The 57,406-nt window shown below is 68.0% G+C and carries 55 protein-coding genes and 1 tRNA gene (1 of these 56 cut by a window edge); 27 read left to right on the top strand and 29 right to left on the bottom strand.

Features of this window, described 5'->3' with window-relative positions; translation table 11 throughout:
- Both UK23_RS00270 and lipA read left to right on the top strand, forming a co-directional pair.
- Positions 1–228: the 3' end of an oxidoreductase gene (locus UK23_RS00270; RefSeq protein ID WP_045309284.1), read on the top strand. It extends 663 nt beyond the left edge of the window; only the last 228 of its 891 coding nucleotides appear in the window; its start codon lies beyond the left edge, outside the window; its stop codon occupies positions 226–228.
- A 231-nt stretch (positions 229–459) separates the two neighbouring features.
- The gene (lipA, locus tag UK23_RS00265) at positions 460–1,461 is read left to right on the top strand and encodes a lipoyl synthase (protein WP_045309259.1); all 1,002 of its coding nucleotides are present in this window, start codon (positions 460–462) and stop codon (positions 1,459–1,461) included.
- Here the strand turns inward: lipA and UK23_RS00260 are convergent, their stop codons facing one another.
- From UK23_RS00260 to UK23_RS00225, 8 genes are all read right to left on the bottom strand, one after another.
- Positions 1,462–1,914 (bottom strand): MarR family winged helix-turn-helix transcriptional regulator, encoded by a 453-nt coding sequence (locus UK23_RS00260; RefSeq protein WP_045309258.1) that lies wholly within the window; start codon positions 1,912–1,914, stop codon positions 1,462–1,464.
- 9 nt (positions 1,915–1,923) lie between these two features.
- The gene (locus tag UK23_RS00255; RefSeq protein WP_419503860.1) at positions 1,924–3,702 is read right to left on the bottom strand and encodes an ABC transporter ATP-binding protein; all 1,779 of its coding nucleotides are present in this window, start codon (positions 3,700–3,702) and stop codon (positions 1,924–1,926) included.
- 8 nt (positions 3,703–3,710) lie between these two features.
- Entirely contained in the window at positions 3,711–4,499 is a 789-nt protein-coding gene (locus UK23_RS00250) for an ESX secretion-associated protein EspG (RefSeq protein ID WP_045309256.1), read from the bottom strand.
- 40 nt (positions 4,500–4,539) lie between these two features.
- A complete protein-coding gene (locus tag UK23_RS00245) occupies positions 4,540–5,565 on the bottom strand; it encodes a saccharopine dehydrogenase family protein (protein WP_045309255.1) in 1,026 nt (341 codons plus the stop codon).
- A 9-nt stretch (positions 5,566–5,574) separates the two neighbouring features.
- Positions 5,575–5,868, bottom strand: coding sequence for a hypothetical protein (locus UK23_RS00240; protein WP_045309254.1), 294 nt, complete (start codon positions 5,866–5,868; stop codon positions 5,575–5,577).
- Positions 5,869–5,972: 104 nt separating this feature from the next.
- Entirely contained in the window at positions 5,973–6,440 is a 468-nt protein-coding gene (locus tag UK23_RS00235) for a GNAT family N-acetyltransferase (RefSeq protein ID WP_045309253.1), read from the bottom strand.
- A gap of 15 nt (positions 6,441–6,455) precedes the next feature.
- Positions 6,456–7,652, bottom strand: a complete 1,197-nt coding sequence (locus UK23_RS00230; RefSeq protein WP_052684247.1) for a cytochrome P450 — start codon at positions 7,650–7,652, stop codon at positions 6,456–6,458.
- A gap of 74 nt (positions 7,653–7,726) precedes the next feature.
- Positions 7,727–8,098 (bottom strand): hypothetical protein, encoded by a 372-nt coding sequence (locus tag UK23_RS00225; RefSeq protein WP_045309252.1) that lies wholly within the window; start codon positions 8,096–8,098, stop codon positions 7,727–7,729.
- Between the two features lie 157 nt (positions 8,099–8,255).
- On the opposite strand from UK23_RS00225, the gene UK23_RS00220 reads away from it, so the two are divergent.
- On the top strand, positions 8,256–8,579 hold the full coding sequence (locus tag UK23_RS00220; protein ID WP_045309251.1) for a hypothetical protein: 324 nt from the start codon (positions 8,256–8,258) through the stop codon (positions 8,577–8,579).
- 234 nt (positions 8,580–8,813) lie between these two features.
- Complete coding sequence (locus UK23_RS00215; RefSeq protein WP_045309250.1) at positions 8,814–9,284, top strand: GNAT family N-acetyltransferase; 471 nt, start codon at positions 8,814–8,816, stop codon at positions 9,282–9,284.
- A 170-nt stretch (positions 9,285–9,454) separates the two neighbouring features.
- Here the strand turns inward: UK23_RS00215 and UK23_RS00210 are convergent.
- From UK23_RS00210 to UK23_RS00200, 3 genes are all read right to left on the bottom strand, one after another.
- Positions 9,455–9,526, bottom strand: a tRNA-Val gene (locus UK23_RS00210).
- 35 nt (positions 9,527–9,561) lie between these two features.
- Positions 9,562–10,023 (bottom strand): peroxiredoxin, encoded by a 462-nt coding sequence (locus tag UK23_RS00205; RefSeq protein ID WP_045309249.1) that lies wholly within the window; start codon positions 10,021–10,023, stop codon positions 9,562–9,564.
- Positions 10,024–10,109: 86 nt separating this feature from the next.
- Positions 10,110–10,541, bottom strand: coding sequence for a DUF3052 domain-containing protein (locus tag UK23_RS00200; RefSeq protein WP_045309248.1), 432 nt, complete (start codon positions 10,539–10,541; stop codon positions 10,110–10,112).
- A gap of 371 nt (positions 10,542–10,912) precedes the next feature.
- Between UK23_RS00200 and aceE the strand changes: the two genes are divergently transcribed.
- Entirely contained in the window at positions 10,913–13,621 is a 2,709-nt protein-coding gene (gene aceE, locus UK23_RS00195) for a pyruvate dehydrogenase (acetyl-transferring), homodimeric type (RefSeq protein WP_082114309.1), read from the top strand.
- A gap of 65 nt (positions 13,622–13,686) precedes the next feature.
- A complete protein-coding gene (locus tag UK23_RS00190) occupies positions 13,687–14,472 on the top strand; it encodes an aminoglycoside phosphotransferase family protein (RefSeq protein ID WP_052684246.1) in 786 nt (261 codons plus the stop codon).
- Here the strand turns inward: UK23_RS00190 and UK23_RS53535 are convergent.
- From UK23_RS53535 to UK23_RS00175, 3 genes are all read right to left on the bottom strand, one after another.
- Complete coding sequence (locus UK23_RS53535; protein ID WP_231114322.1) at positions 14,459–15,685, bottom strand: GNAT family N-acetyltransferase; 1,227 nt, start codon at positions 15,683–15,685, stop codon at positions 14,459–14,461. The two genes, UK23_RS00190 and UK23_RS53535, sit on opposite strands and share 14 nt — an antisense overlap.
- 71 nt (positions 15,686–15,756) lie before the next feature.
- Positions 15,757–16,926 (bottom strand): M14 family zinc carboxypeptidase, encoded by a 1,170-nt coding sequence (locus UK23_RS00180; RefSeq protein WP_045309247.1) that lies wholly within the window; start codon positions 16,924–16,926, stop codon positions 15,757–15,759.
- Positions 16,923–17,546: a nicotinamide mononucleotide transporter family protein gene (locus UK23_RS00175; RefSeq protein ID WP_045309246.1), complete on the bottom strand. Its 624-nt coding sequence runs from the start codon at positions 17,544–17,546 to the stop codon at positions 16,923–16,925. Before UK23_RS00175 ends, UK23_RS00180 begins: the two co-directional genes overlap by 4 nt.
- 55 nt (positions 17,547–17,601) lie before the next feature.
- Between UK23_RS00175 and UK23_RS00170 the strand changes: the two genes are divergently transcribed.
- Together UK23_RS00170 and UK23_RS00165 are read left to right on the top strand one after the other, a co-directional pair.
- Positions 17,602–18,687 (top strand): phytase, encoded by a 1,086-nt coding sequence (locus tag UK23_RS00170; protein WP_082114303.1) that lies wholly within the window; start codon positions 17,602–17,604, stop codon positions 18,685–18,687.
- A gap of 10 nt (positions 18,688–18,697) precedes the next feature.
- Positions 18,698–19,741, top strand: a complete 1,044-nt coding sequence (locus tag UK23_RS00165; RefSeq protein ID WP_045309244.1) for a winged helix DNA-binding domain-containing protein — start codon at positions 18,698–18,700, stop codon at positions 19,739–19,741.
- Here the strand turns inward: UK23_RS00165 and UK23_RS00160 are convergent.
- The 3 genes from UK23_RS00160 to UK23_RS00150 all read right to left on the bottom strand — a co-directional run bounded on the left by UK23_RS00160 (position 19,738) and on the right by UK23_RS00150 (position 23,452).
- A complete protein-coding gene (locus tag UK23_RS00160) occupies positions 19,738–20,787 on the bottom strand; it encodes a glucose-1-phosphate thymidylyltransferase (RefSeq protein ID WP_045309243.1) in 1,050 nt (349 codons plus the stop codon). The genes UK23_RS00165 and UK23_RS00160 overlap by 4 nt on opposite strands.
- A gap of 130 nt (positions 20,788–20,917) precedes the next feature.
- Complete coding sequence (locus tag UK23_RS00155) at positions 20,918–21,688, bottom strand: mechanosensitive ion channel family protein (RefSeq protein WP_045309242.1); 771 nt, start codon at positions 21,686–21,688, stop codon at positions 20,918–20,920.
- A 207-nt stretch (positions 21,689–21,895) separates the two neighbouring features.
- A complete protein-coding gene (locus UK23_RS00150; RefSeq protein WP_045309241.1) occupies positions 21,896–23,452 on the bottom strand; it encodes an alpha/beta fold hydrolase in 1,557 nt (518 codons plus the stop codon).
- Between the two features lie 121 nt (positions 23,453–23,573).
- Here UK23_RS00150 and UK23_RS00145 point away from each other — a divergent pair, with 121 nt between their 5' ends.
- From UK23_RS00145 to fabF, 5 genes are all read left to right on the top strand, one after another.
- Positions 23,574–24,776: a PucR family transcriptional regulator gene (locus UK23_RS00145; RefSeq protein WP_045309240.1), complete on the top strand. Its 1,203-nt coding sequence runs from the start codon at positions 23,574–23,576 to the stop codon at positions 24,774–24,776.
- A 194-nt stretch (positions 24,777–24,970) separates the two neighbouring features.
- The gene (locus UK23_RS00140) at positions 24,971–25,900 is read left to right on the top strand and encodes an ACP S-malonyltransferase (protein ID WP_082114301.1); all 930 of its coding nucleotides are present in this window, start codon (positions 24,971–24,973) and stop codon (positions 25,898–25,900) included.
- A complete protein-coding gene (locus UK23_RS00135; protein WP_045309238.1) occupies positions 25,897–26,874 on the top strand; it encodes a beta-ketoacyl-ACP synthase III in 978 nt (325 codons plus the stop codon). The genes UK23_RS00140 and UK23_RS00135 overlap by 4 nt, the downstream gene beginning before the upstream one ends.
- 46 nt (positions 26,875–26,920) lie before the next feature.
- Positions 26,921–27,157, top strand: coding sequence for an acyl carrier protein (locus tag UK23_RS00130; protein WP_030465146.1), 237 nt, complete (start codon positions 26,921–26,923; stop codon positions 27,155–27,157).
- Positions 27,154–28,389: a beta-ketoacyl-ACP synthase II gene (fabF, locus tag UK23_RS00125; RefSeq protein ID WP_045309237.1), complete on the top strand. Its 1,236-nt coding sequence runs from the start codon at positions 27,154–27,156 to the stop codon at positions 28,387–28,389. Before UK23_RS00130 ends, fabF begins: the two co-directional genes overlap by 4 nt.
- A gap of 144 nt (positions 28,390–28,533) precedes the next feature.
- Here the strand turns inward: fabF and UK23_RS00120 are convergent, their stop codons facing one another.
- Positions 28,534–29,112, bottom strand: a complete 579-nt coding sequence (locus tag UK23_RS00120) for a hypothetical protein (RefSeq protein WP_156212600.1) — start codon at positions 29,110–29,112, stop codon at positions 28,534–28,536.
- A gap of 610 nt (positions 29,113–29,722) precedes the next feature.
- On the opposite strand from UK23_RS00120, the gene lanKC reads away from it, so the two are divergent.
- The 4 genes from lanKC (at position 29,723) to UK23_RS00105 (ending at position 35,966) form a co-directional block, all read left to right on the top strand.
- Positions 29,723–32,290, top strand: a complete 2,568-nt coding sequence (lanKC, locus tag UK23_RS00115) for a class III lanthionine synthetase LanKC (RefSeq protein ID WP_045309235.1) — start codon at positions 29,723–29,725, stop codon at positions 32,288–32,290.
- Positions 32,291–32,328: 38 nt separating this feature from the next.
- Positions 32,329–32,493, top strand: coding sequence for a SapB/AmfS family lanthipeptide (locus tag UK23_RS51145; protein WP_090058697.1), 165 nt, complete (start codon positions 32,329–32,331; stop codon positions 32,491–32,493).
- Between the two features lie 141 nt (positions 32,494–32,634).
- Positions 32,635–34,248, top strand: a complete 1,614-nt coding sequence (locus UK23_RS00110; protein WP_045309234.1) for an ABC transporter ATP-binding protein — start codon at positions 32,635–32,637, stop codon at positions 34,246–34,248.
- On the top strand, positions 34,248–35,966 hold the full coding sequence (locus UK23_RS00105; protein ID WP_045309279.1) for an ABC transporter ATP-binding protein: 1,719 nt from the start codon (positions 34,248–34,250) through the stop codon (positions 35,964–35,966). The genes UK23_RS00110 and UK23_RS00105 overlap by 1 nt, the downstream gene beginning before the upstream one ends.
- Positions 35,967–35,983: 17 nt before the next feature.
- Here UK23_RS00105 and UK23_RS00100 read toward each other — a convergent pair whose 3' ends face one another.
- Together UK23_RS00100 and UK23_RS00095 are read right to left on the bottom strand one after the other, a co-directional pair.
- Entirely contained in the window at positions 35,984–36,487 is a 504-nt protein-coding gene (locus tag UK23_RS00100) for a DUF3145 domain-containing protein (protein ID WP_156212598.1), read from the bottom strand.
- A gap of 200 nt (positions 36,488–36,687) precedes the next feature.
- Entirely contained in the window at positions 36,688–38,034 is a 1,347-nt protein-coding gene (locus UK23_RS00095) for a S8 family serine peptidase (protein WP_082114300.1), read from the bottom strand.
- A 143-nt stretch (positions 38,035–38,177) separates the two neighbouring features.
- Here UK23_RS00095 and UK23_RS00090 point away from each other — a divergent pair, with 143 nt between their 5' ends.
- The 3 genes from UK23_RS00090 to UK23_RS00080 are packed head-to-tail and all read left to right on the top strand — an operon-like array spanning position 38,178 to position 41,140.
- The gene (locus tag UK23_RS00090; protein WP_045309232.1) at positions 38,178–39,407 is read left to right on the top strand and encodes a hypothetical protein; all 1,230 of its coding nucleotides are present in this window, start codon (positions 38,178–38,180) and stop codon (positions 39,405–39,407) included.
- A gap of 11 nt (positions 39,408–39,418) precedes the next feature.
- On the top strand, positions 39,419–39,778 hold the full coding sequence (locus UK23_RS00085) for a VOC family protein (RefSeq protein ID WP_045309231.1): 360 nt from the start codon (positions 39,419–39,421) through the stop codon (positions 39,776–39,778).
- Positions 39,779–39,799: 21 nt separating this feature from the next.
- Positions 39,800–41,140 carry a dihydrolipoyl dehydrogenase family protein gene (locus UK23_RS00080; protein ID WP_045309230.1) on the top strand — a complete coding sequence of 447 codons (1,341 nt, stop codon included), beginning with the start codon at positions 39,800–39,802 and terminating at the stop codon, positions 41,138–41,140.
- On the opposite strand, the gene UK23_RS00075 is transcribed toward UK23_RS00080, so the two are convergent.
- The 3 genes from UK23_RS00075 to UK23_RS52435 all read right to left on the bottom strand — a co-directional run bounded on the left by UK23_RS00075 (position 41,111) and on the right by UK23_RS52435 (position 42,664).
- Positions 41,111–41,746 (bottom strand): TetR/AcrR family transcriptional regulator, encoded by a 636-nt coding sequence (locus UK23_RS00075; RefSeq protein WP_045309229.1) that lies wholly within the window; start codon positions 41,744–41,746, stop codon positions 41,111–41,113. The two genes, UK23_RS00080 and UK23_RS00075, sit on opposite strands and share 30 nt — an antisense overlap.
- Positions 41,747–41,841: 95 nt before the next feature.
- The gene (locus UK23_RS53530; RefSeq protein ID WP_082114299.1) at positions 41,842–42,060 is read right to left on the bottom strand and encodes a DUF6343 family protein; all 219 of its coding nucleotides are present in this window, start codon (positions 42,058–42,060) and stop codon (positions 41,842–41,844) included.
- 1 nt (position 42,061) lies between these two features.
- Positions 42,062–42,664, bottom strand: coding sequence for a hypothetical protein (locus tag UK23_RS52435; protein ID WP_045309228.1), 603 nt, complete (start codon positions 42,662–42,664; stop codon positions 42,062–42,064).
- Between the two features lie 136 nt (positions 42,665–42,800).
- Here UK23_RS52435 and UK23_RS52430 point away from each other — a divergent pair, with 136 nt between their 5' ends.
- The 3 genes from UK23_RS52430 (at position 42,801) to UK23_RS00055 (ending at position 48,383) form a co-directional block, all read left to right on the top strand.
- Positions 42,801–43,229, top strand: a complete 429-nt coding sequence (locus UK23_RS52430; RefSeq protein ID WP_045309277.1) for a MarR family winged helix-turn-helix transcriptional regulator — start codon at positions 42,801–42,803, stop codon at positions 43,227–43,229.
- Positions 43,230–43,320: 91 nt separating this feature from the next.
- The gene (locus tag UK23_RS00060) at positions 43,321–45,582 is read left to right on the top strand and encodes a HelD family protein (RefSeq protein WP_045309227.1); all 2,262 of its coding nucleotides are present in this window, start codon (positions 43,321–43,323) and stop codon (positions 45,580–45,582) included.
- 218 nt (positions 45,583–45,800) lie between these two features.
- Entirely contained in the window at positions 45,801–48,383 is a 2,583-nt protein-coding gene (locus tag UK23_RS00055) for an NACHT domain-containing protein (protein ID WP_045309226.1), read from the top strand.
- On the opposite strand, the gene crcB is transcribed toward UK23_RS00055, so the two are convergent.
- Genes crcB through UK23_RS00040 form a run of 3 tightly spaced genes read right to left on the bottom strand, consistent with a single transcriptional unit; the run spans position 48,346 to position 49,476 of the window.
- Positions 48,346–48,684 carry a fluoride efflux transporter CrcB gene (gene crcB / locus UK23_RS00050; protein WP_045309225.1) on the bottom strand — a complete coding sequence of 113 codons (339 nt, stop codon included), beginning with the start codon at positions 48,682–48,684 and terminating at the stop codon, positions 48,346–48,348. The two genes, UK23_RS00055 and crcB, sit on opposite strands and share 38 nt — an antisense overlap.
- On the bottom strand, positions 48,681–49,052 hold the full coding sequence (locus UK23_RS00045; protein WP_052684243.1) for a fluoride efflux transporter FluC: 372 nt from the start codon (positions 49,050–49,052) through the stop codon (positions 48,681–48,683). Before UK23_RS00045 ends, crcB begins: the two co-directional genes overlap by 4 nt.
- Positions 49,036–49,476 carry a MarR family winged helix-turn-helix transcriptional regulator gene (locus UK23_RS00040; protein WP_045309224.1) on the bottom strand — a complete coding sequence of 147 codons (441 nt, stop codon included), beginning with the start codon at positions 49,474–49,476 and terminating at the stop codon, positions 49,036–49,038. The genes UK23_RS00045 and UK23_RS00040 overlap by 17 nt, the downstream gene beginning before the upstream one ends.
- A 57-nt stretch (positions 49,477–49,533) precedes the next feature.
- Here UK23_RS00040 and UK23_RS48120 point away from each other — a divergent pair, with 57 nt between their 5' ends.
- The 3 genes from UK23_RS48120 to UK23_RS00025 all read left to right on the top strand — a co-directional run bounded on the left by UK23_RS48120 (position 49,534) and on the right by UK23_RS00025 (position 53,471).
- A complete protein-coding gene (locus tag UK23_RS48120) occupies positions 49,534–50,568 on the top strand; it encodes an MFS transporter (protein WP_052684242.1) in 1,035 nt (344 codons plus the stop codon).
- 74 nt (positions 50,569–50,642) lie between these two features.
- On the top strand, positions 50,643–51,446 hold the full coding sequence (locus UK23_RS00030) for an SAM-dependent methyltransferase (RefSeq protein ID WP_045309223.1): 804 nt from the start codon (positions 50,643–50,645) through the stop codon (positions 51,444–51,446).
- 54 nt (positions 51,447–51,500) lie between these two features.
- Complete coding sequence (locus tag UK23_RS00025; RefSeq protein ID WP_052684241.1) at positions 51,501–53,471, top strand: putative bifunctional diguanylate cyclase/phosphodiesterase; 1,971 nt, start codon at positions 51,501–51,503, stop codon at positions 53,469–53,471.
- Here UK23_RS00025 and UK23_RS00020 read toward each other — a convergent pair.
- From UK23_RS00020 to UK23_RS00010, 3 genes are read right to left on the bottom strand one after another with little or no spacing between them, the layout of a single operon-like run.
- On the bottom strand, positions 53,437–54,795 hold the full coding sequence (locus UK23_RS00020) for an NAD(P)(+) transhydrogenase (Re/Si-specific) subunit beta (protein ID WP_045309222.1): 1,359 nt from the start codon (positions 54,793–54,795) through the stop codon (positions 53,437–53,439). The two genes, UK23_RS00025 and UK23_RS00020, sit on opposite strands and share 35 nt — an antisense overlap.
- Entirely contained in the window at positions 54,792–55,058 is a 267-nt protein-coding gene (locus UK23_RS00015) for an NAD(P) transhydrogenase subunit alpha (RefSeq protein ID WP_045309221.1), read from the bottom strand. The genes UK23_RS00020 and UK23_RS00015 overlap by 4 nt, the downstream gene beginning before the upstream one ends.
- A complete protein-coding gene (locus UK23_RS00010; RefSeq protein WP_045309220.1) occupies positions 55,055–56,152 on the bottom strand; it encodes an NAD(P) transhydrogenase subunit alpha in 1,098 nt (365 codons plus the stop codon). The genes UK23_RS00015 and UK23_RS00010 overlap by 4 nt, the downstream gene beginning before the upstream one ends.
- Positions 56,153–56,370: 218 nt before the next feature.
- Here UK23_RS00010 and UK23_RS00005 point away from each other — a divergent pair.
- Positions 56,371–57,406 (top strand): RNA-guided endonuclease InsQ/TnpB family protein (locus UK23_RS00005; RefSeq protein WP_196777547.1); only part of this gene is annotated, 1,036 nt, incomplete at its 3' end.

The raw sequence follows: 57,406 nt of genomic DNA, 5'->3' as shown, positions 1-57,406 counted from the left end.
AGCCACCTGTTCTCGCAGTCCGTCGAGATGGGCGCGCTGCCGCAGCTCTACGCGGCGACGTCCCCCGACGCGCGCGGTGGCCAGTACTACGGACCGGACAGCTTCAACGGCATGCGCGGCTACCCGACCGTCGCACGGATGACCGCCGCCGCCCGTGACGACCTCGCCGCGAACCGCCTGTGGGAGCTCACGATCAAGCTGACCGGGATCACGCCGGACCTGCCTTGACTGGGCCGACGCCCTCACCGAGGGGGGAGTGGGGAAGGCGCCGGCCGGCCCGGTCGTCACCTCCGGGCAAGGAGCCATCTTCGTTCGTCACGTTTCTTCATGTTCGACGCAACGTCCGTGAACAACAGATCGTGAACAACGAATGCTCGACCAGAAGCCGGTTTCTGGCACTTATCCTCGGCGAGACGTGCGTGACGCCGGACACGCGAGGGCGCAGCGTAGGGTGGGGTCGTGACTGTGGTACCTGAGGGTCGGAAGCTGCTGCGGCTCGAGGTCCGCAACAGCCAGACGCCGATCGAGAAGAAGCCCTCGTGGATCAAGACGCGGGCGAAGATGGGCCCCGAGTACCGGGAGCTCAAGGGTCTGGTCAAGCGCGAGGGCCTGCACACGGTCTGCGAAGAGGCCGGCTGCCCCAACATCTACGAGTGCTGGGAAGACCGCGAGGCCACGTTCCTGATCGGCGGCGAGCAGTGCACCAGGCGCTGCGACTTCTGCCAGATCGACACGGGCAAGCCCGCCGACCTCGACCGCGACGAGCCCCGCCGCGTCGCCGAGTCGGTCCAGGCGATGGGCCTGCGCTACTCCACCGTCACCGGCGTCGCGCGCGACGACCTTCCGGACGGCGGCGCGTGGCTCTACGCCGAGACCGTCCGCCAGATCCACGAGATGAACCCCGGCACGGGCGTCGAGCTGCTGATCCCGGACTTCAACGCGGTCCCGGAACAGCTCAACGAGGTCTTCGAGTCCCGCCCCGAGGTGCTCGCGCACAACCTGGAGACCGTGCCGCGGATCTTCAAGCGCATCCGCCCGGCGTTCACCTACGAGCGCTCCCTCGAGGTCATCACCAAGGCCCGCGAGTTCGGCCTGGTGACCAAGTCGAACCTGATCCTCGGCATGGGCGAGACCCCCGACGAGGTCACGGAGGCGCTCGCCGACCTCTTCGACGCGGGCTGCGACATCATCACGATCACGCAGTACCTGCGCCCCTCGCCGCGGCACCACCCGGTCGAGCGCTGGGTGAAGCCCGAGGAGTTCGTCGTGCACAAGGAGACGGCCGAGAAGATCGGCTTCCTCGGCGTCATGGCGGGCCCGCTGGTCCGCTCCTCCTACCGCGCCGGCCGCCTGTACGCGCAGGCGAAGCAGGCCCGCGGCGAGGAGCTGCCGGAGAACCTCCAGCACCTGCTCACGGTGTCCGCCTCGCAGGAGATCACCAGCCTGCTCGCCCCGCGCTAGTCACGCGTCGGCGACCCGCACGAGCAGTTCCGCCGCCAGCCCCAGCAGCTGGCGTTCGGTCGGCGTGAGAGCGCGTTCGAGTGCGCCGGACAGCCAGCGTTCCCGGCTGCCGGTGTACTCGCGCAGCACGTCGACACCGGCGGGCGTGATGGTGATCAGGTGCCGCCGCCCGTCCCGCGGGTCCGGGGTGCGGGTGACGAGTCCTCGTTCGGTGAGGCCGGCGAGGATCCTGGTCAGCGACTGCGGCTGGATGCGCTCGGCGTCGGCCAGTTCCTTCGGGGTGTGGGTGCCGGCGCGGAGCAGCCTGCTCAGCACGGCCAGCACCGCAGGGCCGGGACTGTCGCTGTCGGACTCGGACCGCATGCGCCAGTTCAGCCGTCCGACGCCTTCCCGGACCACCCGTGCGAGGTGCGCCAGGTCGGCGTCGGACTGTATGGGTGCTGCGTCGGCCATGGCGTCACATTAGAGGTTGTCGCCGTTCACCAGCCGCGCGTAGTGGCCGTTGCGCGCCAGCAGTTCCTCGTGCTTGCCGCGCTCGACGATCTGCCCCTCGTGCAGCACGACGATCTGGTCCGCACGCTCCACAGTGGACAGCCGGTGCGCGATCACCAGCGTGGTCCTGCCCTCCGCCAGGCGGTCGAGCTCGGCCTGCACCGCGCGTTCGGTGCGGGTGTCGAGCGCGCTTGTCGCCTCGTCGAGGATGAGCACCGGCGGGTTGCGCAGCAGGACGCGGGCGATGGCGATGCGTTGTTTCTCGCCACCGGAGAAGCGATGACCTCGTTGTCCCACCACGGTGTCGTAGCCGTCCGGCAGCTTGGCGATCGTGTCGTGGATGTGCGCGGTCCGCGCCGCGGCTTCCAGTTCGGCGTCGGTGGCGCCGGGTTTCGCGAACCGGAGGTTCTCCCGCACGGTGTCGTGGAAGAGGTACGTCTCCTGCGTGACCATGCCGACGCCCGCGGCGAGCGACTCCAGCGTCACGTCCCTGATGTCCGTGCCGTCGACGCACACCCGGCCTTCCGTCACCTCGTACAGGCGTGCCACCAGGTAGGCCAGCGTCGTCTTCCCCGACCCGGTCGAGCCGACCAGCGCGGTCGTGGTGCCCGCCGCCACCTCGAGGTCGATGTCCCGCAACGTCCACGGCCCGTCTTCGTAGCGGAAGGACACCCCGCGCAACTCCAGCGCCCCGCCGCGCAGCCGCAGCTCCCGCGCGCCCGGCCGGTCCTCGATCTCCACCGGCAGGTCCAGCACCTCGAAGATGCGCGCGAACAACGCCTTCGACGTCGCCACGTTCTGGCCGACCGACTGCATCGCGGTGGCCGGTCCGACCAGCCGGTTCATCATGCTGGTGAACGCGACGACCGTGCCCAGTGAGATCGGCGTGGCTCCTCCGGCCAGCAGCAGCCCGGCGCCCCAGTACACGAGCGCGGGGATCACGGTGAGGCTCATCGCGCGTGACGCGGTCTGCCAGCGTCCTGCCATCGCGGCGGTGCGCTCCAGCGAGGCGATCTCCCTGGACTCCACCCCGAACCTGTCCCGCATCGTCTTCTCGTTGCCCATCGTCTTCGCCAGCAGCACGCCGCTGACCGACAGGGACTCCTCGACCAGGGTCGTCAGCCTCGCCATCCGGTGGGTGCGACCGCGGGCGAGCGACCGGCGTTTCTTTCCCAGCCTGAGGGTGAAGAGCAGGAACACCGGGACGAGCACCAGGCACAGCAGAGCGAGCTGCCAGTCGAGCACCAGGATGGCCGTCGCGATCGCGAGCGCCGTGGTCGCGTTCTGCACGACCGACCCGGCCGTCGTGGTGATCACGTTGTCGACCCCGCCGATGTCGTTGAACACCCGCGACAACACCTCGCCGCTCTTCGTCCTGGTGTAGAAGGCGAGCGACATGCACTGCAACCTGCCGTACACCGACACCCGCAGGTCGTTCATCACCCGCTGACCGATGGTGTTCGACAGCCCGGTCGTCACGACGCCGAGCGACGCGCTGCCGACCGAGGCCACGATCATCCCGACGGCCAGCAGGCTCACCAGGAACGGATCCCGGCGGGGAAGCGCGTCGTCGAGGATCGCGCGCAGCAGGAACGGCGCGACGACGCCGAGCCCGGCCTGCACCACCAGCAGCCCGCACAACCCGGCGAGCGCGGCACGGTGCGGCCGGAACAGCCCGGCGATCCTGCGCAACGGCACGACTGGATCAGCCCCGGCATCGGTCTCCACGAGGACTGGCCGAGCACGCACCCCAGAAGTCATACGCCTATGTTTACTACATACGGCCAGCTGTCCCCTGATTCTTCAGCATTCACTACACCTACGCGTAGTATATCCTCAATCGCGCGAACCGATATATCAGCTACTCGAACTGATATATCGGTTTGGCGCAACTCGCTGACCTGCTGCTTAGCAATGAGACTTTGGACTTCGTCCGCAAAAGACTCATTGCTAAGGCGAGTCCTGCGTGCGATGCGGCGGATCCACTCGGTGACGATGGGTCGCGTCGCGGGCGTGGCGTGGATCCACCGCTCGCCCCGGCTGACGGCGTACCGGACGACCAGCCAGCGGTCGTCGGGGCAGTCGATGATGCTGACGAACGACTCCGAACGCCGCCGCCGTCCGTACCAGTCGCGCCTCGCCGCGTAGAGCTTCGCGGCGCCGGTGCGCGGGCGTTGCATCAGCTCGACCAGCGCCCGTGAGCTCGGTGCTTCCTCGGCTCGGGCGTTGATCGAGGCACCGCGGCCGAGCGGGAGCGGCGGCAGGTGCGAGGCGAGCGTGTCGGACGGGTCGCCGTGCAGGGCCTGGATCCGCACGTAGCCGTTGTCCCGGAGCGCGAAAACGCGGTGTCGCCCGGCACAGTGGCGGCGATGACCGGCAGGGGTGTCCTCGCGGTTGAAGGCGATCCAGCCGAAGCACTCGAAGTCCGCGAACGCGAGCACCCGCAGCGCTTCCAGGGTGTCGTCGACCCGCACGCCCTCTCTGTGCAGCGCCTCCTCCCCGCTTGTGCAAAAGACGTTGCGGTCGTCCGCAAACGTCTTTTGCACAACTAATATATTGGTGACGCTGACCTGGGTAAACGGCGGATCAGCTGAAGCGGATGTCGCTCGCGTTCACACCGTCGAGCTCACGCACGAAGTCGGCGCCGAACGCGCTCGACGGCGTGTGCGAGCCGGGCGCGACGCCGTTGATCTTGCCGATGGCGCGCAGCACGGAGTCGGCGGTGAGGCTGTAGGCGTTCGGGGTGGTGATCGCGCACTCGACCTTGGTCTTGGCGTCCCAGGCCTCGCCGAACACCTCGGCCCTGGTGTTGGCGCGCTTGCGCTCGTCGGGTCCCTTGACCTTGCCGGCGACGGTCTTGGCGACGTTCTGCACGAGCGGCGTCTGCAGCACGGGCGCGAACACCTGCTGCAGCTGGCCGAGCACGCCGGGAACGGTGGTGAACGTCGTGATGTTCGGGATGCCGGTCGAACGGTATGCAGTCGACACATCGCCCCACGGGATACTGCCCACCTCGCGCGGACCGGAGCGGAAGTAGGCGGTGCGGCGGCGATGTCCGATGCGGACGCTCTTCAGCTCGCCGTCCTCGCGGATGCGGCCACCGACGGCGGCGGCCTCGACGGACGTCTTGGTGGTGCCCGCGCTCGCCCCTCCCCCGACGACGAACGCGAGGTCGAGGTGCGTGGCGGTGGGCAGCGCGCTGGACAGGATCGCGGCGAGGCAGTCGGTCGGGACGACGTCGAACCCGGCGCCGGGCAACAGCACGATGCCGGTCTTGCGCGCGTCGATGTCACGTTGGCCGATCGACTCGAAGACGTCGATCTCGCCGGTGATGTCCAGGTAGTGCGTGCGGGTCTCGAGGCAGGCGTCGACCATCGCCGCCGAGGTGTGGGCGAACGGGCCGGCGCAGTGCACGACGGCGTCGACGTCCTCCAGGTGGGCCTTCGCCTCACCGAGGTCGAACGCCCGGTGCTCGAGGCCCAGAGCGTCCGCGATCGGCTCGACCTTCTCCTTCGAGCGACCCGCGAGGATCGGCCGTTCGCCGCGCTTGACCGCGAGCTCCGCGATGAGGCGTCCGGTGTAGCCGTTGGCGCCGTAGACCATCCACGTCATGCCGCGACCTTACCGGCGAGTAGCGTTGCGGGAAGAGACCAAAGAGCCGATCAGCAGTAGTGCACCCACCGCGATCACGGGCAACGCCCAGAGCAGTCTGCGATGCCTCAAATCGGCGCAGATGTCCACATAGGCCGGACTGACCGCGGAGACCGCCGGCTCGTCGAATCCGAAGCCCAGACCGTTGCCGCACGGGACGAGCGACCCGCTGGGCGCTTCGACGGCCAGCATCACCAACAAGATCGCACCTCCACCGAGCAGGAACGCGAGACCGACCACGACGGCGAAGGTGCGCACTGACATGGAACAAAAGTTACGTCTCAAATGGACTCGGGGATAGCCCTGGTCAGCCGCATTGGGGTTGATCCCCTAATCCCCCGCTGAACGGTTCGGGGCGCTTGTATGCGTTATGCAACAAGGAATGAGTAGCGCTGCTCCACTCGGCCGTTGCGCGGATGCGGCGCCGGGTCGCCGACCTTGATCCATCCGAGGCGCTCGTACAGGCGTACGCCACGCGTGTTGTCGACGTAGACCAACAACTCCGCGGCCGTGTACCCGCGCTCGCTCAACGCATCCGGCAACGCGCGCAGCAGTGCCTCGCCGACGCGCCTGCCCCACGCGTCGGGGTGCACGCCGACGTAGTTGATGTACGCCGTTCCGGTCTCTTGTGGACCGCCGGCCAGAAAGCCCACCGCCGCACCGTCTTCGACCGCCAGCAGCAACAGCGAAGGTTCGTTCGCGAGTGCCTTCTCGATGCCGGGACGTGCCTCCTCAAGAGACGGAACCGCGTCGTAACCGTCTCTGACGGTCACCGCGTGCGCCCAGATGAGCGCGGCCGTGTCGACGTGGTCCCGTCCCCCTCGGATGATCTCCATGAGGACCAGCCTAAGTCAGCCCCTCAGCACGACCGGAAGGGTTTTCGAGCTGGCCATGATGTCGTTGTCGGTGACCTTCGGCTGCTCGTCGCCGGAGTAGGTGGTGCGCGGGAACCGGCGGGTGAGCTCGCGCAGCACGATCTCGGTCTCCAGGCGCGCGAGCACCGACCCGAGGCAGAAGTGCGGTCCGTGCCCGAACGCCACGTGCGCCGTCGTGGAGCGGTCGATCCGGTACTGCGAGGCGTCCTCGTGGGCGACCGGGCACCGTCCCGCGGAGCCGAGGTTGATCAGCAGCAGCGTGTTCTCCGGCACCGCGACGCCGTCGATCTCCAGCGCCTCCGTGGTGATGCGGTGCGTGGCGTTGCGGACCGGCGAGTTGTGCCGCAGCGTCTCCTCGACGAGCAGCGGCACGAGGTCCGGGTCGGCGGCGGCCTTCTCCCACAGTTCGTTGTCCAACGCGTCGTGCACGACGTTCGTGATGAGCGCGGCCGTGGTCTCGTGGCCCGCGATGACGAGCAGGAAGGCCATCGCCATGAGCTCGTCGTTGGTGAGGTGGTCGCCGTTGTCGTCGGCCTTGACCATCGCGCCGAACAGCGAGCCCTCGTCGAGCTCGTCGCCCGTCAGCAGGCCGTGGAAATAACCGGCGAGGGCGCCGCTCGCCGGCAGCGACACCTCGGGATCCATCGACATCAGCGACTCGATCAACGTGCGCACTTGGGCGCCGTCCTTGGCGGGCACGCCGAGAACCTCACCGATGACGCGCATGGGCATCGGCACGGCCAGTGCCTCGACGAGGTCGATCTCCTCGCCGACCGGCAGCCCGTCCAGGAGGTCCGCGGCGATCTCCTCGATGCGGGGTGCGAGCCGCTGCACCGCTTCGGCGTTGAACGCCTTGACGGCGAGCCCGCGCAACCGTGCGTGCTTCGGGTTGTCGCTGTTGAGCATGCTCGGCCCGAACAGCCCGCCGAGCTCCGTCGAGCTGCCTTGTTCCGCCAGCTGTCGCTGGAACTCCCGTTCGAGCGCGGCGCTGTCCTTCGACAAACGCTTGTCCGCCAGGAGCTTGCGTGTGAGCTCGAGCCCCACTGTGACCACCTTGACGCGCACACCGTCAGGCCGTGTCGCGTCGTGCAATGGTCCTGCTGCTCGTGCGTCGTCCTCGATCCGATGATGCTCCCGCGCGCGCAACTCGCCGCCGGCCAACCCGTCAGACATGGCTCTGCCCCCTCAGAAGAGTCCCCCAGATCGTTTCTACCCTGATCCAGGCGGAGGTCAACCAGCCGTCCCGATCACTGGAGCGCGTCGAGCACCTTGATCGTCTCGACCGCGGGCATCCTCGGCGGCGGCGCGGCAATCGCCTTGCGCCCGTGCACCCACCCCGGCAGATGATGCTGCAACGCCGCCCGCCCCTCCGGCGTGATGTCGACGGGAGCGGCCATCCCGTGGTCCATGGCCCGATCCGGCCGCTCCCACGTGATCCAGTGACGCCGCTGCAGGATCTCCAGGTCCTCGGCGTCCCACTGCTTGGCTGGCCGGTGCTCCAGGTACCAGCTGGTGGCCCCGCGGTGCACGCCACCCTGCTCGGCCAGGGCGAGCAGCTTGATCTGCTCCTGCGTGACGGTGGTGGGAACGGGCTTCGCGGCCTTGCCCTTGCGCTTCACAGGTAGTCGTCCTTAGGAGGAGGCGGGCCCAAACGTCCCCGACAACTCGTACAAAATACGGCACCACCCCGGCCCGTTCCAGATCGTGACCGGTGTTCCCACGGCCACTCACGGTGATCGCCCACCTCTCGAGGGGACCTTGTGCCACGGTCAACGCGTGAGCAAGCCCATCGCGGCCGGAGAGGGGCTCGTGCACGCCGAGTACCACACATTCCTGGTGTCGGACGCCGGCGCGTTCATGTCCGTACCTCGGGCGACCACCAACGGACTCGTCGTGACCACGCCGGGAGTCGCTTTCATCCGAACAGGAATCCACACCGGCAACGTCTGGATCCGAGGCGAGGTCCACCGCGAGGCACCGGCTATCGACGTCGGCGCCTGGGAGGAGGTGGTGGAAATCAGTCTGGAAGCCACCACGGAGGGCCACGTGGTCGTCAGCGGCCTCGGCAGCGACGGTCCTGAGAACGTGCCGTCGACCTGACAACCAGCGAACCGGTGGAGTTCTACCTGGTCCAGAGCTGGCCAGCCCCGCCAGCCGCAGAAGTGGCCCACAAACACACAGATGCCTACGGAGCCGATCGACGGCAACGATCACGCTGACCCATGCATCCCGCAACCACTCCGCCGTCGACCGGACCGCATACTCGGCCGACGTCAGCCGCCGGAACAGCGATCAGCAACAAGGCAACGAAGAAAACCCCAGGAGCATCGGACCATGACATCTCCGTACACGGTGTCGATTCGGCAGACTGACGAACGCGACGCCACGGCGCTGGCGACCTTGCGGCGAGCGTGGTCAGAAGAACAGGCAGGACATCCGATCGAGGACGATCTCTTCGAGGAAGACTTCGCTCAGTGGTACGCCGCGGAAGCGCCACGCCGGACGACGTTCGTGGCCGAGCTCGACGGCGAAGCCATCGGCATGATGAACCTCGCCCTGTTCGAACGGATGCCCAAACCAGGACGGCCAGCCAGCCGATGGGCCTACTTGGGCAACGCGTTCGTGCTCACCGCTCACCGCAACCGCGGCATCGGAACCACCCTGCTCGATGCAGCCATCGCGCACGCCCGCGACCGGCGCTGCGCCCGGATCGTCCTGTCGCCGAGTGACCGCTCAGTGCCGTTCTACCGACGAGCCGGCTTCGGCCCGGCCACCATGCTCCTCGCGCACGTCCTGGACAGCTGACCAAGGGGCCATGGGCTGGCCAGTGGGCTTAGTCGAAGCCCTTTCACACCAGCCACGCTGGGTCGGAACCAACCGCACCGTGGGGGGCTTGGGGGGCTCGGCCCCCCAACATGACAACGGCCGACCCGGCGAAAGTGGCGAAGCCGCTGAGCAGGGTCGGCCAGAGGCCGTGGGCGCGACAGGGATCGAACCTGCGACCGCTCGGGTGTAAACCGAGTGCTCTTCCGCTGAGCTACACGCCCCAACCCGCGCGCCAAGCGCACGGGGTACAGCTACATCATGCCGTAAGCGACGCCACGGCCTTCTTCCAGGCGTCCTGATCCCGGGCCTCACCCGGAGCGTTCACCTCAGCGAACCGCACCACACCGGAGACATCGATCAGGAACGTCCCCCGCAGCGCCATCCCCGCAGTCGAGTTGAACACGCCGTACGCCTGCGCGACAGCCCCGTGCGGCCAGAAGTCGGACAGCAGCGGGAACCCGAAGCCCTCCTGGTTCGCCCACGCCTTCAGGGCGAACGGGGTGTCCACCGACACGCCCAGCACCTGGACGCCCTCGTCCTCGTACGCCGAGAGCTCGTCGCGCAGCTGGCACAGCTCGCCACTGCAGATGCCGCTGAACGCGAACGGGTAGAAGACCAGGAGCACGTTCTTCGTGCCGCGGAACGACGACAGCGTCACAGGCTGCTTGTTGTAGTCGTTGAGCGTGAAGTCCGGTGCTTCGGAACCGACGACCGCCATGCAAGACCCCTCGAAAGGTTGACCAGGACGAACCCACGGGCGAGACGAACCACCCGTGGATCAACCCTATGTCAGCCGAAAGAGGCTCAGCGCTTGACCTTGGCGGACTTCGGCCACACCAGACGGGTGCCGGCCCAGTCGTCCGCCACGCTGATGTTCGACGTCTGCGAGAGGCCCGCGGTGGGCACGGCCTCCGCGATGTCCGAAGGCTCCACGTGGCCGGGGCGGCCGGTCTTCGGGGTGAGAACCCAGATCACGCCGTCCTCGGCGAGCACGCCGGTTGCTTCGAGCAGAGCGTCGACCAGGTCACCGTCGTCCTCCCGCCACCAGAGCAGCACGATGCTCACGGTCTCGTCGGCGTCCTCGTCGAGGATGTCACCGCCGATCTGCTCTTCGACGGCGGCACGGAGGTTGTCGTCGACATCCTCGTCCCAGCCGAGCTCCTGGACGACCATGCCTGATTCGATCCCGAGCTTCTCGGCGACGCCGATCTTGCCGGCGTCTTCCGCGGCGACCACGGTTTTCACTCCTCCAACTACGCAAGAGCGACAGCCCTAAGACTGCCGCCAGAGTCCGTTACTCGGGCTAGCGAACACTGTCAGCTACCTCCGGCGCAACTGTTGACCACGTGACACGCCGTAACAGGGACCCCTGTGGAGATCCCTAGACTGGCATGAGGCACGCTCTACATACCTCTTATCGCGCGCGCGTGAGCGACACGATCCAGAACTACCGATCAGTAGCGGTGACGAAGTCGTCGCGCAAGGACAACGATAGGAGCGCGTGGCACGGTCTGCCGAGCCAGCGCGAGTACCGCCAACGAAGCCGAGGAGACACCTTGAGCCCGCAGAACACCGGCCCCGAGCGGGTACGTGTCATTCGTGACGGCATGGCCGCGCACCTGCCGGACATCGACCCCGAAGAGACGTCCGAGTGGCTCGAGTCGTTCGACGAGGTGCTCAAGGGTGGCGGTCAGCAGCGGGCCCGGTACCTGATGCTGCGTCTGCTGGAGCGTGCGCGTGAGAACCACGTCGGCATGCCCTCGCTGACCAGCACGGACTACGTCAACACCATCCCCACCGAGCGGGAGCCGTGGTTCCCCGGTGACGAGGAGGTGGAGCGCCGCTACCGCGCGTGGATCCGCTGGAACGCCGCGATGACGGTGCACCGCGCGCAGCGGCCCGGTGTTGGTGTCGGTGGCCACATTTCGACGTACGCGTCCAGCGCGTCGCTCTACGAGGTCGGCTTCAACCACTTCTTCCGCGGCAAGAACCACCCCGGCGGCGGCGACCAGATCTTCGTCCAGGGCCACGCCTCCCCCGGCATTTACGCGCGCGCCTACCTCGAGGGCCGGCTGAGCGAGCACCAGCTCGACGGCTTCCGCCAGGAGTACTCGCACGCCGGTCCGGGTGGCGGCCTGCCGTCGTACCCGCACCCGCGCCTGATGCCGGACTTCTGGGAGTTCCCCACGGTCTCCATGGGCATCGGCCCGATGAACGCGATCTACCAGGCGCGCTTCAACCGCTACCTGCGCGACCGCGGCTTCAAGGACACGACCGACCAGCACGTGTGGGCGTTCCTCGGCGACGGCGAGATGGACGAGCCGGAGTCGCGCGGCCTGCTGCAGCTCGCCGCGAACGAGCAGCTCGACAACCTCACGTTCGTCGTCAACTGCAACCTGCAGCGCCTCGACGGGCCGGTGCGCGGCAACGGCAAGATCATCCAGGAGCTGGAGTCGTTCTTCCGCGGCGCCGGCTGGAACGTCATCAAGGTCGTCTGGGGCCGCGAGTGGGACGCGCTGCTGCACGCCGACCGCGACGGCGCGCTCGTCAACCTGATGAACGCCACGCCCGACGGTGACTACCAGACCTACAAGGCGAACGACGGCGCGTACATCAAGGAGCACTTCTTCGGCCGCGACCCGCGGACGAAGGCTCTCGTCGACGCGATGAGCGACGACGAGGTGTGGAACCTCAAGCGCGGCGGCCACGACTACCGCAAGGTCTACGCGGCCTACAAGGCGGCGACCGAGACCGTCGGCCAGCCGACCGTCATCCTCGCCAAGACGATCAAGGGTTACTCGCTCGGCAAGCACTTCGCGGCGCGCAACGCGACGCACCAGATGAAGAAGATGACCCTGGACGACCTCAAGGGCTTCCGGGACAGCCTGCGCATCCCGATCTCCGACGAGGTGCTCGAGAAGGACCCGTACCTGCCGCCGTACTACCACCCCGGGCAGGACTCCGCGGAGATCCAGTACATGCTGGAGCGCCGCCGTCAGCTGGGTGGTTTCGTGCCGGAGCGCCGCACGAAGTCCAAGGCCCTCGTGCTGCCGGGCGACAAGGTGTACGACGGCATCAAGCGCGGTTCGGGCAAGCAGGAGGTCGCCACGACGATGGCGTTCGTCCGCCTCGTCCGCGACCTCGCGAAGGACCCGGAGATCGGCCCGCGCATCGTCCCGATCATCCCGGACGAGGCACGGACGTTCGGCATGGACTCCATGTTCCCGACGCAGAAGATCTACAACCCGAACGGCCAGGCGTACACCTCGGTGGACGCCAACCTGATGCTCGCCTACAAGGAGTCCGAGCAGGGCCAGATCCTGCACGAGGGCATCAACGAGGCGGGTTCTACGGCATCGTTCACGGCGGTCGGCACGTCCTACGCGACGCAGGGCGAGCCGATGATCCCGATCTACATCTTCTACTCGATGTTCGGCTTCCAGCGCACGGGCGACGGCCTGTGGGCGGCGGCGGACCAGATGGCGCGCGGCTTCGTGCTCGGCGCCACCGCGGGCCGCACCACGCTGACCGGTGAGGGCCTGCAGCACGCCGACGGCCACTCGCTGCTGCTCGCGCACACGAACCCGGCCGTGATCTCGTACGACCCGGCGTGGTCGTTCGAGGTGGCGCACATCGTCAAGGACGGTCTGCGCAGGATGTACGGCGAGAACGCCGAGAACGTCTTCTACTACATGACGGTCTACAACGAGCCGTACGTGCAGCCGGCCGAGCCCGAGGGCCTGGACGTGGAGGGCCTCCTGCGGGGCCTCTACCGCTACCAGGAGGGCCCGCAGACCGGTGGGCCGCGTGCCCAGATCCTCGGCTCCGGCGTGGGCCTCCCGTGGGCGCTCAAGGCCCAGAAGCTGCTCGCTGAAGAGTGGGGCGTCTCCGCGGACGTGTGGTCCGCCACGTCGTACTCGGAGCTGCGCCGCGACGCCGTCGACACCGACCGCCACAACCTGCTGCACCCGGACGCCGAGCCGCGCGTGCCGTACGTCACCCAGGTGCTGCAGGACGTGCAGGGCCCGGTCGTCGCCGTGTCCGACTGGGCGTCGGCGATCCCGGACCTGATCCGGCCGTACGTCCCGACCGACATGACGACCCTGGGCACCGACGGCTTCGGCTTCTCCGACACCCGCCCGGCCGCCCGCCGCCACTTCCTGGTGGACGCGGAGTCCGTCGTCGTCGCCACGCTGGCCGCCCTGGCCAAGCGCGGCGAGGTCGAGCAGGCCAAGGTCGTCGAGGCGGCCCGCAAGTACCGCATCGACGACGTGCAGGCGGCGGGGCCGTCCACGGGCGACGCGGGCCTGGCGTAAGCACCAGAACCCTCTGAAGGGCCGTTCCGCAGTCGCGGGGCGGCCCTTCGCCCTATGTTGCCGTCATGCAGCCGTACGACCGCGTCGCGGACCTGAACCACACCAATCCCGCCGCGCGTCACGGGTCGACGGTCACGCACCCGGCACAACCGTGGACGCCGACGGTCCACGCGTTCCTGCGTCACCTGGAGGCCGAGGGCTTCGAGGCCGCGCCGCGAGTGGTCGGCTCGGGGTTCGACGACGCCGGCGACGAGGTCCTGACTTGGCTTCCCGGGATCCTGTATGCCGAATGCGTGTGGCCGGATCCGGTATACGCGCTGCACGAGGTCGGAGCACTGCTTCGTCGACTGCATACGGTGAGCCGCTCGTTCACGCCGCCACCGGACGCGCGGTGGATGCCGTGGTCTTTGCGCAGCCGCACGGACGACGCTGTCATCAGCCACGGCAACATCGCGCCCTGGCACGTCGTGTTCCGCGACGAGCGCCCGGCTGGACTCATCGGCTGGGAGTACGCCGGCCCGGTCGACCCGCTCGACGAGGTCGCGGTCACCGGTTGGTACTGCGCGCAACTGTTCGACGACGACGTGGCCGAGCGCATCGGACTCCCGGCGGCCGAGACCCGCGCCGAGTGGTTCCGGTCGTTCCTCGACGGCTACGGCCTGCCGCAGAACGCCCGCGCGGATCTCGTCGACCGGATCCTGCGGTTCGTGATCACCGACAACGGCTGGTACGCCCGCATTCAGGGCTTCACCCGCGAGTCCCGCGACGCCGACGGGCTCTGGACCCTGGCGTGGCAGTCACGGGCCGCGCTGTGGACACTCGAACACCGCGACCTGCTCACACCACCCTGAAGCCGTACTCGGTGAACTCACCGGCGATGCTGAACCCGAGACGCCGATAGACGGCCTCACCGTCGTCGGAGGCCTGCAGAACCGCGTAGCGGTAGCCCTCAGCACGCGCGGCGCGCAACGCGGCCAACGTGATCGCGCCGCCGTAGCCACGTCGCCGATCTCCGGCCAACGTCGCGATGTTGTAGATCCCGGCGACCCCCGCGTGCATGAACACCTCCGCCGTGCACACCGCACGCCCGTCCACGTACCCGACGAGGTAGCGCGCCTGACTCTCCAACGCGTGCGCGGCAGTGTCGGCGTAGAACCGCCGGACCGTCGCGGCGGGCGGATCCCAGTTCGCGGCCAGGACCGTCGCGTAGTCCGCGAACTCTGCTTCGGTGGTCACCCGCCGGATCTCCAGCCCGTCGGCGTTCGACTCGGGCAGGGCGGCGTCGGCGAGGTCCAGCCACATCGCCGCCTCGGTCTCCGCCGCCGCGATGCCCGACTGCTTCAGCACCGGCCCGAGATCGGCCGGGGTGGACGCGGGCCCGACCCACCACGAGAACGGCCGCCCGGACGCCCTCACCGCGTTCACCGTCTCCGCGACCCGAGCCGTGACGTTCTCCGAGTTGAACCGTGCCAACGCGACGATGTTGAACGTGTCGTCGTCGAGGCCGCTGTCCGCGATGAGCAGCTCCTCGGTCTCGACGACCGTCGCACGCTCGAGATACCGGTGCAGATGGCAGGCGTGCTCGGCGAGGTTCTGCTCCATGCTCGCCAGCAAACCGACCGTGATCTGACGCAACGGTTCGTCGGGCGGGTAGACGTGGTCGTACTCGTCGAAGTCGAGCCAGGCGCCGACGTCGGCGAGGAACGCCACGGTCCGCGGCTCGAGGCGCAAGCCGACCGGTGCCCTCTCCGAGTCGGCCTGGCCGTCGTCGTTGAAGTAGCGCACCACCTGCATGATCGCGTCGATCTCGGGGTCGGCGGCCAAGCGCACCAGCTCGTCGCGGACGGGCAGCAGCCGGTCGACGAGGTGTTCGACCTGCTCGTCGACGTGTTCGACCGTGCGCCGGACGATCCTCCACATGTGCACCCGCGGCACGTCCCGCTCGGGGTTCCTGCTGCCCCGCACCCAGACATCATCCGGCTCGCTGCCGAGCCGCCGGGTCATCTCGGCAGCGGAGACAGTGAGGCTCTTGAGGGCGAAGTAGGAGTACTGCTCGACGCGCATCGCGCCATCGGACCACGGCCCCAAGATCACCCGCGACCGATATTCGACGCGTGGCCGGCGGCTCAACGGACTCAGCACTGCGCGACAGGAGCGGCCTTCAGCAGAGGCTCGGCGGCACGGGCGTCCAGCAGCAGCGGGATGATCGAACGCGCTTCCTGTTTCAAAGGCACGATGCGGTCGCCACCCCGCAGGTACTGCGACTTGATGCCGTGCAACGCGAGCTCGTCGGAGAACTCGCGGTACTGCGCGCCGGTCAGCACGTAACCGCACGGCGGGGTGGTCAAAACCTCACCGGGCGCAGGCGGCTGGTTGTCGGCGCCGCCGAAGTAGATCGGGCCGGACCGGACGGCACGCGAGGCGGCGTTGGCCGCTTCGATCTCCGCACGCCGATCCCGGACGAACGACTGGGTGCCGTCCAGAGCCTTCAAATGCGAATCGACACGATAGGCGGGAGCGCCGTCGACGTTGGTCTCGACGAGCAGGCCCATGCCGTGCTTCAACCCACCCGTGTTGCGGAGGATGCGTTCCTGGTGGTCGCCGGCCACCTGACGGACGGGCTCGCCGGTCACCGGGTCGACGTAGATGCCGTAGACGCCCGAAGTGCGGCCGGCAGCTTCGACGGAAGGCCGGACGTAGGACCGCGACAACGACTCGGAGAGCGAGTGGACCCCAGGAGCAACGTTGAGGTTGCGCGGCCACAGCCAGAGGACGTCCTTCACGTAGTAGGGCGCGGACGGGCCGAACTCGTGGAGGTCGTGGATGACGTCAGGGCGATGGTCCCGGATCACCGCGGCCATCGCGCGAGCCTCGGCGGACTTCAACAGCAAGTGGTCCCGGTTGATGTCGATGCCGGAGGAGTTGCCGCGGGTGTCGGCGACGCGGCCGTCCGGATTGGCGTTCGGCACGAACAAATACGCGACAGAAGAGTTGCGCGGCAGCGAGCGCATCCGGATCAGGCAGGCTTCACGGCCCGCGGGCTCGTCGCCGTGCTGCGAGCAGATGAAGAGCACCACCGTGCGAGCCGACCGCGAGCCGACGCGAACGAGCTGGATCGGACGCCCCAAAGCGGTCGTACCGATCTGAGCGACAGGTAGGCCCGTAGCGGCGAGGTAGGCCTGTTCCTCGGCCTCGGTGGTCCACCTGCCGGTCTTCTCGAAACCCGTCCGCGGCGGTTCAGAAGCCTGAGCGGGCACGGGCACCAGCAACGAGACAGCAGCCAGTAAAGCGATCAGTCCCCTCATAGAGGAGACTTTGCCGCCTGTGTCAACCGGCGGGCGGTGCGGTTCCAGTCGACGAAACCGTGGATCACCAGGCCCGCGAAGACCACGTACACGAGCGCGCTGAAGTACAGGCCCGACTGGATCTGCAGCGGCACGCCGACGGCATCGACGACCAGCCACACCAGCCAGAACTCCACCAAGCCCAAGCCCTGCAGGGCAAAAGCCAGAACCGTTCCGACGAAGATCGCGGCGTCCGGCCACGGCGCCCACGAGGCGTGCAGCCAGTCCAGCACCAGCGCGAAGGCAACGGTTCCAGCCACGAACACGCCGGCCACGGCCGCGCGTTCACCCCAGGAACCCTTGCGCACCACCACGCCGAACACCGGATCACGGCGACGCACCCACGCGTACCAGCCGTAGACGGCGATCAGCCCAACGACGATCTGCCGAGTGGCGAGCCCGCCCAGGTGTGCGGACGCGTAGACCGTGAACAGCAGCGCGACCGACACGAGCTGAACCGGCCAGGTCAAGAGTGAACGGCGTTGTGCCAGGAAGACCACCGCCAGCGCGAGGACCTGCCCGAACAGCTCCGTGTACGCGATCTTCTGCCCGAAGATCGTCAGTCCCAGCTCGTACCACACGGCTTGTTCTCCCGCGGTTCAGTCGCCGTATACCGGTGTTTCCTACGTTCCCACCATGTCATCTCCCTTAGCGCTGGCGCTCGTGCCTTTGTTCCTCACCGGACCTGTTCCTGCGACTCCCGTCATCACACCGACGGCGATCACGCAGACGTTCGAGGAGCCCGCCGACGCGGACGACCCGGCCATCTGGGTGAACCCGCGCAACACCGAACGCAGTGTGGTCCTGGGCACACTCAAGGAAGGCGGCTTGGCGGCGTTCGACCTCAACGGCCGCACGATCGGCGTGTACCCGGCGCCGCAGCCACCCACGCCCGGCGCCAAACCGGGGCGCTACAACAACGTCGACGTGCTGGGCAACCGGGCGTTCGTCAGCGACCGCGGCCGTGACCGCATCCGGGTGTTCCAAGTGGACGAACACGGCGCGAAGGACATCACGAACCCGGCCACCAAGCCTGTGTTCAGCAGCACCGAACAAGAGGTCGAGAAGCAGCACACCGTCTACGGTCTCGCCGCCGGACGCGTCGACGGCAAGGACGTCGTCGTCACCAGCCGGCGCAACGAGACCACCATCGCGCTTCTGCACGCGACCGGCAACGACACCGAGAAGGTGTCCACTCTGGACCTTCCGGGCACCTTCACCCTGCCGAACGGCAAGCAGTGGACGGTGTGCACCGAGCCCGGCGAGGGCCCGCAGGTCGAGGGCATGGTGATCGACGAGCGCACCAGCACCCTGTACGCGGCGCAGGAGGACGTCGGCATCTGGCGCATCCCGTTGCGCTCCAACGGCTTCGGCAAGCCGCAACTGGTCGACGAGGTCAGGACCTGGGGCACGCCGCAGAAGTTCAACCCGGAGACCGAGGAGTGCGAGGCAGACGGCCCGAACCCCGGCTTCGGCGGCAAGTGGCTCGAAGCCGACGCCGAGGGCCTCACGATCGCGAACGACGTGCTGCTCGCGTCGAGCCAGGGCGACTCGCGGTTCGTCGCCTACCGCAAGGCCAACATGGTGCCGCTGAAGGACTTCCGGATCTCCGACGTCGAGCACTCCGACGGCGCCGACATCGTCCTCGGCAAGCTCGACCTGCTGGTCGTCCACGATGGAGAACGGGAGAACGGCACCGGTTTCGCGTTCATCAGGTTCTAACCTGTCCCCCATGGGGACCCAGCTGAGCCAGGACGCCCTCAACCGGGCGCTGATCGAACGACAGATGCTGCGCGAACGTGCCGACATCGGCGCGTTCGCCACCATCGAACGCCTCTTCGGCATCCAGGCGCAGGAACCGAAGTCGCCGTACGTCGGCCTGTGGACGCGGCTGCAGAACTTCCAGCCGCAGGAGCTCGAAGACCTCCTCATCAGCAGGTACGTGGTCCGCGTCCTGCTGATGCGCGGCACGATCCACCTGGTCAGCGCACAGGACGCCCTCTCGCTGCGGCCCCACACCCAGCTCAGGCTCGACCGCGAACTGCAGAGCGGCCCGTTCGCGAAACACCTGCGGGGACTCGACCTCGACGCCGTCGCCGAGGCAGGGCGCAAGATTCTCGACGACGCACCGCAGAGCACCGCGGAAGCCGGCAAGCAGCTCAAGGAACTCTGGCCAGACCGCGAACACACAGTGCTGGGCAACGCACTGCGCAACAAGCTCGCGCTGGTCCAGATCCCGCCGAGAGGCCTGTGGCACAAGAGCGGCCGAGCGGTCTGCACGACCCTGGAGTCCTGGCTGGACCAGGAGCAACACCCCATGAGCCTCGAGACGCTGGTGCTGCGCTACCTCAGGGCGTTCGGCCCCGCGAGCGTGATGGACGCCCAGCAGTGGTCCGGCCTCACCAGGCTCGGCGAGGTCTTCGAACAGCTCAGGCCGCAGCTCGTCACGTTCCGCAACGATGCGGGCAAGGAGCTGTTCGACCTCCAGGACGCACCGCGCCCCGACCCGGAAACCCCACTCCCGGTAAGGCTTCTGCCCGAGTTCGACAACATCCTGCTCGCCCACGCCGACCGCAGGAGGGTCATCGCGGACGACCGGCTCGGCGTGGTCATCGGCGGCAAGCCCACCGTCCTCGTCGACGGCCGCGTCGTCGCCACCTGGTCCGTGACCAAGGACAAGAAGATCACCGTCGACTACCTGGACAAGCTGCCGAAGAGCAGGCAGAAGGCGGTCGCCGAGGAGTGCGACCGCCTTCAGGACTGGATGAACCCCTAAGCAGCGACCTCGACGTGCGCGCCGTCACCGACGACCAGCCGGTGCTGGCGCGCGGACCCCACGCGGGCCTTGCGCCCGATCAACGACGTCTCGATCCCGGACACGTTGTGCACGGACGCCTCGTTCAGCACGATCGAGTCGGCCACCCCGGACTCGGTGATCCGGCAGTCCGCGCCGACCGACGTGTACGGCCCGACGATCGACTCCTCGACCAGCGTGCCAGGACCGATGATCGCGGGCCCGACGATGCACGACCGGACCACCCGCGCGCCCTCCTCGATCACGACGTCACCGATCAGCCGCGACTCGGAGTCGACGACGCCCTGGTTGTCCGCCCGCAGCCCCAGCAGCAGCTCGCGGTTGCACTCGAGCACGTCCTCGATCTTGCCGGTGTCCTTCCAGAACCCGGAGTAGCTCGACGCCCGCACATCGCGCTCGTGCGTGACCAGCCACTGCAACGCGTCGGTGATCTCGAACTCGCCGCGCCACGACGGCTCGATCGCGTCCACGGCGGCGTGGATCGCGGAGGTGAAGAAGTAGACGCCGATCATCGCCAGGTCGCTGCGCGGCTCCCGCGGGCGCTCGATCAACCGCGTCACGCGCGAGTTCTCGTCCACCTCCGCGATCCCGTACAGCCGCGGGTCCTCCACCTTGTCCACCAGCACCTGTGCGGACGGCCGCAGCCGCTCGAAGTCCTCGGCGATGTGCGAGATCCCCTCGGCGAACACCGTGCCGCCCAGGTACAGCACGAAGTCGTCGTCACCGAGGAACGGCCGGGCGAGCCGCACGGAGTGGGCCAGTCCGAGCGAGGATTGCTGGTCGAGGTAGGTGAGCGACACGCCCAGCACCGACCCGTCACCGAACAACTCCACGACCTCGTGCTCGCTCTCGCTGACGACGACGCCGATCTCGGTGATGCCGATGTCCCTCAGGTTCTCCACGACGTACTCGAGCACCGGTTTGTTCGCGATGGGGACGAGCAGCGCCGGCAGTGAACATCCCGCGGGGCTTGTTCCCGCGCCTCCGGACAGCACAAGGGCTTTCATGGGTCCTCCACCGCGCAGCGGACAGTTCGGGTGGAGTCGAGCGTCCGTCCGCCCACTGGACACCAGCTGGAGAACCGTCAGAACACGAAGAAGGGGCCCCGCGCGCGGGGCCCCTTCGACGAAATGAGAACTACTTCTCGCCCATCGGCATGCCCGACGGCGGCGTCGGGGCGTCACCCATGCGGCCACCCACGTTCGCGGGCATCTCCTGCGACGCGCGCGGCATCGGCGACTGGACGTTGGCCTCCTCCTGCATGCGGTTCAGCCAGCCCTCCCAGCGCGCCTGCATGGGGCGGACCAGACCGCCGCCCACACCGATGATGATCACGCCGGCGACCGTGGCGAGCACGGCGATCAGGACCGGCATGGTCACCGAGATCGCGATGCCCAGCTGGTTGAGCGCCGCGATGACGCCCAGCGCCATCACGAAGCCGTACGTGATGTTGCCCAGGATCTTCGTGTACGAGCGCTGGCCCAGCGCACCGGTGACGAGGCCTTTGAGAGCCGTGCCGATGGCCGACGCGACGATCACGAGCACCATCGCGACGACGATGCGCGGCAGGTACGCGATGACCTCGTTCAGCAGCGTGCTGACCGGGTTCGACGCGCCGAACACGCCGAACGCCAGCTGCAGCGCGATCAGCAGCACGAAGTAGTAGACGATCTTGGCGATCAGGCCGGACGCGTCCATCGGCGACTGCCGCATGGCGTTGTTCAGGCCGGAGCGGTCGACGAGCTTCTCGAAGCCGACACGCTTGAGCAGGAACTGGACGCCCTTGGCGAGAGCCTTGGCGATGAACCAGCCGATGACCAGGACGAGCAGGAAGCCGAGGAGCTTCGGCACGAACGTGGCGACCATCGCCCACGCCTGGCCCAGGCCCTCGGTGATTTGCGAGCCCACGGGCCCTCCAAAGAACGATGTTGCGGTGAGTGAATATCCGACCAGTTGATCGTTTCGCGGTTCACCCCGCTCGGCAACTTCGACACTGTGACACGAAAGGGTGGCTGACGTGGATTTTTGTCTCAATACAGTCCAGAGTGGAACTACCGGTGGGGACCGGGGAGAGGGAAGCGCCCGACACGGAGAGTGCCGGGCGCTTCCACATTTCTAGGGTCGGGCAGACAGCCCTCGACCGTCCAGATACAGCTGCATCCGGTCCGTCGAGAGCGCCGGAGCCGCCCCGCCCTGACCGTCCTTGGGAACGTCCGGCCGCGGGTCCCCCGCGCACTCGGAGCTGCTGCCCGGCAGCGCCCCGTCGATCAGGTACCGGTTGACCTTGTCGTCGACGCACTTGTTGCCGCCGTTGTAGAGCCCGTGCTTGCCCTCGTCGACGACGGTGATCAGGTTGTGCCCGAGCCGTGCCGCCATCGCGGGCCCGCTCGCGTACTGCGTCTGCGTGTCGCCCTCGGACTGCACGACGACGCCGACCGGGTACCCGTTGCGCGCGAGCCTGACCGGCTCCTCCGGCGGCGTGAACGAGCGGAACGTGCACGTCATCGGGGCGGCGCGGACGATGCCGAAGCCGAACGGGTAGCGGTCGCGGAACGTCCGCATGTCCTCGTAGTACAGGTGCAGGTCGGTCGGCCAGTCCGACTCGCAGGTGACCGTGTCGAACACGCCGGACCGCAGCTCCTGCAGACCGGTCTTCGCGAGCACCTGCCCGGCCTTGGCGCCCTCGGTGTTCGCCGGCTTCTCCCCCGACCGCAGCTTGATCACGATCGACGCCAGGTCCGACCACAGTGGACGGTAGCGGGCACCCACACCCATCGCGCCGTCGAAGGAAGAGCGGTTGTGCTCACCGATCGGCGTGCCGTGCAACTTCGCGGCGACCTTCTCGACCTCGGCGATCACCTCGTCCTGCGACTTGCCCAGCCCGAACTTCTCGTTGCGCTCCCCGACCCACGTCGCCCACATCTCGACGTCGTGCCGGTACGCCACGGCCTGCTGGCGGAACTGCTCGTGCCACAGCCACTCCGGGTGCACGGCCGAGTCGAGCACGCTGCGGTCGAGCCGGTTCGGGAACAACGTCCCGTACACCGCGCCCAGGTACGTGCCGTAGGAGTAGCCCAGGTAGTTGATCTTCTGCTCACCCAGCACGGCCCGCACGACGTCCATGTCCCGCGCGGTGTTCGCGGTGCTGATGAACTGCCGGATGCCGCCGGACGACTTCTGGCACGCCTCCTCGGCCTCGCGCGCCTCTGCCGCCCACTTGCCGAACACGCCGTCCGCGGGCCGGGACTCCGGATCCGCGATCGCGGGCGCGGCCCGGCAGTTCAGCGCCGTCGACCCGCCGACCCCGCGCGGGTCGAGGCCGATCACGTCGTAGACCTGCGCGAGCTCGGACTTCGCCAGGAACAGCGGCAGGCTGAGCCCGGCGCTACCAGGTCCACCCGGATTGGTGAACAGCACGCCGCGCCTGCGGTCCTGCGCCGCCGCCTTCTTGCGGCTGATGGTCAGGTTGATCCGGTCACCGGCCGGTTTGGTGTAGTCGAGCGGCGCCATGAGCGTCGCGCACTCCAGCTCGCTGAGCTTTCCGCTGCACTGCGCCCATTTGACCGGCTGGGCGTTGTACTCGGCGAGGGGGTCGGGAGGGTCGGCCGCGGCGCTCACGCCCGTGGTGGTGAGCGCGACCACGCCGAGGACGAAAGCCAGGAACCTGCGCAAGACGAAACCTCCGTGCCGAACGACAAGACCTCTGCTGCCCGAAGGTATGGCCGTTCATACGACTGCGAGGGTTCTGTCACCCGTCCCGGTGATGTCACCGCCAAGCCCTTAAGCTGCGGGTATGACCAAGGCAGCCAAGGCGAAGGAGGAGCACCCGCCGACCCTCTCCGCCCGCACGATGCGCAAGATCGAGCGCGCGTCCGGATCGCTCGCCACCGCGAGCGTGTCCGAGATGGAGGAGCGGCTGCCGTGGTTCGCCCGGATGCCCGCGGACCAACGGGCCAGCGTGTTGTTGCTGATCCAGAACGGCGTGGCCGGCTTCGTCGAGTGGCTGCACGACCGGCAGCAGGCGATCCGGCTCAGCGCGGACGCGTTCCGCAGCGCCCCGAAGGACATCTCCCGCTGGGTCAGCCTGCGCCAGACCGTCGAGCTCGTCCGGATAGCTCTGGAGCTGTTCGAGCAGCAGATGCCGGAGATGGCCGCCGACGAGACCGAACGCGCGCTGCTCATGGAGGGCGTGCTGCGCTACGGGCGGGAGATCGCCTTCTCCGCGGCCACCTCCTACGCCACGGCCGCCGAGGCGCGCGGTGCGTGGGACGCCCGGCTGGAAGCGCTGGTCGTGGACGGCATCGTGCGTGGCGACCCCGAGGAGTCGTTGCTCAGCAGGGCCGCCGCGCTGGGCTGGGACCCGGCGCTCGAAGCGACCGTGCTCGTCGGCAACCCCGGAGGCGAGGACCCGCCGGCGATCGTCTACTCCGTGCGCAGCAAGGCAGCCCGTGCGGGACGGCCGGTGCTGCTGTCCGTGCAGGGCTCGCGGCTGGTCGTCGTGCTCGGCGGCCCGACCGAGACCGGCGAGGACGTGCTCGGCCGGATAGCCGAGGGCTTCGGCGAGGGTCCGGTCGTGGCCGGGCCCACCGTCGACTCGCTCGCGCAGGCCCATCGCAGTGCCAGCGACGCGTTGAGCGGACTGCGGGCCGTGGTGGGCTGGCCGGCCGCGCCCAGGCCCGTCCGCTCGCTCGACCTGCTGCCGGAACGCGCGCTCGCGGGCGATCCGGAGGCCGAATGGCAGCTCGTCGACAGGGTTGCGCGGCCGCTGGAGGACGCCGGCGGCGCGCTGCTGGAGACCGTGGACGCGTTCCTGGAGGTCGGCGGCGTGCTGGAGACGTGCGCGAAAAGGCTGTTCGTGCACCCGAACACGGTCAGATATCGCCTTCGGCGCGTTCAGGAAATGACCGGAAGAAATGCACATGACGCTCGAGACGCACTTGTGCTTCGCGTCGCTTTGTCTGTAGGACGCCTTGCTCGCTCACGGGGGCTGTGGTAGCGAACCGCCTGTGACCGACTTCGCACACATCCGTTAGGGTGAGAGCCAAACGACCTGGCCACACGCTGACCTGCGGTGACGTCGAGCAGCGTTCACCTGGATGACACTTTTGTAGGGTCTCTACAAATACGATCGCCGTACTTCGTTCTTTACAGCATGGGGTACCGGTGGGTTCACCAGCTTTAGTAATCGACGTGATCGCACTCCTCGCGCCCGGACAAGGGTCCCAGACGCCCGGCATGCTCACCCCCTGGCTCGAACTGGAGGGGGCGGAGAAGCAGGTCCGCACGTGGTCGGAGATCACGGGCCTGGACCTCGTGCGTCTCGGCACGACCGCGGAGGCCGACGAGATCGTCGACACCGCGATCACCCAGCCGCTCGTCGTGGCTCTCGCCGTGCTCGCGTTCGGTGAGCTGCGCAAGCGCGTCGAGCTGCCTTCCGCCGTGATCGTCGGCGGTCACTCGGTCGGCGAACTCGCCGCGGCCGCGGTCGCGGGCGTCATCAGCGCCGACGACGCCGTCGCGCTGGCCGCCGTGCGCGGTGCCGCGATGGCCGAGGCGTGCGCCCTGGAGCCGACCGGCATGGCCGCGGTGCTCGGCGGCGACGAGCCGGAGGTGCTCGCGCGCCTCGAGGAGCTCGGCCTCGTGCCCGCCAACCGCAACGGCGCCGGCCAGATCGTCGCGGCCGGTCCGCACGCCGCGCTCGACGCGCTCGTGGAGAACCCGCCCGGCCCCGCGAAGATCCGCAAGCTGGCCGTCGCGGGCGCGTTCCACACCAAGTACATGGCGCCTGCGGAAGACGCAGTGCGCACGCGTGCCGCCGAAGTCACCACGCACGACCCGTTGCTGCCGCTGGTGTCCAACAAGGACGGTCAGGTCGTCGCCGAGGGCACCGAGGTGCTGCGGCGCCTGGTCTCCCAGGTCACGAGCCCCGTGCGCTGGGACCTCTGCCAGGCCACCCTCGTCGAGAAGGGCATCACCGGCTCGGTCGAGCTGCCGCCCGCCGGCGTGCTGACGGGTCTCGCCAAGCGTGCGATGAAGGGCACCGCAACCCTCGCCCTGAAGACCCCGGACCAGCTCGAGAAGGTCGCGGAGCTCTTCGACACCGTTGGAGCCACTAAGTGACGACCTTCCAGGCCCCGCAAGCATCTGCGGGTAGCCGCATCATCGGCCTCGGCAGCTACCAGCCCGAGACGGTGGTGAGCAACCACGACCTCGCTCAGCGGATGGACACGTCCGACGAGTGGATCCGCGACCGCGTCGGCATCGTGAACCGGCGCATCGCGGCCAAGGACGAGGGCGTCGTGGACATGTCGGTCACGGCGGGCACCAGGGCGATCGCGGACGCCGGTCTCACCCCGGCCGACATCGGTGGCGTGATCGTGGCGACGTGCACGATGCCGTCCACCATCCCGAACGCCGCCGCCCAGGTCGCGGACAAGATCGGCATCAAGGCGGCCGCCGCGTTCGACCTCAACGCCGCGTGCGCGGGCTTCTGCTACGCCGTCGCCACCGCTTCGGACATCGTCCGCGCGGGCACCCTGAAGAACGTGCTCGTCATCGGTGCGGAGAAGCTCACCGACTGGACCGACCAGGACGACCGGTCGACCGCGATCATCTTCGCGGACGGCGCCGGCGCCGTCGTGATCAGCGCCAGCGACGAGAACCAGATCGGCCCCGTCGCGTGGGGCTCGGCCGGTGACATGGCCGATGTCATCAACATCGTCGACCGCGACTCCTTCATCCACCAGGAAGGCCAGACGGTCTTCCGCTGGGCGACCACTCAGATCGCGCCCATCGCGATCCGCGCCGCCGAGCTCGCGGGTGTCGAACTGTCCGATGTGGACGTGTTCGCCCCGCACCAGGCGAACCTGCGGATCATCGAGGCGATCGCCAAGCGCCTGCGCAACAATGGTGCGCGGGAGGACCTGAAGGTCGCTCGAGACATCGTCGAGTCCGGCAACACCTCCTCTGCTTCAATCCCCATGGCGCTGGACCACATGCGCGCGGCGGGCGAGATCTCCAGCGGAGACGTGGTGCTGATGGTCGGTTTCGGCGCGGGCCTGTCCTACGCGGGACAGGTCGTCCGGTGCCCGTGAGCACCACCCACAGTTTTTCCATCGTTTCAACCGAAAGGGAACTTCAGTGAGCGACAACGTCCTGTCCGGTCTTGCCGAGATCGTCGAAGAGGTCGCCGGCGTTGCCGCCGACGACGTCACCGCTGAGAAGTCCTTCGTGGACGACCTCGACATCGACTCGCTGTCGATGGTCGAGATCGCCGTCCAGGCTGAGGACAAGTTCGGCGTGAAGATCCCGGACGACGAGCTGGCCAACCTCAAGACCGTTGGTGACGCGGTGAACTACATCACCAGCAACAAGTGACTTCGGGCATCGAGGTCGTCATCACCGGGCTGGGTGCCACCACCCCGCTCGGTGGTGACGTCACGTCGACCTGGGACGCGCTCCTGGCCGGCAAATCCGGGGTCCGCCCCATGACCCACGACTGGGTCGAGAAGTACGACCTGCCGGTCAAGATCGCCTCACAGCTCGTCGTCGACCCGACCGAGGTGCTCCCCCGAGTCGAGGCACGCCGTCTGGACCGCTCCGAGCAGGTCGCCATCGTGGCGTCCCGCCAGGCGTGGTCCGACGCGGGCCACAACGACGACACCGTCGACAAGCAGCGCCTGGCCGTCATCATCGGCACCGGCATCGGCGGCGCGATCACCCTCCTGACCCAGGACGACCTCCTGGAGACACAGGGCCTGCGCAAGGTGTCGCCGCTGACCGTGCCAATGCTGATGCCGAACGGCCCAGCCGCCCACGTGGGCCTGGAACTGAAGGCCCAAGCAGGCGTCCACGCCCCGGTCTCCGCCTGTGCCTCGGGCGCAGAGGCCATCGCGTGGGCCTACCGCATGATCATGTCCGGCGAAGCCGACGTGGTGGTGGCGGGCGGCGCCGAAGCGTGCATCACGGCCATCCCGGTAGCGGGCTTCTCCCAGGCCCGCACCATGAGCACCCGCAACGACGAGCCGGAAAAGGCCTCGCGCCCGTTCGACACGGCCCGCGACGGCTTCGTCCTGGGCGAAGGCGCGGGCGTGATGGTCCTGGAACGCCGCGAGTTCGCCGAGGCCCGCGGAGCCAAGATCTACGGCCGCCTGGCAGGCATCGGCACCAGTGCCGACGGCTACCACATCACCGCCCCGGACCCCGAGGGCGTGGGCCAGTCCCGCGCCATCGCCGCCGCCCTGCGCAGCGGCAACATCGACCCGTCCGACGTGGGCCACGTGAACTGCCACGCCACCTCCACCCCGGTGGGCGACGTCGCGGAAACCGTGGCAATCCGCAAGGCGATCGGCGACCACCCGGTCCTGACCGCCCCGAAGGGCGCCCTGGGCCACCTCCTGGGAGCCGCAGGAGCAGTAGAAGCCATCGTCACGGTCCTCTCGATCCGCGATGGCGTGGTTCCCCAGACCCTCAACCTGGAGAACCTGGACCCCGCAGTGACCCTCGACGTAGTCGCAGGCGAACCGCGCAAGGTCAAGCTGGACGCCGCAGTGAACGACTCGTTCGGCTTCGGCGGCCACAACGTGGCCCTGGCCTTCACCCCGGCCTGAGCCACACCACAGACGCCCCGGTCAGCTTCGGCAGACCGGGGCTTCGTGCTGTTGGTGGTAGTTAGAGACGGTTTGATCATGAGTTGGTGGTACTTGCACACGCCACAACGCCCGCCGGAACGGCGACCTACGCCGTAGGCGGCGTCAGCACTTCTCCATCTGAGGAGTCCGGTTCTCCGGCGCCTCATCCACCTTCAACTCCCCACCCTCCCACACCATCACGTACACAACCCGCCACCGGATACACCCCTCCGGCAACGCAACCGGCGCCTTCTCAACGTCCTGAGTGGACACGAACGAGATCAACACCCGCAACCGCCGCCCCACCACGTCGGACTCGACCCGCTGCACCACCACCCCACCGTCCCGGGTGGTCTCATAGGCAGCAGCCCAAGTCGACTCAACGGTCTGCGAAACCCTCCGAGCCGACACAGTCCCCCGCCACTGGGCAAAATCCCGCCGGTTGATCGCGTCGAAGAACCTCTGCAGCACCGACTGCACAGCAGTCCGATCCGGGTGGAAGAACGAGTCGGGGCTCAACCGAACCTGCGAGATCCCAGGCAGAGGCTCCCCGGACACCACAGCGGACGAGGCCACCACCGGATCACCCTGAGCCTCGGGAGGACGCGAGTAGAGCGTCCGCCCCACCATCCCAGCCGCAACAGCAGCTCCGGTGATCACCACCACGGCCGGCACCAACCACCGGCTAGCCCCACTCGCCACGCAAACAGCCTAGCTGTCACCCCCCGCGCGGCGGCCCTCGGACAGCAGAGGCCCACTCACAAACGGTTCCGTTACATCGAAACATAAAACTTCACCCAAAAGACTACATTTCCCGCGGATGCAAGTTGCATGTAGCAAGACAATGATTGCTACATAAAAGTACATGCGCAATCTCATCCTCCGAATGAGTTCTTTCAGGTGAGCCCATACCGCCGATCGGCCGTACTAAACGCGCATTCGTCGCGATTCGCGGCTTCACCCGAAAAGAGCACAGAACACAGCGCGTGCACGACGGTTGTGTACCCCCAACTATACGTCGAGATCGACTTGGAATACCGCAGCTCACCGCGTTGCGCCGTTATGGAACGATACAGTGCCGTTTAGCATAGCCCCAAGACGGGTGCGCTGACTCACCAATCAGCAAACCTCGCAGCCGGGTGAGATGGACCCAAACCTCATCACGAACTGTCACATACGCGCCGGTAACCACGTCTCATTCGGACACGAACGGGCTACCCATATACCTCGAATGGCGGATTGGCCATAGCCGCCGAATTGTGGCCGAATATGCCGCGTCAACGAAATCGCAAACAGTCGAGGAGGGAATTCGGTGGACCTCAGATACGAGGCGTTCTGCTTCGCAGATCGACGGTTCTACGATCTGCAGAGCAGCACCGAAAGCGACCTCCCCGGCGACGACTTTTCGCGTGAGCTGCCCGAACTCCCCGCCGGCTGGGTGCAGATCGAGCGCAACGTGTGGCGCCACCTGCACCCGCAGGGAGTGCAGCTGCCGAAACAGGGTTGGAAGATCCACGTCTCCGCAGGTCTCGACAACGCGGGCAAGGTTCTCAAGGAGACCTTCGACTACTGCGTCGAGCGGCGAATTCCGTTCAAGTACCTGCAGACGATCTCGATCGTGCTCGCCCGCAACTCGAAGTACGCGCCCCGCGAGGGCAGCGGCAAGCTGATCACGATCTACCCGACGGGCACCGAGCAGCTCGAGACCATCTGCGCCGAGCTCGGCGCGATCCTGCACGGTGAGCACGGCGCCTACATCCTGAGCGACCTGCGGTACGGCAAGGGTCCGCTCTACGTGCGCTACGGCGGGTTCTCCGAGCAGTGGCTCGAGGTCGACGGCCAGCAGGTGCTCGCGATCGAGGGCCCGGACGGCAAGCTCATCGCGGACAAGCGCAAGCCGGTCTTCAGCGTGCCGGAGTGGATCGAGCTGCCGGAGTTCCTGGCCCCGCACCTCGCCGAGCGCAACGCCGGCGACCCCGAACAGTTCCCGTACCAGATCAAGCGTTCGCTGCACTTCTCCAACGGGGGCGGCGTCTACCTGGCCACCCGCAAGAGCGACGGCAAGGAGGTCGTCCTCAAGGAGGCGCGGCCGCACGCCGGGCTCGACCGCGAGGGCCGCGACGCCGTGGCACGGCTGGAGCTGGAACACGAGATCCTCACCAAGCTCAACGGCGTCAAGGGCGTGCCGGAGGTGTACGACCGCTTCACCGAGTGGGAGCACCTCTTCGTCGCCATGGAGTTCATGCCAGGACGCTCGCTCGGGCAGTGGCTCGGCCACAACTACCCGTTGACGCACAGGGAAGCGACCGACGAGAAGCTCGCCGAGTACAAGGACCGCGCGCTCGCCCTGGTCGGCAAGGTCGAGGAACTCATGACCAGGGTTCACGAGCGCGGCGTCGTGTTCGGCGACCTGCACACGCTCAACATCCTGGTCGATGACGACGACGAGGTCTCGCTGATCGACTTCGAGCTGTCGTCGACGATCGAGAACGTGCACCGGCCCACGCTGGGCGCGCCCGGCTTCCAGGCCCCGCCGGACCGCGAGGGCTTCGAGATCGACGAGCACCCGCTCGCGGCGCTCAAGCTGTGGATCTTCCTGCCGCTCAACACGGTGCTGGAGCTCGCCCCGGCGAAACTCCCGCAGCACGTGCAGGTGATCAAGCAGCGCTTCGGGCTCACCGACGAGTACGGCCAGGAGATCATCGACGTGCTCACCCCGCGCGTCGACCCGCCGGCCGATGCGGCGTTCACCGAGTTCGACGAGGAGAACCCGGACTGGACGGTCGTGCGCAAGGAGATCGCCACGGCGATCCTGCACAGCGCGACGCCACAACGCCAGGACCGGCTGTTCCCCGGCGACATCGAGCAGTTCGAGGTCGGCGGCACGTGCTTCGGTTACGGCGCGGCAGGTGTGCTGCACGCCCTCTCGGAAGCAGGCGAGGGCCGCTACCCGGAGCACGAGGACTGGCTGATCAGGACGGTCCGGCAGGACCCGCCGAAGCAGCCCGGTTTCTTCGTCGGCGCCCACGGAATCGCGCACGTGCTGGAGAACTTCGGCCACCACGACGTCGCGACCGAGCTCGTCGAGACCTACGCCGCGCTCGTCCCCACCACGAACGACCACGGGCTGAGCGCTGGGCTGTCCGGCATCGGGCTCAACCTGCTGCACTTCGCGGACACCCGCCACGACGACAGCTTCGCGGTCAAGGCCGAAGAGCTCGCCGAGCGGCTCGCGAAGCAGCTGGCCGACGTGGCAGGACCGGGTGACAAGGCACGGGCGGGTCTGCTGCACGGCTGGTCGGGACCGGCGTTGTTCTTCCTGCGGATGTACGAGCACACCACCGAACGACGCTGGCTGAAGCTCGCGGAGCAGGCGCTCGAACGCGACCTGGCCGAGACGATGATCGCGCTCGACGGTTCGCTGCAGGTGCGCGACGGCACGTTCAGGAGCCTGCCGTACGTCGGCATCGGCGGTGCGGGCATCGCGCTGGTGCTCACCGAGTTCGCCGCGGTCGCGCCGGAACGCCCGTGCGTCGAGAAGCTGCCAGAACTGCTCAGCGGCTGCACCGGGGAGTTCGTCATCCAGCCGGCGTTCACGCTGGGCAGGGCCGGTCTGATGGCCACCCTCGCCCACGCGAACAGGACCCGCCAGGACGAGCGGCTCGAGCGCTCGGTCCAGAAGCACCTGCGGGCACTGGGCTGGCACGCCGTGCGCTTCGGTGACGGGCTCGCGTTCCCCGGTGTGCAGCTGCGCAGGCTCTCCATGGACCTCAACACCGGCGGCGCGGGCGTGCTGCTCGCGATCGCCTCCACAGTGGACGGACGTCCACCACTTCCCTTCCTCGGAAGGGCTCAGGCCCCGGTCCTCTCGGACCGGTAGCAGTAACCCCCGAAAGATCCTCGAAGAAGGAGATCGTCATGGGCTTCATCCTTGACATGCAGGACCTCGAGACCCCCGAGGCGCCGAGCAACGCGATGGCGTCGGGCCACGGCGGCGGCGGTGGCGGCGGCTCCACGACCGCGTCCAACGCGTCGCTGCTGCTCCCCTGCTCGCACTCCACCGTCAGCCTGCTGGCCTGCTGACAACGCCTCAACTGAAACACCGCGGTGAGTGAGCGGCATAGGCGAAGTATGCCGCTCACCCGCCAACTGCAGGGCCCGGCAGCCGGCCAGCTGTCGGGCCCTCGCTCATGATGCGCCCTGACGACTTCCGGAGGAACAGAGATGGCCAAACCCGGTGACACTCTGCTGTTCTCCACCGTCAGACGCGACTTCCGCCCGTGGTTGCTGCTCCTCAACGCCGCTGTGGCGACCACCGGTGGCCTGCTTCTCCCCACCGCACTCGCAGGCGCTGTCGACATGGCGTTGAGCGGCAAGTTCGTGCTGGTCACCGTGTTGTGGCTGCTCCTGCTCGCGGCAACGGAGATCGTCGGCGACGCGATCGGCATCGTGCTGGCCGCGAGCATCACCGCCCGTGCCACCGCCTGGCTGCGCAAACGACTGTCCCGCCACCTGCTCGCGCTCGGTCATCCGTCCCGGTTCGCCGCCGGTGACGCCGTGAGCCGGTTGACCGGCGACTGCGGCAACGCCGGTGGCATCGTGGTCACGCTGCTGGCCCTGACCGTCACCGCCGTGTCGTCGGTGGGTGCCGTCGTGGCGCTGGCGTTGCTGGACTGGCGGCTCGCCGCGGTGTTCGCGGTGAGCGTGCCGCTGGCGATGTTCCTGGTCCGCTCACACATGCAGCTCACCGCCGACGACGTGCTGGCCTACCAGCAGGTTTCCGGTGAGATCTCGGCCCGCCTGCTCGACGCGGTGGCCGGCAGGCACACGATCGCCGCGGCGGGCATCGCCGACCGCGAGTCGGAACGCGTGCTGCAGCCGCTCCCCCGCCTCGCCGCGGCCGGCGCGGGCATGTGGCGCACCCAGGCGAAGATGATGTGGCGGGCCGGACTTCTGCTGCCTGCCGTGGAACTGGCCGTGCTCGTCGCCGCCGGTTTCGGCATCCTCGAAGGCAGGCTGACCACGGGCGACGTGCTCGCCGCGCTCGGCTACACCGCGCTCGGCATGGGCATCGTCGGTCAGATGCCGCAGCTCACGGTGCTGGAACGCACCCGCGCGTCGGCCACCCGCATCGCCGAGGTCCTCGACACCCCGGTGCCCCCGCGCCCAGAACTCCTGCCCAGCACCGGAATCGAGCTGCGCAACGTCAGCGTCGACGGCGCCCTGCACGACGTGAGCCTCACGATCCCCGGCGGCGCGTTCGCCGCGGTCGTGGGCAGCTCCGGCGCGGGCAAGTCGACGCTCGCCGCAGTGCTCGGTGGACTGTCCGCAGTGGACAACGGCACGGTCGCCAGAGAAGGCGCCGTCGGTTACGCATTCGAACGGCCGGCGCTGCTCGGCACGACGATCGGCCGTTCCATCGGCTATGGAACCGCCGCCGACGACGCCCAGGTTCGTGACGCGGCCGTCGCGGCCCAAGTGCACGACGTGCTGATTCGCTTGCCACAGGGCTACGACACTCCGCTGGCGGACGCACCTCTGTCCGGCGGTGAAGCCCAACGGATCGGGCTCGCGCGCGCAATAGTCCGAGATCCCGAGGTGCTGGTGCTCGACGACGCCACCGCCAGTCTCGACACCGTCACCGAGGCCAAAGTGGACGCCGCGCTGACAACCGCTCTACCGGGCAGGACACGGGTCGTCGTGACACATCGGCCGGCCACGGCAGCGCGTGCGGACGTCGTGGTGTGGCTGGAGAAAGGCCGGTTGCGAGGCACCGGCACGCACCAGGAGCTGTGGGACCACGAGGACTACCGCGCCGTGTTCACCGGGGGCGAGTGATGCGTTTCTACCTCTCCACGCTGGCAGGACACCGCAGAGGCGTCCTGATCCTGCTCGGCTGGTCCATGCTCGAAGGCGTGCCGGCGTTCTTCGGCGGCAAGCTCGTCGGCACCGCCGTCGACCAGGGCTTCGGCGCGGGTGATCCGCAGGCCGGTGTCCTGTGGCTGCTCGCCTTCGCAGCGCTCGCGGTCGCCGGGGCACTCGGTCAGCGCCAGGTCTTCGCGCGGCTCGGCAGTGTCGTCGAACCCATGCGCGACGCCCTGGTCACGCAGGTGGTGAAGGGCGTGCTGAACGATCCGACGCACCGCCGCACGCCGGATGCCAGCGCGGTGGCCATGATCACGCGGCACGTCGAGGTCGTGCGCGACGCCACCGCAGGTGTTCTGGTGCAGGCCCGCGCACTTCTCGTCACGACGGTCGCCGCGCTGATCGGTCTAGCGACCACCGCGGCCGCGTTGATCTGGCTGGTGGTGCTGCCGATCATCGCCGCGCTGGTGCTGTTCGGGCTCATGCTTCCCTCACTGGCCAAACGCCAGCGCGACGCCGTGATGGCAGACGAACGCACGGCGGAAGCGTCCGGCGCGGTGCTCACCGGCCTGCGCGACGTCGCCGCCTGCACCGCCTCCGACGAGGCCTACGAGGACATCGCCACGCAGATCGACCAGCAGGCCAGGGCGTCGGTCGTCGTCGCGTGGGCGAACTCGTTGCGCGCCACGGTGATCGCGATCGGCGGCTTCGCCCCGATCGTGCTGCTGGTGGCGTTCGCTCCCCCGCTCGTCGCATCGGGCCAGCTGACCAAGGGTGCAGTGCTCGCCGCGGTCGTCTACCTCACCAACAGCGTGAACCCCGCGCTGCACGGCCTGGCCCGCACCACCAGCACCGTCGTGATGCGGCTGATGGTTGCCCTCAAACGACTTCAGGAAGCCGCGCCTGAGAAAACCCAGGAGACAGGCCGGGAAACTCCGTCCAACGGCGAATTCGTGCTGAAGGACGTCACGTTCGGCTGGAGCCCGGACGCGGAACCCGTGGTGCGCGGCCTGTCGCTCGGCCTCAAACCCGGCGACCACCTGGCCGTGGTCGGACCGTCCGGCATCGGCAAGTCCACAATGGCCAGTCTGCTCACCGGCCTGATGCCACCGGACTTCGGCTGCGTCCTGTTCGGCGGCGCCCCCGTGGACCTGGTGGATCCGGCGGTGAGGCACCACGCGATCGCGCTGATTCCGCAGGAGACGTACCTGTTCACGGGCACCGTGCGGGAAAATCTGACGCTGCTCGCGCCGTGGGCGACGGACGAGGATCTCACCGAAGCGGTGAAAAAGGTCGGCGCCAAACCACTTCTGGACCGGCTCGGCGGCCTGGACGCGCCGCTCGGCCACGCGGGTGAAGGACTTTCCGCTGGTGAGGCACAACTTCTGGCACTCGCGCGGGTTTACGTCACGTCCGCGAGCGTGGTGATCCTCGACGAGGCGACCTCACACCTCGACCCGGCGGCGGAAGCCAGGGTCGAACGTGCTTTTGCCCGAAGGGACGGAATTCTCGTGGTGATCGCGCACCGGCTGAGCTCGGCGCTGCGGGCGAACCGCGTGCTGGTCATGGACGGCGGGAAGCCGTTGCTCGGCACCCACGAGCACCTGTTGCAGACCTCGCCGCTCTACGGGCAGCTCATGCTGGCCTGGGACCCCACACGACACGAGGAGACCCCGCTGCCCAGACGGTAGCGGGGTCCACTCAGGACTCAACCGACACGGTGTAGCCAGGTCACCGGCGCGCCGTCTCCCGCACGCCTGAACGGCTCCAGCGCGTCGTCCCACGCCGCGCCGAGCAGTTCGTCGACGCCGTGCGCGAAGGACTCGCCACCACGGGCTCTGACCGCGAGCGCGCGCAGCTGGTCCTCGTTCACGACTATGTCGCCATTTGCCGAGGTCCGCGCGTGCCACAGGCCCAAAACGGGCGCGAAGCAGAAGCGCTCGCCGTCCTGACCGGAGGAGGGTTCCTCGGTCACCTCGAAGCGAAGCATTGGCCACGCGCGAAGCGCAGCCACGAGTTTCGCGCCGGTACCTGCGTCACCGGTCCACGCGCATTCGGCGCGCAGCTGGCCTGGTGCCGCGGGCTGCGCTGCCCATCTGAGGTCCACTCGTTCACCGAGGGTGCCCGAGATCGCCCACTCGACGTGCGGACAGACCGCAGACGGCGACGAGTGGACGTAGACCACGCCACTGGTGCTGCCACGGGTGCTCACTGCTGACCTCCGCTACTCGACGAGGGACGTCTTCCCCTACGCCTTTGCCGAGTGAGGTGATCACCGTGAAAGCCCGTTCGCTGCATTCTGCCTTGACTTGAGCGGTGTCCGCCATAAGAACCAGCTCGATCATCACCCGACCGGGGCAGATACAGGTCTTAAGTCCCGATCTCCCCGGCCGAGTGATGCGTGATCGTGATCTACAGAGCGTTTACCGCGGCCACGACGTCGACTAGGCCCGTGCCCTTGTCGAACGACGTCGTGTACGGGCCGACCTGCTGGTAGCCCGTGCCGTACTTGTGGGCCGAGGACTTCAGCGCCCGCTCGATGTCGGCGGGGGTCGCGGAGGGCTTGGCCTGGAACAGCTGCGCGACGATGCCGGCGATCTGCGGCGCCGCCATCGACGTGCCGCTGATCGTGTTGTACGTGCCGAGGTCGAGCAGTCCTGGCCCGTTCTGCGGGGCCAGGCCGGTGGAGCAGATCGGCAGGTACAGGCGGCAGGCCGAGACGATGTTCTCGCCGGGAGCCGAGATGTCCGGCCACGTCGAGGGATCGGTCTTCAGGCCACGCGACGAGAAGTCGGACAGCGCGCCGTCACGGGTGCCGGTGCCCTGGTCGTTGTACGAGGCCGCCGAGATCACGCCGGGCGTCTGGTCCTGGCCGGGCGGGTTCGACAGGTTCGTCGTGCCGTCGCCGCCGTCGTTGCCGTTCGCCCACACGACGACGACACCCTCGGCCACGAGCCGGCGCTGCAGCTTGACCGTGACGGACTCGGGGTCGAACGCACCGCCGCCAGTCGGACCATAGGAGTTGTTGATCACCTTGATCGGCGGGCACGTCGACGCGGGCACCCCGGCACCGCACGGCGCGTTGTGGTTCTCCAGCACCCAGTTCAGGGCCGCGTCCGCACCGAGGATGAGGATTGCCGCGCCGGTCGAGATGACCACGCCCTTCGCACCCGGCGCCGAGCCGCCGACCACGGTGCCGTCGGCGAGCTGGTACGGCGTGCCGATCGCGATACCGGTGACGTGGGTGCCGTGGCCGCCCAACGACGTCGTGTCCGTGTCGATGATGTTCGGCACCGGCACGATGCAGCTGGTGTCCGTCGAGTTGTCGGCGACGCACAGGCTCTTCAGGCTGCGGACGATCTTGCCGCCCGCGAACGCCGGGTGCGTCGGGTCCACGCCGGAGTCGATCACCGCGACCGAGACGCCCGCGCCGGTCAGCCCGGACGCCTGCTGGGCCTCCCGGCTGCGCGTGGCCGCGGTGCCGGACGAGCCCAGGAACTTGGCGGCCCTGGCCACCTCGACGTTGCTGACGCCCGGCTTCGTGCGTGCGGAGGAGATCTGCGTCGTGGTGCCGCGAGCGGCGACCACGCCGATCTTGCGGAAGCTCGTGAGCTTCGTCAGACCGGCCGCCTCCACCGCGCGTTCGGCGGAGGTGAGATCAGTGCCGTGGACGTAAACCGTCGAAGTCGTCTGGGCCGCCCCGACAGGGGTAGAGGCAGCCACGAGCACTACGGCGAGCAGTGCGGCGCGTTTGAACATGGACCCTCCGTGAACATAGGCAGGCAATCCATCTAACGAGTGATCCACTTACCGGTGACGGGTGTCACGCAACGTCTCGACTGGCTGCGTTTGGCTGACCCCGGACCGCTACCGTGTCCACCCGTGCGGAAAGGTGGGGACTCGTGCGGTTGATCCGTCTGGGCGCTGAACCCTCGGCCATTGGGGCGGACGTCCGTGCCGCCCTGACGGCGATCGGCGCCGGTACCGAGGTCCTCGGCGGCGTCGCGCTGACCGGCGTCCAGCCACCCGACTGCCCGGTGCCGCTGGACGCGATCGTCGTGCTGCCCAAGGGTGTGCTGGTGATCGTCGGCGTCGACCTGCCCGACCCGGCGGTGAAGCTCGAGGCGCCGCTCGGTGGTCAGTGGAAGATCGACGGGTGGCCGCTCGTCAGCCAGGACGGCGCGGCGAACCCGGCGACCGAGGCCGTGGCGGCGGCGACCGCGGTGGCGCAACGGATCCAGGCGATGCGCGCGGAACCGTTGCCGGTGAGCACGGTCGTGGCGGTCGGCCCGTTCGTGAGCCAGGTCGTGCAGCCCACCTCGGACCTGAACCGCGGCGTGCGCGTGCTGCACCCCAAACCGTCCACTTTGCTCTCCGCGGCCCGTGAGCTCTCCACGTCGTCGGTGCTGTGCACGGCGGATCACGCGGTGAAGCTGCTCGCGATCCTGCAGACGACCGGCACGCCACCGGACGCGCGGACGTTGCTCGCCGAGGGGTTCAGCGACGCGGTCTCCCGCGATCTCGCGGCCGCGAACACGATGCTGATCCCCAAGGTCCACGCCCCGATCCCGATGTCGCGCAAACGCTTGCCCCAGAAACTGGTGTACCTGGGCCTGGGCGGGCTGGTCGCACTCGTGCTGCTCGTGTGGCTGCTGGTGGCGTTGCCCGGCGACGACAAGCCGGCGGACGCGACTCCCACGCCGTCCGCACCGCCGCCGACGACGGTGGTCGTGGACGGCACGACGTTCGTGCCCAAGGACACCAGGAAGGACAAGGACTGCCAGGCGCAGGCGTTCGGTGACGCGAAGGCGTGGCTCATCGCGAACGAGTGCGCTGAGCTGCAGCGCGCCACCTACGAGACGACCGTGCAGGGCAAGCAGGCCACGGTGCTGGTGGCGGACCTCGACCTGCTGGACGCGCCGAGCGCGACCGCGTTCCACAAGGTCGTCACCGCGCCCGGTTCGGGCGGCGTGCACGGACTCGACGGAAAGCCGGTGGAGAACGCGACGTTCTCGGCCGGGCTCAAGGGCACGCACGTGCAGCTGACGTTCGTGGTGTGGTCCGGCGGCGCGGGTGACCAGGCGCTGGATCCGATCGCCAAGCAGGCGTTGCGGTTGCCCACCGCCCGGTAGAGGGTGGGGGCGTGATCGGAAAACTTCGTTCTGTCGTGCTCGACTGCCCGAACCCCGCCGAACTTGCGTCCTTCTACGAGGAGTTGCTCGGCGCCGAACGGCTCGCCGGTGGTGACGAGACCTGGGAGGTGATCGTCGCGGACGGTCAGCGCGTGGCGTTCCAGCGTTCCTCCGACTACCAGCCGCCGACGTTCCCGGATCCGCACGCTTCCCAGCAGGTCCACTTCGACGTGCTGGTCGACGACATCGAGGAGGCCGAACCGCGCGTGCTGGAGCTCGGCGCGCGGTTGGTGCAGAAGGACACCGACGGCGACTTCCGCGTCTACGCGGACCCCGTCGGGCATCCCTTCTGCCTCGTGTGGCTTTCTTGATCGAGGCCTAGTGTTGCGGGCATGGACTTCGACGTCATCGTCATCGGTGGTGGGCCCGTAGGTGAGAACGTGGCGTGGCGGACGGCCGCGGGAGGCCTGTCCACCGCCATGATCGAGAGGGAGCTGGTCGGCGGCGAGTGCTCGTACTGGGCGTGCATGCCGTCGAAGGCGTTGCTGCGGCCCGGTCACGCGCTCGCGGCCGCCCGGCGCGTGCAGGGTGTGCACGCGGGATCGCTGGACGCCGCGGAAGTGCTCGCGCGCCGGACCGGCTTCACGTCCAACTGGGACGACTCCGGCCAGGTCAAGTGGGCCGAGTCGGAGAACATCACGGTCATCCGCGGCGACGGCGAGGTGACCGGCGAGCGCGAGGTCACGGTCGGCGGCGAGGTGTACCGGGCGCGCCAGGCCGTCGTCGTGGCCACCGGCAGCGTGCCGAAGATGCCGCCGCTGGAAGGCATCGCCGACACTCCAGTGTGGACGTCGCGGGATGCCACGTCAGCGCGTTCGGTGCCTGATTCGCTGGTGGTGCTGGGTGGTGGCGTGGTCGGCGTCGAGATGGCGCAGGCGTGGGCGCGGCTCGGGTCGAAGGTGACGCTGGTGGTGTCCGGCGACCGGCCGTTGCCGCGGCTGGAGGAGTTCGTCGGGCCGCTCGTCGTCGAGGGCCTGCGGGAGGACGGCGTCGAGGTGCTGCTGAACGCCCGTGCGTCGGCGATCGCGCCGGGTGCGCTGACGTTGCAGGACGGCAGGGTCGTGAAGGGCTCGGAGATCCTCGTGGCGACCGGGCGGGTGCCGGCGACCAAGGACGGCAAGCCGCTGACCATCGACGACTCCGGTCTGGTGTCCGATGTGGACGGACGCTGGCTGTACGCGTGCGGCGACGTCACCGGGCGTGCGTTGCTGACGCACCAGGGCAAGTACCAGGCACGGGCGGTCGGCACGGCGATCCTGGAGCGGTCGCGCGGGTTCGAGCCTCAACCGCTGTCGGCGGGACAGGCGTGGGCGGACCACGTGGCGGTGCCGCAGGTCGTGTTCACCGACCCGGAGGTGGCGTTCGTCGGGCACACCGCCGAGGAGGCGCGCTCTCAAGGGCGCGAGGTCAAGGTGGTCGACCTCGACATCGCGGTGGCCGGTTCGTCGCTGCACGCCGACGGGTACAAGGGCAAGACGCGGATGGTCGTGGACGAGCGCACGCGGACGCTGGTCGGCGTCACGTTCGTCGGCCAGGACGTCGCCGAGCTGCTGCACTCGGCCACCATCGCGATCGTCGGGGAAGTCACCGTGGACCGGCTGTGGCACGCGGTGCCCTCGTACCCGACGATCAGCGAGGCGTGGCTACGGCTGCTGGAGGCTTACGGCCTCTGACGCCGGTGGTTCCAGAACTGCTCCGAGCATGCCGGTGAGCAGCTCGTTCGCCGTGCCGACCACGTACGCGCGGTCGTCCTCGTCGACGCGTTCGGCGAGCTTGAACAGCGCGTCCGCGGTCTGCACGGCGATCCGGAAGGTGAGCATCACCGGGGCGTCGCCGTGCGCGCCGAACCGGTTGACGAACATCTCCGCCAGCCGTTCGGCCATGAGCTCGTACTGGTCGACGCTGGAGTCGAGCCGGTGGCTGTCCAGCATGTCGCTGAACCGCACCCGGCCGAAGCCGGGCAGCTCCGTCAGCATCCGCATGTAGACGCTGACGATCTGCGTCATGGCCTCGCGCCACGTGTCCGCGATGAGGTCCGCGGCGAACAGCTCCTCGACCTCGCGGAGATAGGTCTCCATCCCGCGAAGTGCCAGAGCGTGGACAACAGATCGTTTGTCCGGGAAGTACTGATAGAAGGAACCAATGGGCACACCGGCCACATCGACGATGCGCGCCGTGGTGATGTCGTCGTAGTCGTATTCGTTCAGCAGGCTCGCACAAGCGTCCAGGATCGCGGAGACAGTAGCCGCGCCACGCTGTTGCACCGGCTGTCGACGCATCACCCTGGCTAACCTGCCTTTGGCCGGGTCTTCATGCACGCGAACATCTTTATCCATACGACCCGGTAAGCCCAAGCACAGGTTCCTGACAGGTTTCAGCCGGGATCTCCACGTCGTTTGCGATGAACTACCCAACCGAAGTCCACAAGACAGACAACGGCGAGTAGTAAAAGCACGATCCCGAGCGGGACGAGGTCAGCTCGCAGTGCCAGCCACCCGGCGACCGAGTTGAAGACCAGGCCAAACCCGGCGAGCCACAACCGCAGCGTCAGAGCACTGCGCGGGGGTGCCGGGGGTGGCAGGTAGTCGCTCACGTCACCCGGTTTCCCTCAGCAGGGGCGTCTCAACCCGGCGCAGAGGCCTCGGAGGTTTCGTCACATAGGGCCTAACGAGACGCGTCAGGGCCAGACCAGGAGCGATGAGGGGGACCACGGCGGTCAGCACGGCGGCTGTGATGCCTGCTCGCATCACGTCCTTGGGCATGACGGCGATCTTGTCGACGACGAACGCGCGGCGCCCGCTCAGTGACACGACCGCGAGGATGACCAAGAACACGACCATGCTGAGCATCGCGCGCTGGACCGCGTGTTCGTATCCGGCTGCTTCTCCCGCGACCAGCACCGCGAACCAGCCGGCGAGTGCGGGCAGCTGCCCCTGCTCGGTGGTCGCGGCCCAGCTCAGGCCGCCGAGGGTGGCGAGCCAGGCGAGGACGCTCGCACGTTCCTGCGCCCAGACGGATGCCGCGTCGAGGGGAATACCGGTCCAGGCGAGTACGCCGAGCGGGGTGAGGGGTGTGTCGGCGAGCTGGCCGAGCACCCACGCGAGCGTCCACGCGGACACGAGCACCGCGAGGACGAGTTGCCACCCCGGCCGGCGCACCACGCAGCGGGCGAGCCGGACGATCTCCGCACGCGTCATACCCCCACCATGCCGTTCCCAGGTGGTTTGCGGAGAAACGTCACCCCAACGCTCACCCTCCTGGACCCCCTGCAGGCGGGTTGATCACGCAGCGCAATCCACGATCGGGGGACAGATCTTTTCTATGCTGAGGTACATGAGCATTGATCAGCTTCTGCGTCTGCCCAGCTACCTGATGCTCCAGCTGGTCAGGGAAGCCCGCCGGCTGGCGCGCGGCGACCTGCGCCCGCCGCACGTGACGGTGCTGGCGTTCCTGGCCGAACAGGAGGCAGTGGCGCAGAAGCGGATCAGCGACGGCGTGCGGATGGACCCGAGCGACCTGGTGTCGGTGCTCGATGATCTTGAATCGCGCGGGTTCGCCCAGCGCAAGCGGGATGAGCGGGACAGGCGGCGGTTCACCGTGTCCATCACCGACGTGGGCAGACGGGCCTTGCACTCACGCCTGGAGGTCGCTCGCGCACACGAGGAGGAGCTGCTGGCGCCGTTGACGTCGCAGGAGAGGGTTGAACTCACCACACTGCTGCGGAAGGCGTACCTGCATCACGCTGATTTGCGTGTAGATTAGTCAGTCTGCGCTCGCGCGAAACGGGGTGCGAGCAGGGAGATGCGAAGCGGGATAAAACCCGACGCCGCATGATAACGAGAAATGAGGCAAGTTGTCAAGCCCCTCCGATGACCTCCGGCTCGCCGAAATGGAGCCGGAGCAGGAATACGTGGCCATGTTGTACGGCCGGCTCGACGACCTCCGCGAACAGACGTCGAAACGACTCGCACAATCGTTGCGACAAACTGGCGGCACGCACCAGATGCGGTCAGAGCGCGACACCTCGGTCGCGATGTACACAGATCAATTGGCTCAGTACAGCGCTGTGGAGAACGGGCTCGCCTTCGGCAGGCTCGATTTCCACAACGAAGACCGCTTCTACATCGGCCGAATCGGTCTGTTCGACGAGGACAAGGAATACGAGCCGCTGCTGATGGACTGGCGCGCGCCCGCCGCCAGGCCGTTCTACCTCGCGACCGCCGCCTCGCCCGACGGCGTGCGGCGACGCCGGCACCTGCGCACCCGCTCGCGCAAGGTCATCGGCCTCGACGACGAGGTGCTCGACATCAACTCGGCCGACGTGTCCCGCAGCGAGTCGCTGACCGGTGAGGCGACACTGCTCGCCGCGCTGAACGAGTCCCGCACCGGCCAGATGAGCGACATCGTCGCGACGATCCAGGCCGAGCAGGACCTCATCATCCGCTCCGAGCTGAACGGCGTCGTCGTCGTACAGGGCGGTCCCGGCACCGGCAAGACCGCCGTGGCCCTGCACCGCGCCGCATACCTGCTGTATACACACCGTCGACAGCTGGCAAAACGCGGCGTTCTCGTGGTCGGCCCGAACACCACCTTCCTGCGATACATCAGTCAGGTCCTGCCGTCACTGGGTGAGACCGGCGTGCTGCTGTCGACTGTCGGCGAGCTGTATCCCGGCCTGACCGCGACCGGCCGCGAGTCGGCCGAGGCGGCGGCGGTGAAGGGCCGCATCCAGATGGCCGACGTGATCTCCGCGGCCGTGCGCGACCGCCAGGAGGCCCCGGCGTTCGTCGAGATCCGCTTCGACAACGACACGCTGCGCCTTGACCGCCGCGCGATCGCCGAGGCCCGCGGCCGAGCCCGCCGGACCCGTCGTGCGCACAACGAGGCCCGCCGCACGTTCGCCCGCGAGATCATCTCGACGCTGGCGGGCATGGTGGCCGGCCGGCTGGGCGGGCATCTGCTCGACAAGGCGGACATGGACGACATCCGCCGCGAGCTCCGCGAGTCCGAGGAGGTCCAGGCCGCCATCTCGTCGCTGTGGCCGGTCCTCACCCCGTTCTCGCTGCTCTCCGAGCTCTACGCGAACCCGAAGCGCCGCAACCGCGCCATGTCCAAGTTCACCCGCGAGGAACGCGACCTGCTGCAGCGTTCCACCGACGACTGGACCCCGGCCGACGTCCCGCTGCTGGACGAAGCGGCGGAGTTGCTGGGCGAGGACGACTCCGAGGCCAAGGCGCGCGCCGAACGCCAGCGCCGCCAGGCCATCGAGTACGCCCAGGGCGTCCTCGACATCCTCGACCTGGAAGACGACGCCGACCCGGACATCCTGATGGCCACGGACCTGATGGACGCCTACCGCCTGGCCGAACGCCACGGCGTCGACCGCTACGAGACCGCGGCGGAACGCGCCGCCGCCGACCGCACCTGGACCTTCGGCCACATCATCGTGGACGAGGCCCAGGAACTCTCGGCCATGGCCTGGCGCACCCTGATGCGCCGGTGTCCTTCGAAATCCATGACAGTCGTGGGCGACATCGCGCAGACCGGCGACATCGGCGGTGCCACCTCGTGGGACACCGTCCTGTCCCCGTACGTGCAAAACCGCTGGCGCCTGACGGAACTCTCGGTCAACTACCGCACCCCGGCCGAGATCATGGAGGTGGCCGCGGACGTCCTCGCCTCCGTCGACTCGTCCTTGGTGCCACCGACGTCCGTGCGCGAAACCGGTGTGCCGCCTTGGGTCTCCTCCGTTCCCTCGCTGGTCTCGGAGCTCCCGTCGCTGATCTCCAACGAGGTCACCGCTGTCGGCGACGGCAAGGTGGCAGTGATCGTGCCCGCCGCGCTGCTCCCGTCGGTGGGCTCGGCGATCGTCGCCGGTGTGCCGGGCTCGTCGATGGGCAACGACCTCGAGGAAGCCCAGGTCGTCGTGCTCGGCGTGACCGACGCGAAGGGCCTTGAGTTCGACTCCGTGGTCGTGGTCGATCCGGTTGGAATCCTCGAGGAATCCCCGCGCGGCGCCTCGGACCTGTACGTGGCGCTGACCCGTGCGACGCAACGGCTCGGCGTCGTGCACACCGGCACGCTGCCGGACATGTTGTCCCGCTTGAAGAACTGACGGCGGCTCCGTCCTCCTCCGCGAAACGAACCCGGCCCGCGTGACGACAGGCCTGGTGACGCGGAGGAGGACGCTTGCCCAGCATCGATCGAGTGTCGCAGTTCCGCCGGTGTCCCAACTGTGCCTGTCGGCTTCGCCTGCCTTACCTTGAAACCGTGGCGAACCGGTTGGACCTCTGAACGATCAGGGGCTCAACGTCCTCGAACAGGAGCTTTTTGTTGGAGCGCATCGAGCCCGCAGTCGCGCGCGTGGTCATCGAAGTGAGCGACCGGCTTTCCGCGCAGCTGATCAGCAGGCCGAGTCTCCGGCAGGCGTCCGCCATGAGGGCGGACACCGAAGAGCTGCTCACATGCCTGAGCCCCGAGGACGTGGAAGCGCTCGCCGGCTACCTCGACTCTCCCGACTTCGCCGCGGTGGTCACACAAAAGCGCATCGACGACGAGCTGGCAGAACCCGCGCGGGAGCAGTTGTACCAGGGCCTCCGACTTGCCGGGATCTCGGACGAGCAGCTGGAGCGAACCACCAAGGTCCTGTACGGCGTGATGGTCGCGGCCTGCGAGGAAGCCGCGACGCGGTTCGAACTGGCCAGCACGAAGATCGACAAGAAGGATCTGTCCGCCGCGGCCGCGAGCAACAGCGACGTGCTCAAGCGCCTCAAATCCCTCGCCCGCATCCAGACGTTCGCGGCGCGCATGCGGAGCCAGGTCGCCGCACAGCACGACAAGATCAGGTTGCCGCACATCGGCAGCAGCCGTGCCGTTCCGTACGAGCAGCTCTACGTAGAACCCGCTCTGGTCTCGTCGGCCGACCTGAGGATCGGCGCGCCGGGCGAACGCGTCCTGGTACTCGGCGATCCCGGCGCCGGCAAGTCGACCCTCGCCGAGAAGTTCGCGCACGACATCGCCGTCGGCGAGTCGGGACAAGTGCCGTTCCTCCTGGTGTTGCGGGAGTTCACCGCCGCGCTCGACGAAGGCGGCCGCGATCTCCTGCAGTACCTGGAGAGACGGTGCCAGGACCCCTACAACCTCAAGCCACCGCGAGACGGCGTCGAGTACCTGCTGCGCACCGGACGTGCGGTTGTCATTCTGGACGGGCTCGACGAGCTCGTGCAGACCGAACTGCGCCGGCGAGTCGTGTCGCTGGTGGAGGGCTTCGCCCACCTGTACCCACTGGTGCCGATCCTGGTCACCGCGCGGAAGATTGGTTACGAGGACGCACCGCTGAGCACCAGCTTGTTCGTGCGGAGCCATATCGCGGAGTTCGGCCTGAAGCAGATTTCCCGCTACGTGACGCGGTGGTTCGAGCTGGACGAGGCCACCTCGCCCGCCCAGCGCAAACGGCTGGCGCAGTCCTTCATGGAGGACAGCCAACGGATTCCCGAGATTCGCAGCAACCCGTTGCTGCTGACGTTGTTGTGCGCGATGTACTCCAGCGACCGGTACCTGCCGCGCAACCTCGCCCAGGTCTACGAACGATGTGCGCTGATGCTGTTCGACCAGTGGGACGCACGCCGCGGAATCGAGCTGCCGCTCAAGTTCAGCGGACGGCTCCGTGGCGCCGTGCAACACCTCGCGTGGAGGATGTTCAACGCGGCAGAGTCCGGCAAGGCCCAGCCGCGCACCAGGATCGTCAACGCCCTCACCGAATATCTGCAGCCCAAGCTCGACGATCACGACGAGTCGGTGCAGACCGCTGAGGAGTTCCTGGCGTTCTGCACCGGCCGCGCGTGGATCATGACGGACGTCGGCGCGACCGAGAGCGAACCGCTGTTCGGCTTCACCCACCGGACTTTCCTGGAGTTCTTCGCCGCGGAGTACCTCGTGCGCACGCATCGCACGGCCGCCGAGCTGTGGGCAGTCCTGCAGCCGACCATCAACCAGTGGGACGTCGTAGCTCAGATCGTCCTCCAGCTCTACGAACGCAACACCGAGGGTGGATTCGACGAGCTGCTGCTGGAGGCGCTGAAGAGCGAGGAACTAGGCTTCGCCTCACGCGCACTGCACCACGTGCTGCCCAGTGCCAGCACGGTTCGCTCGATCACCGCCGCCGCGGTAGACAGGTCTGTGGCTCTCGGGATCGATGCACGGCTTGACCGGAACATCCACCTGACCGAAATAGACCAGATCCTGGTGAACTGCCTCGACCACTCCTCACCGGCGAACCTGCCGTCCGTCGAGAAGGGCATGTCCGACCGGATCGGTGAGCTGATCGAGCTGGGGAACGTCGACGCGGTACTGCTCGTTGACTGCATCGCGGACGTCGGCGCCGAGAACTCCGAGCCGCGGCGGCGGATTCAGCGGAACCTGTTCGACCGGCACCACGCACGACTGGCCGAACTGCGCAAAGCTGTCCCCTGGGGTGGCGGGCTGGCTCTCCATTCGCCGGAGATCCTGCCCGAGGTCATCCGCGAGTGCGGTGTGAAGGCGCTGTACCAGGAATGCGTGTTCCACGACTCGCGACGTCCCAGCGCGGCCGAGACGCTGTTCAGCACGACCGAGCAGCCGTTCATCGCCATTCCGGTGGCTGACGCCATCGCAATCGCGATGACCGCGGAACCGACACCTTGGGTCGATTTCCCGATGGTCGCCCATGTGTCGTGGCGACAGGAGGACGTCGCGGGCAATGACAGCCTGCGGATGTTGCTGGCACTGCCCTTGCTGGAGTTCATCTTCTCGGTCGGCGACATGCCGGAGTCGTGGCCGGACCGCGACAACGTGCCCGAGGTGGTCCAGGCGTTCCTGGATCGCTGCAAGCGCGGTGAGATCAGGGTGGCAGGGCCAGCCCAACGGCCGCCGCGCTGACGCCGAGGGCGACGCTGACGAGAACGTTGAGCAGCGCCGGGCGGTACTTCCCGGCCTCCAGCAGCTTCACCGTCTCGTAGCTGAACGTCGAGTACGTCGTGAGCCCGCCGCAGAACCCCGTCCCCAGCAACGGCATCCAGTCCGTGCCAACGACAAGCCCGATCAGGAAGCACCCCACGACGTTCACCGTCAAGGTGCCCCAAGGAAAGTCGGACTCGTGCTTCGACTGCACGAACCGGTCGAGCAGATACCGGGCAGGCGCGCCCAGAGCAGCACCGAGAAACACCACCAGGGCTGTCATCGCGTCACCCGCAGCCCGAGAAACGCTGCCAGCACAGCACAAACCGGCGTCACCAGCAGCGCCCACGACCACGACAGCGCGTACGACGAGAAGGTCGTGAACCCTCCCATCAACCCCACTCCGAAGAAGGCGCGCACCAATGGCTTGGGCACCAACCCCATCAGCACGCCGATGAGGAACGACCCCAGCACGTTGATGACGAACAGCCCGAGAGCGCCCGGTATCGCCGACGACAGCCCGTAGCGCGCAACGCCTCCGAGCCCGCCGCCCAGCGACACCAAAGCCAGGAACGGCCAGTGGAGTTCGGTGCGTTGGGCCGGGACGTGCAGATCGACGTCGGGGTCGACCGGCTCAGCTTGGTTCGGCAAGGTGCTCCACCAGGTGGTCGAGGGCCTTCAGGGCGCGCACGACGTCGTCGCGCTCGGAGGCCTCCAGTTTGCCCAGCGCGGCACCGATTCTCTTCTCGTGCTCGCGCTGCCAGACGAGCAGCTGTTCGTGTCCACGTGGTGAGACGGATAGCCGTGCTACCCGCCTGTCCTTGGGGTCTCCGCCGCGCACGACGAGGCCTGAGTCGATCAGCTGGGACACCAGGCCGGAAACGGTGTTGGGGGCCAGGCGAAGGGCCGAGGCAAGATCGCCGACCTTCATCGGCGGGCGTTCCGCGAGCGTCTGCAGCAGCTCTACCTGCGCCATCGGCAGGGATTCCCAGGGCCAGTCCGCCCGGATGCTCGTCCGCAGCGCCCGGCGCAGGCGAGTGACGACGTCGGTGAGCGTGCGGGCTTCGTCTGACATGCAGAAATACTACTGAACACGCGACAATAGCTCTGGGTCAGATATAATCTGGGTACGATGAACTGGTTCGTCACGGAGTCACCCAGACCGGCGTGGATCGTCCGCCGGTCGTATGCGCCGTGGCTGGTCATCGCGACGGTCTGCTTCGGGGCGTTCATGGGGCAGTTGGACGCCTCGATCGTCACGCTCGCGTTCCCCGCGATGAGCGACCACTTCCGCGCGGATCCCGAGTGGATCTCGCTCAGCTACCTGATCACGCTCGTGGCGCTGCTCGTCCCAATGGGCAGGATCGCGGACCGGCTCGGGCGCAAGATCGTCTACATCTACGGCTTCGCGGTGTTCACAGGCGCGTCCATCGCGTGTGTGTACGCGCCGAGCTTTGACGCGCTCATCGCCGCCCGCGTCGCGCAGGCGGTGGGGGCGGCGATGTTGCAGGCCAACAGCGTCGCGCTGGTCACCACCGCGGTCGCGCCAGAGCAACGACGCAAGGCGCTCGGCATTCAGGCCGCCGCACAGGCGACGGGGCTCGCCGCCGGGCCGTTGCTCGGCGGGTACTTGACCGAGCACTACAGCTGGCAGGCCGTGTTCTCGATCAACGTCCCCATCGGGATGACGGCCATGATCGCCGGCCACTACCTGCTCCCCCGCACGAAGACCAAGCCGGAGAAGGCGAAGCCGAACTGGCAGGTGCTGCCGGGACTGACAGGCGTGCTGCTCACGTACGCCGCGTTGTTCGCGCCGATGACGTTGCTGCCGTTCACCATGAAACAACCGTTGGCACATATAGGTCTCACGACCGCTGCCCTGCCCCTGGGGTTCGCCATCGCGGCGACGACACTCCACAGACCGGGCATCAAGACGGGCGCGCTGATCACGGCGACAGCGCTGATCATGCCTGTGTCGCAAGTACTTCAGCTGGCGATCGCCGGCATCGGGCTCGGAATCATCGCTCCTGCCTGCACGAAACGGGTCATGAGCGCGTTGCCGGAGGCGTCGGCGGGAGTCGGGAGCGGGCTGGTCAACGTCGCGCGAGGACTCGGGACGGCGCTGGGAGTCGCGGCCGCCACCGCGCTGATTCACACTTTCCAGTGACAGCAGCGGGATGCGATAGGCCAAAAGGGCTCCACCCCTGCCGCACGCGTGTGGCGTCTCAGTAGCCTGGGCGCATGTCTGAACGGATGAGCTGGGTTCCGGAAGGTGTCGACACGGGGAAGCCGAGCGCGGCTCGTCTCTACGACTACCTGCTCGGCGGCGGGCACAACTTCGCCGCGGACCGGATGCTGGCCGAGAAGTTCCTGCAGGCGCAGCCGAACGCGCGCACGATCGCGCGGCTGAACAGGGCGTTCCTGCGCCGGGCCGTGCTGTTCATGATGGACAACGGGATTCGCCAGTTCCTCGACCTCGGCAGCGGCATCCCGACCGTCGGCAACGTGCACGAGATCGCCCAGAAGGCCGACCCGGAGGCCCACGTCGTGTACGTGGACTTCGAGGAGGTCGCGGTCGCGCACAGCGAGCTCATCCTGGAGCAGGACCCGCGCGCGACGATCATCCAGGAGGACATGACCAAGCCTGACGCCGTGTTGAAGGCCGCGGGTGAGAGCGGTCTCCTCGACTTCACGCAGCCCGTCGGCCTGCTGACCGTGGGCGTCTTCCACTTCGTGCCGCCGCAGGCCGATCCGCAGTCGATCGTGGCCGCGTACCGCGATGCCGTCCCAGCGGGCAGCTACCTCGCCTTCTCGCAGTTCACCCAGGACCTGCAGCCCGAGGAGATGGCCGGCGTCGTCGAGGTCATGAAGAAGAGCCAGAACCCGATGTTCCCGCGCACGAAAACCGAGATCGAGGGCCTCTTCCACGGGTTCGAGCTCGTCGAGCCGGGCATCGTGCCGTCGCCGTTGTGGCACCCGGAGGGGACGAACACCGACGATCCGGACAAGGCAGGCATTTACGCTGCTGTAGGCCGTAAGGCTTAGCGCGCTTGTCGATATTGGCCCACGGGCGGTGAGACCGTACGCTCTGTACACAGAATGGAACTTCCGGAGCTCGCCGCCCGCTGGATGAACGCGTTGACCGCGACCGCGTACATCCCGCTGTCCCACGCCGAAATCGAGCAGGTTCTGCTCGATTCGCTGGTGGAGCTGCCGGAGTCACCTGAATCGGTAGCAAATCGATTGGTGTCACTCCACGCAACCGGGCCTGACTCGTTGCGTGCCACGATCGAAGTGCTCTCCCCCACCTTCGAGCTACCTCTGCTCGCCAGGTTGAGCTCCGCGTACGCGCAGGCCATGCGGATGGACGCGTTCGACCAGCAGGAGCAGATCAAGGTCGCGATCGTGCGGGCCAAACAGCGGGTCGAACGCACGCTGAAGGTCAGCCAGGCGCGGTTCCGGGAGGTCTTCGAGTCCGCCGCTTTGGGCATCGTGATCACCGACCTCGGCGGCAGGTGCGTCGAGGCGAACGACACGCTCGCCGAGATCGTCGGGCTGGAGTCGGGTGCGGACCTGAACGACCGCGACCTGACGGACTTCTACCACCCGGACGACCTGGCCGCCCTGGGCGCCCAGTACCGGAAGGTGCGGGAAGGCCACCTCCCCAGGTTCCGCGACCAGCGCAAGCTGATCCGCGCGGACGGCGAGCCGGTGTGGGTGTACCTCGCGGTGTCGCTGCTGCGCGACGCGGACGGCGAGCCCACGCACCACGTCACGATGGTCGAGGACATCAGCGAGCTGCACCTGTTGCAGCGCAGCCTGGACCACCAGCTGCTGCACGACTCGCTCACCGGCCTGTCGAATCGCCAGCACTTCGTCACGCAGGTCGAGAGGCGCGCCGCGAACGACCCGATCACGTTGTACCACTTGGGTCTGGACGCGTTCTCGGTCGTCAACAACGGCCTCGGTCACGAGACCGGCGACAAGCTGCTCAAGATCGTCGCGGCCCGGCTCGGCAAGCTGGCCGGCGAGAAGAAGGCCGTGCTGGCGCGGATCGGCGGCGACGAGTTCGCGATGATGACGGTCTCCGACAACGTCACCACGACCATCGAGGAGATTCAGGAAGTCCTCGGCGAACCGACCTTTGTGGACGATCACGGCATCGCGCTGTCGGCCAGCATCGGTGTGGTGGACCGGCCTCCGGTGTTCGCGACCACGGCCGAACTCATGCGGTGTGCCAATGCCGCGCTGCGCCAGGCGAAAGCGCGCGGGAAGCGGCAGTGGGCGTTGCACGACCCGCACGACGACGCCCGCCGCCGCGGCAGGTACGCGCTGGCCGCGTCGATGCCGGGTGCGTGGGAGCACGGCGAGCTCGAGATCGTCTACGCGCCGGTGCACGACCTGGAGACGCGCGAGGTGCTCGGCGCCGTGGCCCGCCTGCACTGGGACGACCTGAGCCACAACGACACCATGGCGCTGGCGGACTCGACGGGTCTGTCGCTGCCGATCGGCAGGTGGCTGTTGCGCGAGGCGTGTGCGCAGGCCGCCAGATGGGTGCAGGAGTTCGGTGACCGGGCGCCCACGCTGCACATCGCGTTGGGCGCCTTGCAGTCGCGCGACGAGGACCTGGTCGCGGACGTGAAGCGGGCGCTCGACGAAACCGGCCTGCCACCCGAACGGCTGCGGATCTCGCTCGACATCTCCTCGGTGCTGGCCGGCGACGACAACGCGGTGGTGCTGCACGACAGCGGCATCGTGACGGCGCTGGACGGGTTCCACGGCGGGCACGACGAACTGGCCGTGCTGACCGAGGTGCAGGTCCGCTCGGTGATCACCCGCGCACCCGCTCCGAGCCCGGATTCGCCGCTCTACCAGGCGATGCGCGACCTCATCGCGACGGTGCACAGCTTCGGCGTGCGGTTCGGCGTCGACGAGGTGCACACCCTCGAGGACGCCGAGTACTGGCGTTCGGCAGGCGCGGACGCCGTGATCGGTCTGCTGCCCGCGCTCTCCGCCGACGAGGTGACCGAACTGCTCACAGCTGCTTCACAGCCGCCAGAAGCTTCGTGAGCGAGTCCTTGGCGTCACCGAACAGCAGCGTCGTCTTGGGGTTGTAGAGCAGCTCGTTGTCCACGCCCGCGAAGCCAGGCCGCATCGACCGCTTCATGAACACCACGGACTTCGCGCGGTCGACGTCGAAGATCGGCATGCCGTAGATCGGGCTGGACGGCTCGTCGCGCGCGCCCGGATTCACCACGTCGTTCGCGCCGACGACCACCGCGACGTCCACCGACGTGATGCCGGGGTTGACGTCGTCGAGTTCCTTGAGCTGCTCGTACGGCACGTCGGCCTCCGCCAGCAGCACGTTCATGTGCCCCGGCATCCGGCCCGCGACGGGGTGAATCCCGTACGAGACGGTTACTCCCCGGCGTTCGAGCTGCGCCACGAGCTCGCGCACGGCGTGCTGCGCCTGCGCGACGGCCAGCCCGTATCCGGGCACGACGACGACGTTGTTCGCGTACCCCAACAGGATCGCGACGTCCTCGACCGTGCCGGACTTGACCGTCCGCTGCTCCTCCCCGTGCGCCACCACGGTCGTGGCCTTGAACGCGCCGAACAGGATGTTCGCCAGCGAGCGTCCCATCGCCTGCGCCATCAACCGGGTCAGGATGGTGCCGGACGCGCCGACGAGCGTGCCCGCGACGATCAGCAGCGTGTTCGCCAGCACGTAACCGGAAGCCGCCACCGCGAGGCCGGTGAACGCGTTCAGCAACGAGATCGCGATCGGCACGTCCGCACCGCCGACGGGCAGCACGAACAGCACACCGAGCGCGAGCCCGACCGCGGCCAGCAGCCACAGCAGGAAGCCGTTCGGCGTCGCGATCGTCAAGGCGCACAAGGCGACCGACGACACACCGGCCGCGATCGCGAGCTGCTGCCCAGCCGGCAGCAGCACCGGCCGCGTCGTCATCAGCTCCTGCAGCTTCAGGAACGTGACCACCGAACCGGAGAAGCTGACCGAGCCGATCAGCACCGTGAGCACGGTCGCGAGCAGGTACAGGAATCCCGGGTCCCGCACCGCGAAGAACTCGGCGAGGGCCACGAGTGCCGCGGCGGCGCCACCGACTCCGTTGAACAGGGCCACCATCTGCGGGATGGCGGTCATCTTCACCGACCGCGCGGCCGGGATGCCCACCACCACACCGAGAGCGACCGCGACCAGGATCCACAGTCCGTTGTGGACGGCGCCGTGCAGGTACGCGGTGACGACGGCGACGAGCATGCCGAACGCGCCGATGAAGTTGCCGTAGCGCGCGTATTTGGGCGAGCTCAGGCCTTTCAGCGCCAGGATGAAGCACAGCGCCGCGACGAGGTACATCAGCTGGACCGTCATTTCCTGAACATCTCCAGCATCCGGTCCGTCACCACGAAGCCGCCGACCACGTTGACGGTGGCCAGGAAGACCGCGAGCAGCCCGAGAACCAGCTCCAGGGTGCTCTCGGCGGACCCCGTGATCAGGATCGCGCCGACGAGGATGACGCCGTGGATGGCGTTCGCGCCGGACATCAGCGGCGTGTGCAGGATCGTGGACACCTTCGAGACCACCTCGAAGCCCACGAACACGGCCAGCACGAAGATCGTCAGCAGATCGATCACGGCAACTCCTTGCGGATCTGACCGTCGTGGGTGAGGCAGCAGCCGTCGAGCACCTCGTCGTCGAGGTTCGGCCGCACTTCGCCGTCCGCGATCATCAGCTTGAGCAGGTTCAGGACGTTGCGCGAGTAGAGGCGGCTCGCGTGCACCGGCATCGACGACGGCAGGTTGAGCGCGCCGTGCACGAGCACCTCGCCGACCCACGTCTCCTGCCCCGCAACGGATCCCGCGTAGTTGCCGCCGGACTCCGCGGCCAGGTCGACCAGGACCGATCCCGGTGCCATGGCCTTGAGCATGTCGGTCGTGACGAGCACAGGGGCCTTGCGACCAGGGATCGCGGCCGTGGTGATCACGACGTCGGACTGCGCGACGTGCTCGCCGATGAGTTCTCGTTGGCGCTCCAGGAACTCCTCGGACTGCACCGACGCGTAGACGCCGGACTGCGTCTCCAGGTCGAGCTCCAGGAACTTCGCCCCGAGGCTGCGGACCTCCTCGCCCGCGGCCTTGCGGACGTCGTAGGCCTCGACGACCGCGCCCAGCCTGCGCGCGGTCGCAATCGCTTGCAGTCCGGCGACCCCCGCGCCCAGCACCAGCACCTTGGCCGGCGGCACGGTGCCCGCGGCCGTGGTGAACATGGGCAGGAAGCGGGGTAGTCGTTCGGCGGCGACCAGGACAGCCCGGTAGCCGGCGACGAGTGCCTGCGAGGACAGGGCATCGGCGCTCTGGGCACGCGTCACCCGTGGCAGCAGGTCGAAGCTGAACGACGTGACGCGGCGGTCCTTGTAGACGTCGAGCAGCTCGCGTTCGTTCGCGGGCTGCAGGAAACTGATGGTGACGGCGCCGGGTTTGAGCAACCTGGCCTGGTCGATGGTCAGCGGCTGCACGGACACGACGACATCGGACTCGGCCGTCGGATCCTCGGCCGTCACGGTCGCCCCGGCCGCGCGGTACGCGGCGTCGAGGGCGTGGGCGTGACGGCCTGCGCCTTCCTGTACGTGCACGGTCAATCCGGCGTCGACCATCGGCGACACCGTTTCCGGTACGCAGGCGACACGGCGCTCGGCGGGCCGCGACTCTGCGGGTGTTCCCACTCTCACCGTACGCACGTTACGCGATCAAAGGTGACCTGGGCCACATCACCTTTTGACCGAAGGATGTCCTGGTCTTCAGGCCAGGGACGAATTCGGGCTTGGGCAGGTGCGATCCGGCGGGCCGGGGGTCCGGGCCCGCAGCACGCTGGCCACCATCTTGGCTAATGGCCCGATGTCGACGACTACCGGAATGAGCCGAACACTTGTTCGGTAGGGTCGCCTGCGTGGCGGATTCGATGGACGTGGCCAGGTATACCTACCGGCTGCGTTTGTCGTCGTCGGCCCACCGTGTGCTGCTGGCGGAGTGGGATCGGTGCCGGTGGGTGTGGAATCAGTGCGTCGCGCAGTCGCGTGAGACGCATCGGCACAACCGCGAGAATCCTGGCGATCCGCGAACGTGCGGCCCGGCGCAGTTGGACAAACTCCTGACGGGCTGGCGTGCCGAGCAGGTGTGGTTGCGGGCTGGGTCGTCGGTTGCGCAGCAGCAGGTCATCCGGGATTTCGGCTCGTCACGTGCCAAGGCGCTCAAGGATGTGCGGGAGCAGGTGCCGCAATGGCGGCGTGCCGGGATGCCGCGGTTCAAGAAGCGGTCGCTGGCCGAGCCGACACTCAACTACACGCAGCGCGGGTTCCGGTTGCGTGACGGCCTGCTGCGCCTGGCAGGCGGAATCGTGGTGCGGCCGGTGTGGTCGCGGGAGTTGCCTGCCGTGCCGTCGTCGGTTCGCGTGTACCGCGACAGCCTCGGCCACTGGTACTGCTCCTTCGTCGTCCGCACGCACGTCCAGGTCCTGCCCTCGACCGGCCGGGTGATCGGTGTCGACTGGGGTGTAAGGGAACTGGCCACCACCACCAGCGACGCGCATGACTTGCCGCACCCTGAGCACGGCAGGAACGCCGCGAAGTGCCTGGCGCGGTATCAGCGGATGATGGCCCGTCGCCGCCCAGCCAAGGGCCGGCCCGGTTCGAAGGGCTACCGGAAAGCAAAGCGGCAGGCGGCGAAGATCCAGAAGAAGATCACCCGGCAGCGGCAGGACACCGGCCGCAAGTGGGCCAAGCGGGTTGTTCGCGACCATGACGTGCTCGCCGTGGAGGACTTCCGGCCGAAGTTCCTGGCGAAGTCCACGATGGCCCGCAAAGCGGCGGACGCCGCGATCGGCACCACCAAGCGCGAGCTGATCGCGATGGCCCGCAAACACGGCCGCGACCTGCGGCTCGTCGACCCGAAACACACCACTGTGGACTGCGCGGTATGCGGTGCGA

Origin of the sequence: Lentzea aerocolonigenes (assembly GCF_000955955.1) — a bacterium.
Classification (GTDB): Bacteria; Actinomycetota; Actinomycetes; order Mycobacteriales; family Pseudonocardiaceae; genus Lentzea; species Lentzea aerocolonigenes_A.
Note: the sequence above shows the minus strand (reverse complement) of the source record. Positions and strands in the feature narration are given on the sequence as shown.

What these genes read in the sequence shown, in the direction of transcription:
- aceE (WP_082114309.1), top strand. Translation starts at nt 10,913, where the DNA reads ATGGCCGCGCACCTGCCGGACATCGACCCCGAAGAGACGTCCGAGTGG.
- UK23_RS00230 (WP_052684247.1), bottom strand. Translation starts at nt 7,652, where the DNA reads ATGTCTGACGGGTTGGCCGGCGGCGAGTTGCGCGCGCGGGAGCATCAT.
- UK23_RS00020 (WP_045309222.1), bottom strand. Translation starts at nt 54,795, where the DNA reads ATGACGGTCCAGCTGATGTACCTCGTCGCGGCGCTGTGCTTCATCCTG.
- UK23_RS00160 (WP_045309243.1), bottom strand. Translation starts at nt 20,787, where the DNA reads ATGAAAGCCCTTGTGCTGTCCGGAGGCGCGGGAACAAGCCCCGCGGGA.
- UK23_RS00215 (WP_045309250.1), top strand. Translation starts at nt 8,814, where the DNA reads ATGACATCTCCGTACACGGTGTCGATTCGGCAGACTGACGAACGCGAC.
- UK23_RS00260 (WP_045309258.1), bottom strand. Translation starts at nt 1,914, where the DNA reads ATGGCCGACGCAGCACCCATACAGTCCGACGCCGACCTGGCGCACCTC.
- UK23_RS00025 (WP_052684241.1), top strand. Translation starts at nt 51,501, where the DNA reads ATGGAACTTCCGGAGCTCGCCGCCCGCTGGATGAACGCGTTGACCGCG.
- UK23_RS00170 (WP_082114303.1), top strand. Translation starts at nt 17,602, where the DNA reads ATGTCATCTCCCTTAGCGCTGGCGCTCGTGCCTTTGTTCCTCACCGGA.
- UK23_RS52435 (WP_045309228.1), bottom strand. Translation starts at nt 42,664, where the DNA reads ATGACGCGTGCGGAGATCGTCCGGCTCGCCCGCTGCGTGGTGCGCCGG.
- UK23_RS48120 (WP_052684242.1), top strand. Translation starts at nt 49,534, where the DNA reads ATGAACTGGTTCGTCACGGAGTCACCCAGACCGGCGTGGATCGTCCGC.
- UK23_RS00105 (WP_045309279.1), top strand. Translation starts at nt 34,248, where the DNA reads ATGCGTTTCTACCTCTCCACGCTGGCAGGACACCGCAGAGGCGTCCTG.
- UK23_RS00190 (WP_052684246.1), top strand. Translation starts at nt 13,687, where the DNA reads ATGCAGCCGTACGACCGCGTCGCGGACCTGAACCACACCAATCCCGCC.
- UK23_RS51145 (WP_090058697.1), top strand. Translation starts at nt 32,329, where the DNA reads ATGGGCTTCATCCTTGACATGCAGGACCTCGAGACCCCCGAGGCGCCG.
- UK23_RS00235 (WP_045309253.1), bottom strand. Translation starts at nt 6,440, where the DNA reads ATGGAGATCATCCGAGGGGGACGGGACCACGTCGACACGGCCGCGCTC.
- UK23_RS00030 (WP_045309223.1), top strand. Translation starts at nt 50,643, where the DNA reads ATGTCTGAACGGATGAGCTGGGTTCCGGAAGGTGTCGACACGGGGAAG.
- UK23_RS00205 (WP_045309249.1), bottom strand. Translation starts at nt 10,023, where the DNA reads ATGGCGGTCGTCGGTTCCGAAGCACCGGACTTCACGCTCAACGACTAC.
- UK23_RS00240 (WP_045309254.1), bottom strand. Translation starts at nt 5,868, where the DNA reads ATGTCAGTGCGCACCTTCGCCGTCGTGGTCGGTCTCGCGTTCCTGCTC.
- UK23_RS00080 (WP_045309230.1), top strand. Translation starts at nt 39,800, where the DNA reads ATGGACTTCGACGTCATCGTCATCGGTGGTGGGCCCGTAGGTGAGAAC.
- UK23_RS00095 (WP_082114300.1), bottom strand. Translation starts at nt 38,034, where the DNA reads ATGTTCAAACGCGCCGCACTGCTCGCCGTAGTGCTCGTGGCTGCCTCT.
- UK23_RS00180 (WP_045309247.1), bottom strand. Translation starts at nt 16,926, where the DNA reads ATGAGGGGACTGATCGCTTTACTGGCTGCTGTCTCGTTGCTGGTGCCC.
- UK23_RS00145 (WP_045309240.1), top strand. Translation starts at nt 23,574, where the DNA reads ATGACCAAGGCAGCCAAGGCGAAGGAGGAGCACCCGCCGACCCTCTCC.
- UK23_RS00245 (WP_045309255.1), bottom strand. Translation starts at nt 5,565, where the DNA reads ATGACGTGGATGGTCTACGGCGCCAACGGCTACACCGGACGCCTCATC.
- UK23_RS00075 (WP_045309229.1), bottom strand. Translation starts at nt 41,746, where the DNA reads ATGCGTCGACAGCCGGTGCAACAGCGTGGCGCGGCTACTGTCTCCGCG.
- UK23_RS00040 (WP_045309224.1), bottom strand. Translation starts at nt 49,476, where the DNA reads ATGTCAGACGAAGCCCGCACGCTCACCGACGTCGTCACTCGCCTGCGC.
- UK23_RS00165 (WP_045309244.1), top strand. Translation starts at nt 18,698, where the DNA reads ATGGGGACCCAGCTGAGCCAGGACGCCCTCAACCGGGCGCTGATCGAA.
- UK23_RS52430 (WP_045309277.1), top strand. Translation starts at nt 42,801, where the DNA reads ATGAGCATTGATCAGCTTCTGCGTCTGCCCAGCTACCTGATGCTCCAG.
- UK23_RS00110 (WP_045309234.1), top strand. Translation starts at nt 32,635, where the DNA reads ATGGCCAAACCCGGTGACACTCTGCTGTTCTCCACCGTCAGACGCGAC.
- UK23_RS53535 (WP_231114322.1), bottom strand. Translation starts at nt 15,685, where the DNA reads ATGCGCGTCGAGCAGTACTCCTACTTCGCCCTCAAGAGCCTCACTGTC.
- crcB (WP_045309225.1), bottom strand. Translation starts at nt 48,684, where the DNA reads ATGACAGCCCTGGTGGTGTTTCTCGGTGCTGCTCTGGGCGCGCCTGCC.